Origin of the sequence: Achromobacter aegrifaciens (genome assembly GCF_902859965.1) — a bacterium.
Classification (GTDB): domain Bacteria; phylum Pseudomonadota; class Gammaproteobacteria; order Burkholderiales; family Burkholderiaceae_B; genus Achromobacter; species Achromobacter aegrifaciens.
In genome coordinates this window covers 226,446-284,116 of the sequence record NZ_CADIKO010000004.1, presented here as the reverse complement: position 1 = coordinate 284,116, position 57,671 = coordinate 226,446, and the positions used below count along the sequence as shown (strand labels likewise).

49 protein-coding genes (2 of these 49 cut by a window edge) are annotated in these 57,671 nt (G+C 65.9%); 27 read left to right on the top strand and 22 right to left on the bottom strand.

The window, feature by feature from the left end:
- Together HV793_RS25840 and HV793_RS25835 are read right to left on the bottom strand one after the other, a co-directional pair.
- A protein-coding gene (locus HV793_RS25840) for an acyl-CoA dehydrogenase (RefSeq protein WP_054453097.1) crosses the window boundary here: on the bottom strand, window positions 1-252 show its 5' portion. The gene continues 2,097 nt to the left of window position 1, outside the view; 252 of the gene's 2,349 nt are visible here — the first part of the coding sequence; the start codon lies at window positions 250-252; the stop codon falls past the left edge of the window.
- A 47-nt stretch (window positions 253-299) separates the two neighbouring features.
- Window positions 300-965: a TetR/AcrR family transcriptional regulator gene (locus HV793_RS25835; protein ID WP_119450031.1), complete on the bottom strand. Its 666-nt coding sequence runs from the start codon at window positions 963-965 to the stop codon at window positions 300-302.
- Window positions 966-1,352: 387 nt separating this feature from the next.
- Between HV793_RS25835 and HV793_RS25830 the strand changes: the two genes are divergently transcribed.
- The 3 genes from HV793_RS25830 to HV793_RS25820 all read left to right on the top strand — a co-directional run bounded on the left by HV793_RS25830 (window position 1,353) and on the right by HV793_RS25820 (window position 5,300).
- Window positions 1,353-2,957: a glucosamine inositolphosphorylceramide transferase family protein gene (locus HV793_RS25830; protein WP_054453093.1), complete on the top strand. Its 1,605-nt coding sequence runs from the start codon at window positions 1,353-1,355 to the stop codon at window positions 2,955-2,957.
- A gap of 564 nt (window positions 2,958-3,521) precedes the next feature.
- A complete protein-coding gene (locus tag HV793_RS25825; RefSeq protein WP_054453091.1) occupies window positions 3,522-4,274 on the top strand; it encodes a response regulator transcription factor in 753 nt (250 codons plus the stop codon).
- Window positions 4,275-4,634: 360 nt separating this feature from the next.
- Window positions 4,635-5,300 (top strand): response regulator transcription factor, encoded by a 666-nt coding sequence (locus HV793_RS25820; protein WP_054453089.1) that lies wholly within the window; start codon window positions 4,635-4,637, stop codon window positions 5,298-5,300.
- Window positions 5,301-5,451: 151 nt separating this feature from the next.
- Here HV793_RS25820 and HV793_RS25815 read toward each other — a convergent pair whose 3' ends face one another.
- The 13 genes from HV793_RS25815 to HV793_RS25755 are packed head-to-tail and all read right to left on the bottom strand — an operon-like array spanning window position 5,452 to window position 18,708.
- Window positions 5,452-6,708: a glycosyltransferase WbuB gene (locus HV793_RS25815; RefSeq protein WP_054453686.1), complete on the bottom strand. Its 1,257-nt coding sequence runs from the start codon at window positions 6,706-6,708 to the stop codon at window positions 5,452-5,454.
- Window positions 6,705-7,265: a putative colanic acid biosynthesis acetyltransferase gene (locus HV793_RS25810; RefSeq protein WP_054453087.1), complete on the bottom strand. Its 561-nt coding sequence runs from the start codon at window positions 7,263-7,265 to the stop codon at window positions 6,705-6,707. Before HV793_RS25810 ends, HV793_RS25815 begins: the two co-directional genes overlap by 4 nt.
- Window positions 7,262-8,149, bottom strand: coding sequence for a glycosyltransferase family 2 protein (locus tag HV793_RS25805; protein WP_054453084.1), 888 nt, complete (start codon window positions 8,147-8,149; stop codon window positions 7,262-7,264). The genes HV793_RS25810 and HV793_RS25805 overlap by 4 nt, the downstream gene beginning before the upstream one ends.
- Before the next feature lie 13 nt (window positions 8,150-8,162).
- Window positions 8,163-9,293 (bottom strand): glycosyltransferase, encoded by a 1,131-nt coding sequence (locus HV793_RS25800; RefSeq protein ID WP_054453081.1) that lies wholly within the window; start codon window positions 9,291-9,293, stop codon window positions 8,163-8,165.
- Window positions 9,286-10,581, bottom strand: a complete 1,296-nt coding sequence (locus HV793_RS25795; RefSeq protein WP_175214138.1) for an O-antigen ligase family protein — start codon at window positions 10,579-10,581, stop codon at window positions 9,286-9,288. Before HV793_RS25795 ends, HV793_RS25800 begins: the two co-directional genes overlap by 8 nt.
- A 27-nt stretch (window positions 10,582-10,608) precedes the next feature.
- Window positions 10,609-11,511 (bottom strand): glycosyltransferase family 2 protein, encoded by a 903-nt coding sequence (locus HV793_RS25790; protein WP_054453076.1) that lies wholly within the window; start codon window positions 11,509-11,511, stop codon window positions 10,609-10,611.
- A 20-nt stretch (window positions 11,512-11,531) separates the two neighbouring features.
- On the bottom strand, window positions 11,532-12,848 hold the full coding sequence (locus HV793_RS25785) for an oligosaccharide flippase family protein (protein WP_175182353.1): 1,317 nt from the start codon (window positions 12,846-12,848) through the stop codon (window positions 11,532-11,534).
- A gap of 38 nt (window positions 12,849-12,886) precedes the next feature.
- Window positions 12,887-13,840: a GDP-L-fucose synthase family protein gene (locus HV793_RS25780; RefSeq protein WP_054453071.1), complete on the bottom strand. Its 954-nt coding sequence runs from the start codon at window positions 13,838-13,840 to the stop codon at window positions 12,887-12,889.
- Window positions 13,841-13,846: 6 nt separating this feature from the next.
- On the bottom strand, window positions 13,847-14,956 hold the full coding sequence (gene gmd, locus HV793_RS25775; RefSeq protein ID WP_054453069.1) for a GDP-mannose 4,6-dehydratase: 1,110 nt from the start codon (window positions 14,954-14,956) through the stop codon (window positions 13,847-13,849).
- A gap of 10 nt (window positions 14,957-14,966) precedes the next feature.
- A complete protein-coding gene (locus HV793_RS25770; protein WP_054453684.1) occupies window positions 14,967-15,329 on the bottom strand; it encodes a VanZ family protein in 363 nt (120 codons plus the stop codon).
- A gap of 34 nt (window positions 15,330-15,363) precedes the next feature.
- Complete coding sequence (locus HV793_RS25765) at window positions 15,364-16,794, bottom strand: mannose-1-phosphate guanylyltransferase/mannose-6-phosphate isomerase (protein WP_054453067.1); 1,431 nt, start codon at window positions 16,792-16,794, stop codon at window positions 15,364-15,366.
- A 5-nt stretch (window positions 16,795-16,799) separates the two neighbouring features.
- Window positions 16,800-17,252, bottom strand: a complete 453-nt coding sequence (locus HV793_RS25760; protein ID WP_054453683.1) for a GDP-mannose mannosyl hydrolase — start codon at window positions 17,250-17,252, stop codon at window positions 16,800-16,802.
- A gap of 46 nt (window positions 17,253-17,298) precedes the next feature.
- Window positions 17,299-18,708 (bottom strand): undecaprenyl-phosphate glucose phosphotransferase, encoded by a 1,410-nt coding sequence (locus HV793_RS25755; protein ID WP_125471884.1) that lies wholly within the window; start codon window positions 18,706-18,708, stop codon window positions 17,299-17,301.
- A gap of 242 nt (window positions 18,709-18,950) precedes the next feature.
- Between HV793_RS25755 and HV793_RS25750 the strand changes: the two genes are divergently transcribed.
- The 7 genes from HV793_RS25750 (at window position 18,951) to HV793_RS25720 (ending at window position 28,607) form a co-directional block, all read left to right on the top strand.
- Entirely contained in the window at window positions 18,951-20,087 is a 1,137-nt protein-coding gene (locus HV793_RS25750; RefSeq protein WP_054453063.1) for a polysaccharide biosynthesis/export family protein, read from the top strand.
- 62 nt (window positions 20,088-20,149) lie between these two features.
- The gene (locus tag HV793_RS25745; RefSeq protein WP_054453060.1) at window positions 20,150-22,411 is read left to right on the top strand and encodes a GNVR domain-containing protein; all 2,262 of its coding nucleotides are present in this window, start codon (window positions 20,150-20,152) and stop codon (window positions 22,409-22,411) included.
- 20 nt (window positions 22,412-22,431) lie between these two features.
- Complete coding sequence (locus HV793_RS25740; RefSeq protein WP_054453058.1) at window positions 22,432-23,835, top strand: phosphomannomutase/phosphoglucomutase; 1,404 nt, start codon at window positions 22,432-22,434, stop codon at window positions 23,833-23,835.
- Window positions 23,836-23,848: 13 nt separating this feature from the next.
- Complete coding sequence (gene pgi / locus HV793_RS25735; protein ID WP_175214137.1) at window positions 23,849-25,516, top strand: glucose-6-phosphate isomerase; 1,668 nt, start codon at window positions 23,849-23,851, stop codon at window positions 25,514-25,516.
- Between the two features lie 8 nt (window positions 25,517-25,524).
- Complete coding sequence (galE, locus tag HV793_RS25730; protein ID WP_119450026.1) at window positions 25,525-26,574, top strand: UDP-glucose 4-epimerase GalE; 1,050 nt, start codon at window positions 25,525-25,527, stop codon at window positions 26,572-26,574.
- 174 nt (window positions 26,575-26,748) lie between these two features.
- Window positions 26,749-27,696, top strand: coding sequence for a serine O-acetyltransferase EpsC (gene epsC, locus HV793_RS25725; protein ID WP_054453050.1), 948 nt, complete (start codon window positions 26,749-26,751; stop codon window positions 27,694-27,696).
- 92 nt (window positions 27,697-27,788) lie between these two features.
- Complete coding sequence (locus HV793_RS25720; protein ID WP_119450025.1) at window positions 27,789-28,607, top strand: NAD-dependent protein deacetylase; 819 nt, start codon at window positions 27,789-27,791, stop codon at window positions 28,605-28,607.
- A gap of 161 nt (window positions 28,608-28,768) precedes the next feature.
- On the opposite strand, the gene HV793_RS25715 is transcribed toward HV793_RS25720, so the two are convergent.
- From HV793_RS25715 to HV793_RS25705, 3 genes are all read right to left on the bottom strand, one after another.
- A complete protein-coding gene (locus HV793_RS25715) occupies window positions 28,769-29,623 on the bottom strand; it encodes an inositol monophosphatase family protein (RefSeq protein WP_054453047.1) in 855 nt (284 codons plus the stop codon).
- A gap of 148 nt (window positions 29,624-29,771) precedes the next feature.
- Window positions 29,772-31,241: an NAD-dependent succinate-semialdehyde dehydrogenase gene (locus tag HV793_RS25710; protein WP_054453045.1), complete on the bottom strand. Its 1,470-nt coding sequence runs from the start codon at window positions 31,239-31,241 to the stop codon at window positions 29,772-29,774.
- A gap of 123 nt (window positions 31,242-31,364) precedes the next feature.
- A complete protein-coding gene (locus tag HV793_RS25705) occupies window positions 31,365-32,630 on the bottom strand; it encodes a 4-aminobutyrate--2-oxoglutarate transaminase (protein ID WP_054453043.1) in 1,266 nt (421 codons plus the stop codon).
- A 96-nt stretch (window positions 32,631-32,726) separates the two neighbouring features.
- Between HV793_RS25705 and pdxR the strand changes: the two genes are divergently transcribed.
- Window positions 32,727-34,238, top strand: coding sequence for a MocR-like pyridoxine biosynthesis transcription factor PdxR (gene pdxR, locus HV793_RS25700; protein ID WP_425321816.1), 1,512 nt, complete (start codon window positions 32,727-32,729; stop codon window positions 34,236-34,238).
- Here the strand turns inward: pdxR and HV793_RS25695 are convergent.
- Complete coding sequence (locus tag HV793_RS25695) at window positions 34,224-35,120, bottom strand: DUF72 domain-containing protein (RefSeq protein WP_175214136.1); 897 nt, start codon at window positions 35,118-35,120, stop codon at window positions 34,224-34,226. The genes pdxR and HV793_RS25695 overlap by 15 nt on opposite strands.
- A 119-nt stretch (window positions 35,121-35,239) precedes the next feature.
- Here HV793_RS25695 and HV793_RS25690 point away from each other — a divergent pair, with 119 nt between their 5' ends.
- From HV793_RS25690 to HV793_RS25660, 7 genes are all read left to right on the top strand, one after another.
- A complete protein-coding gene (locus HV793_RS25690) occupies window positions 35,240-37,345 on the top strand; it encodes an ATP-dependent helicase (protein ID WP_175182349.1) in 2,106 nt (701 codons plus the stop codon).
- A 65-nt stretch (window positions 37,346-37,410) separates the two neighbouring features.
- Window positions 37,411-38,415 carry a magnesium and cobalt transport protein CorA gene (locus tag HV793_RS25685; RefSeq protein WP_054453040.1) on the top strand — a complete coding sequence of 335 codons (1,005 nt, stop codon included), beginning with the start codon at window positions 37,411-37,413 and terminating at the stop codon, window positions 38,413-38,415.
- 61 nt (window positions 38,416-38,476) lie between these two features.
- The gene (locus tag HV793_RS25680) at window positions 38,477-39,139 is read left to right on the top strand and encodes a thermonuclease family protein (RefSeq protein ID WP_054453038.1); all 663 of its coding nucleotides are present in this window, start codon (window positions 38,477-38,479) and stop codon (window positions 39,137-39,139) included.
- 121 nt (window positions 39,140-39,260) lie between these two features.
- A complete protein-coding gene (locus HV793_RS25675; protein WP_175164463.1) occupies window positions 39,261-41,495 on the top strand; it encodes an ABC transporter substrate-binding protein in 2,235 nt (744 codons plus the stop codon).
- The gene (locus HV793_RS25670) at window positions 41,492-42,469 is read left to right on the top strand and encodes an ABC transporter permease (RefSeq protein ID WP_054453034.1); all 978 of its coding nucleotides are present in this window, start codon (window positions 41,492-41,494) and stop codon (window positions 42,467-42,469) included. Before HV793_RS25675 ends, HV793_RS25670 begins: the two co-directional genes overlap by 4 nt.
- A gap of 5 nt (window positions 42,470-42,474) precedes the next feature.
- Window positions 42,475-43,971, top strand: a complete 1,497-nt coding sequence (locus HV793_RS25665; protein WP_054453032.1) for an ABC transporter permease — start codon at window positions 42,475-42,477, stop codon at window positions 43,969-43,971.
- On the top strand, window positions 43,968-45,665 hold the full coding sequence (locus tag HV793_RS25660; RefSeq protein ID WP_175214135.1) for an ABC transporter ATP-binding protein: 1,698 nt from the start codon (window positions 43,968-43,970) through the stop codon (window positions 45,663-45,665). Before HV793_RS25665 ends, HV793_RS25660 begins: the two co-directional genes overlap by 4 nt.
- A gap of 43 nt (window positions 45,666-45,708) precedes the next feature.
- On the opposite strand, the gene HV793_RS25655 is transcribed toward HV793_RS25660, so the two are convergent.
- The 3 genes from HV793_RS25655 to HV793_RS25645 form a co-directional block, all read right to left on the bottom strand.
- Window positions 45,709-46,254 (bottom strand): MarR family winged helix-turn-helix transcriptional regulator, encoded by a 546-nt coding sequence (locus HV793_RS25655; protein WP_119450020.1) that lies wholly within the window; start codon window positions 46,252-46,254, stop codon window positions 45,709-45,711.
- A gap of 28 nt (window positions 46,255-46,282) precedes the next feature.
- Window positions 46,283-48,196: a collagen-like triple helix repeat-containing protein gene (locus HV793_RS25650; protein WP_175214134.1), complete on the bottom strand. Its 1,914-nt coding sequence runs from the start codon at window positions 48,194-48,196 to the stop codon at window positions 46,283-46,285.
- A 348-nt stretch (window positions 48,197-48,544) separates the two neighbouring features.
- Complete coding sequence (locus HV793_RS25645) at window positions 48,545-50,143, bottom strand: ShlB/FhaC/HecB family hemolysin secretion/activation protein (protein ID WP_370126546.1); 1,599 nt, start codon at window positions 50,141-50,143, stop codon at window positions 48,545-48,547.
- Between the two features lie 608 nt (window positions 50,144-50,751).
- On the opposite strand from HV793_RS25645, the gene HV793_RS25640 reads away from it, so the two are divergent.
- From HV793_RS25640 to HV793_RS25600, 9 genes are all read left to right on the top strand, one after another.
- Window positions 50,752-51,582, top strand: coding sequence for an MHYT domain-containing protein (locus tag HV793_RS25640; RefSeq protein ID WP_054453023.1), 831 nt, complete (start codon window positions 50,752-50,754; stop codon window positions 51,580-51,582).
- 128 nt (window positions 51,583-51,710) lie between these two features.
- Window positions 51,711-51,911 (top strand): Flp family type IVb pilin, encoded by a 201-nt coding sequence (locus tag HV793_RS25635; RefSeq protein ID WP_054453678.1) that lies wholly within the window; start codon window positions 51,711-51,713, stop codon window positions 51,909-51,911.
- A 142-nt stretch (window positions 51,912-52,053) separates the two neighbouring features.
- Complete coding sequence (locus HV793_RS25630) at window positions 52,054-52,575, top strand: A24 family peptidase (RefSeq protein ID WP_082400946.1); 522 nt, start codon at window positions 52,054-52,056, stop codon at window positions 52,573-52,575.
- On the top strand, window positions 52,521-52,982 hold the full coding sequence (locus tag HV793_RS25625; RefSeq protein ID WP_082400878.1) for a TadE/TadG family type IV pilus assembly protein: 462 nt from the start codon (window positions 52,521-52,523) through the stop codon (window positions 52,980-52,982). The genes HV793_RS25630 and HV793_RS25625 overlap by 55 nt, the downstream gene beginning before the upstream one ends.
- A 13-nt stretch (window positions 52,983-52,995) precedes the next feature.
- A complete protein-coding gene (locus tag HV793_RS25620) occupies window positions 52,996-53,475 on the top strand; it encodes a TadE/TadG family type IV pilus assembly protein (protein WP_244958701.1) in 480 nt (159 codons plus the stop codon).
- Window positions 53,472-54,431 (top strand): Flp pilus assembly protein CpaB, encoded by a 960-nt coding sequence (cpaB, locus tag HV793_RS25615; RefSeq protein WP_054453017.1) that lies wholly within the window; start codon window positions 53,472-53,474, stop codon window positions 54,429-54,431. Before HV793_RS25620 ends, cpaB begins: the two co-directional genes overlap by 4 nt.
- A gap of 65 nt (window positions 54,432-54,496) precedes the next feature.
- Window positions 54,497-55,858, top strand: a complete 1,362-nt coding sequence (locus HV793_RS25610) for a type II and III secretion system protein family protein (protein ID WP_125471893.1) — start codon at window positions 54,497-54,499, stop codon at window positions 55,856-55,858.
- Entirely contained in the window at window positions 55,855-57,183 is a 1,329-nt protein-coding gene (locus HV793_RS25605; RefSeq protein ID WP_175214132.1) for a pilus assembly protein CpaE, read from the top strand. The genes HV793_RS25610 and HV793_RS25605 overlap by 4 nt, the downstream gene beginning before the upstream one ends.
- Window positions 57,184-57,216: 33 nt before the next feature.
- Window positions 57,217-57,671, top strand: partial view of a TadA family conjugal transfer-associated ATPase gene (locus tag HV793_RS25600; RefSeq protein WP_054453013.1) — the beginning only. The gene runs 907 nt beyond the window's last position; the window shows 455 of its 1,362 coding nt (coding positions 1-455); the start codon lies at window positions 57,217-57,219; its stop codon lies off the right edge, out of view.

Sequence of the window (57,671 nt, the reverse complement as noted above, 5' to 3'; positions counted from 1 at the left end):
GTCATCGTTCAGGCGCGGGCGGGGATAGGCCAGCAGGCGGCTCCAGTCGGGCCGGCCGCGGAACAGTTCGCCTTCCCACCACACCGTACCGGCCTCCAGCGCATCGCGCTCGGTGTCCGACATCTGCGGCAGCACCTTGCGGTACAGGTTGAAGATCGGCGCCGACAGCAGGGCGCGGCGGATCGGACGTACGCCCAGCAAGACCGCCGCCAGGAGCGCGACGATGACCAGAGCGTAGATGACTGCGTTCATTTTCTTGTCTCCGTGGAGGTTCTGTTCCGTCTGCGGGCGCTTGGCGTTCAGGGCACGTGCGGCAGGGGCGAGCGCAGGCCGCCGAGCAGAAAGCTCATCAGGCGCGGCAGCAGCAGGTTGGGGTTATCCGGTTGTTCGGCGTCGTCGATGGTCCAGCCCGTGACCGAGCGCAACAGGTCGGTGCCGATGATGGCGTACGAGGTGGCGCCCAGCATGAACTGGAAGCGCCACATGATTTCCGCGCGGGGCACGTCGGGCAGGGCTGCGAACAGCGCGTTGCGGTAGCGCTCCAGCACATCCGCGTACTCCTCCGCGAACAGCGCGCGGATGAAGTCGGAGGGATCCGTCATGGTGCGTTCGAGCAGCGGCAGGAAGGTGCTGCCGGCCTGCGCGGGATCGGCCGCCAGGCGCAGCAGCGTGCCGAAAAAGGCGTCCACGATCTGCGACGGCTTCAGGGGCCTGCCTTCGGCTTGCGCCTCCAGCTCATCCAAAAGTCGCAAGCGCTCGCGGTTCAGCACTTCAAGGCGACGTTTGAGCACCGCCTGCACGAGTGACTCCTTGGAGCCGAAGTGATAGTTCACCGACGCCAGATTGACGCCGGCGGCCGCGGTGATCTGGCGCATCGAGGTGCCATCGTGTCCTTGTTGGGCAAACAAGGCCTCGGCGGTGTCCAGGATGGATTCACGGGTGAGGGACGGTCTGATTTCTTGCATAAGGTTGAATTCAAACGTTCGTTTAAAAACAATTATGCGTGAGAGATGGCTGAGACGCGAGCCTCGGCTATCCCCAATAGGGTTTACCACTAGCGGGCCGCAAGTCCCGCGTTCAGGACCGGCCGGATTCTCGCCAATCTCCACCAGAGGGATGACGAAACTCATGCGGAGGGAGTAACGATTTCCTAGTGTTTGCGCATGACCTTGAGCCTTTCGTCCTCGGACTGCCGACCTAGGATGAATGTGGTCTGGAAGGGAGGCGCAAAACCCCGCAGTATCAGCGCGAGGAGTTGAATCTGTCGCGCCCCTGAATACGCAATGACAGGCCCTAGTCCGTTCGCCGTAACGGACGGAAGGCCGACAAGCCCTGGCACAGGAGCAGGAGAAATGAAAACCTACAGAGTGGGACTGCTGGTCGACGGGTACGAGCAACCCGGCTGGATGCATGAGATGGTGGATTGGCTCACGCATAGCCAGGATTTTGAAGTCGCTGCTTTGCTGGTGATGAGTGAGGAGGGCGGCGAGAAAGCGCCCCGGTTGGGTGCGCGCGCGTTGTTTGGCGCCTTGTCGCGCCTGGAAGCGCGGCTGCTGCCGGCAAAGCAGCGGCAGGCGCTTGCGTGTCGCGACATGCGGGAAAGCGTGTCATCGGATACGGCTGCCGTCCTGTCGTTGACGCCTGGCATGCCCGCGGCCGAGGTGCAAAGCCAGGTTGCGGCGCTGGGCCTGGACCTGGTCATCACGCTGGGCGCATCGCCGGCCACCCGCGAACAAATGGCGGGCTGGGCGCGGCTCGGCGTATGGCAGCTGAGTTATTCGGATATTGCGGTGGCGACCAGCCGCTATGCCGGCTTCTGGGAGGTCTATCAGCGTGAAGATCACACCACGGTGAAGCTCTGGCGCGTGGGGCCGCGGGAGGACCAGGACGAATTGCTGGACCAGCGCAGTTTCAACACCGAAGTGTTCTGGTTGAAGAATCAGGCGCGCGCGTTCAGCCTGGGCAATTTCATGGTGTACGACGCGCTGCAGGCGCTGGCCCGCGTCAAGCAAGGCGTTGCGCCGCCGGGCATGCAGATCATGAGCGGCTTGCGGCGCGAGGATCCGGTGGAGTGGGATAGCGCCGCATATATTGCGCGTCAGGCCTGGTTAATGTCGGATTTGATTGTGCGGCGCGTCATGAAACGCAATGTGCGCTGGCGGATAGGCATGTTTCCTTCTGCCCGGCAGCAGGCGGTGGTATCCGAGGCCATGGTGTTGCAGCCGCCCAAGGGCAGATTCTTCGCGGATCCGTTTGTATATACCCAGGATAAAAAGCCGTATATATTTTTCGAGGATTACGATTTTACCTCCCGCAAGGGCACGATCTCGGTTGCGACCTACTCCGACGGGGCTTTCCGCCTGCTGGGCACGGCCCTGAACCTGCCCTACCATCTGTCATTCCCATATATATTCGAGCACGAAGGCGTCACCTACATGGTGCCGGAGACCTGCGGCAATCGCAGTATAGAGCTCTGGAAATGCACCGATTTTCCGCTCAAATGGGAGCTTGATGTAAATTTGATGACTAATATATCCGCCGTCGATACTATTATTTTCAAACACGGCGAATATTGGTGGTTATTAACCAATATCGATCGGACCGACGGTCAAAGCCATTGCGACGAATTATTCGCTTTCTTTTCGGATTCGCCGCGCTCGACCGAGTGGACGCCGCATGCCTGCAACCCCATCGTGCGCAACCCGATGCGGGCCCGCAACGCCGGAATCGTTGTGTCGCCTGGCGGAGAGGTGATCCGCTGCGCCCAGTACCAGGGCTTCTGCCACTACGGCAAGGGCGTGTCGTTGAACCGGATAGAGGAACTAACGCCGTCCACCTATGTGGAAACGGACGGCGAAATCCACTACGCGAGCTTCCTGAGAAAACGTCATGCTTCGATGCACCATTGGCATCATCAGGGCGGGCATACGGTATTTGACTTCGCCTATATGGAGTAAATCGTGCCGGAAACGCAAAAATAAAAATGTTACCTATATTTCGATTACGAGAAAGACGCACGGGCTTGATGTGTCCGCGGAAACATATAGACAGTTATTGTCCTGATTCCGGAACTTCCAGGCCGCGCCCGGCGGATGCCGCGGCGCGGCTTTTTTACGCCTGTAACAGCGGCCTGCCTTAGCCTGCGACCCGCGCCGGACCTGCATCTTCCATAGGGAAAGCGCAAGCTCCTCATGGGGAATTCCTGGTGAAAACCCTAGCGCCGGAATGGATGAGATGCGCGTCTCGTCCAGATTTACGATGATGATTAAGGCTAACGAATGATTTCTGTTTTTGTCGGATTATATCGAGCCGAAACGTCTTGATTTTGACAATTTCGAACCATAAGATGGGTCCATGCCATCCGTTATGTTGGCTACCAAAGTCTCCCAGCCCAAATGCTCCGGTTCAGCTTCATTAGATATTCCGGAATATTGCGGACTCGCATCGCAGGGTTGGAAAAAAAATAGTCTTCAGCACAGCGAAGATCCCTTCTAGGCCCGTCGAAAAACCGGGAGGACACCATGGCCAAGATGGTCCTGATTGAAGCCCATCCGCTCCTGCGGTTGGGGTTGTGGCAGATTCTGAGCAAGTTGGATGATGTGTGGGAAATCGAGGGGATGGGTTTGGCTGACATCTCCAAGGCGGACGGCGTGCACGCGGGCGCCGACCTGTTGATCTATGGATTGCCGGTGGATACCGACGAAGCGTGGAGCGCGCTGCATGAAATCCAGCGCGTGCTCACGCCCAAGCGGATCCTGCTGCTGACGGACGTCATGCCCCTGCCCATGCCGGTACAAGGGTTGCCCGGGGCAAGCGTCTACGGTTGCCTCATGAAGACGGCATCGGTGGAAATCCTTGAAGCGGCCATCCGCCTGGTCATGGCGGGAGGGCAGTGCTTCCCCAGCGAACAGGCATTGCAGGCTCCCGCGCAAACGGTCTGCGCCTTGCCGGCCAGGGATGCCGACGATGCCGCTGCCAGCAAGGGTTCCATGCCCGTCAGCGCCGGCGCGCAGCTGCTGCAGATCACGCCGCGGCAATACGAAGTCCTGGTGTTGCTGGCGCGCGGCTATCCGATCAAGACGGTCAGCAGGATGTTGAACATTTCGGTGGCCACGGCCAAAACGCATGCGTGCACGCTTTACCAGCGCTTGCATGTGAAGAACAAGGGCGAAGCCGTATACGCGGCGCTGCAGCGTGGCGCGACCTTGGAATGGCATGAACCGAACGGCAGGGATGTGGATGCCGGGCAGCTTTATGGGCGCAAGCTCGGGTAGCCGGGATTGGTTTGCGCGGCCTGCCCGGCAGCCTGGAACGAAGGCGTTCCGTTGCTGCCGGGAGCGCGCATAGCCATCATGGCTAATTCATACACAGCAGTATCCGCGGTCGCAGTGCTGCTGCATTCCTCCACCAATCATCCTCCTGAACGAGATTCAGCGAACGTAGCCGCTGATAGCATGGGTTGTGTCCGCAAGACTGGATCGAGAAGGCGAACAACTCCGCCTCGCCATCGCGATTCCGTGCCGCGGACGAGATTCCCGTGAGGTCGGTGACGCCAGCAGCCTGCCGTTGCAGCAATGATGCGCCAGCGTCATGGGAACCGTGTATGGGCCATGCGTCACAAGGTTCCCCCCGGGATGACAACCGTACTGATCGAAGACTACGCTCTGCTCCGTGTCGCGATCCAGCATGTGCTGGAGCGTGCGCGGAACACCGACGACATTCTGGCCATCTCGCCAGCCCAATTGCTCACCATGTCCAGTTCGATCAACCGCCCGGTGGAGTTGCTGGTGATGGGTTGCAGCGGCCTGGCCGAGCAGGACGTCGGACTCCTGTCCCAATCGATGGCGTTCTTCATGCCGCGGCTGGTGCTGGTGCTTTATTCGGTGCTGGACCCGGGCGTCATGGCGGCGTGTGCGCGGGCAGGCGTCGCGGGCTACATGCCCAAGGCCTCCAGCCCCGATGCGCTGGCGGCGGCGGTCAGCCTCGTCATGGCGGGCGGCGAATGCTATCCGCAGCCCGCGGCCCGACCTCAGGGCGCCTCGCATCCGCCAACCCAGGAGCTGAGGGAGCTGACCCAACGGCAGGAAGAGATCCTGCAATTGCTGGTGCAGGGCAAGACCATGCGGGAGATCGGCCAGCAGGTCGGCATCTCGGTGGCCACCGTGAAGAGCCACGCGCGCACGCTGTACTGGAAGCTGAATGCGCGTAACCAGGCCGAGGCAGCCTACATCGCGGTGCAGATGGGACTGGTCAGAAGCGGCAACGGCGCAGCGCCCGCCAAGCACGACCCAGACGCGTAGGATGGGTCAAGCGCGAGAGACTTGATGCAAGCGCATCGGTCTCGAGTGCGCGTAACCCGTCGCCAACCGCCAAGAGAAAATTGAACTCATCGCAACGTTGACGGCCTGCGCGCAGCAGATGCGGCAGGCTTGTGCGGCGCCGTGCGGACGTTCAAACGCCCGCGCCGCGGGCCGCATGTTTGCCCTTGGCCGCTATCAGCGCTTCGAATTCCTGTTCCGCGGCAGCCAGCACGCTGTCCACGTGCAGATGCGTCTGCGCATACTGGCGCGCCGCGGCGCCCAGGGTTTCGCGGATCTGCGCGTTGTAGCTGAGCTTGCGCACCGCCTCGGCCATGGCCGCTCCGTCTTCCGGCGGCGTCAGCAGGCCGCAGCGCGCGACCACGCCGGCCAGCTCGGTGCCGGGCGAGGCACCGCACACCACGGGCCGGCCGCTGGCCAGCATGCCAGTCAGCTTGGACGGCATCACCAGGTCGGCGGCGCCGGCGCGTTGGGGCAGCAGATGGATGTCGGCGGTATTGAGCAATTCGCCCAGGCGTTCGGCAGGCTGCAGGTCCAGGAAGACGACGCGGGCCAGGCCCTCGCATTGCTGCTGCAGCGGCGCGCGTTCAGGACCCTGGCCGCAGAAGACGAACCACAGGCGCGTCTCGCGGCTGAGCCTGCGGGCCACGTCGGCCAGGGTCTGCAGGCCCTGCTTGCCGCCCATGTTGCCTGAATAAAGCGCAACGATCGCGTCGTGCGGAATGCCCAGTTCGGCGCGGTAGTTGCCGCCGCCGGCGCGCGGCGCAATCGCATCGACATCGATCCAGTTGGGCAGCAGCACCGCGCGGCCCGGGTCCACGCCCTTGGCCCGCGCCAGGTCCAGCATGCGGCTGGATATGGTCGACACGCGGTCGAAGCGGCGCATCAGCCAGCGTTCGGCCCTGAGCACCATGGCGCGCAGGCCGGCGCCCTTGAGCAGCCCCAGCTCGAACGCGGCGTCCACTTCATAGTCCTGGATGTGCAGCCAGGCGCGGGCGCCGCAAAGCCGCGCCGCCAGCCAGGCGGCGGGCGCGCAGAAGAGCGCGGGCTCCACCACCAGGATGATGTCCGGCCGCCCGGCGGCCGCGCGCAACAGCGAGGGCAGGCTGGACAGGGCGAAGCTGGCCAGGTGGATCAGGCGCTTGAGGCCGCCCGGCCGTCCGGGAACCCAGAGCGGCGCGCGGCGTACGGTGACGCCGCGCAGGGTTTCCTTGCGGTAACGGCTGGCGCGATAGCCTTCGTGCACCTGCCACTGCGGATAGTAGGGCGGGGCCGTCACCACGCTGACTTCGTGGCCGCGCGCGGCCAGCCATTCGGCCAGTTCGGCGCTGTATTTGCCGATGCCGGTGAGTTCGGGCGCGTAGTTGATGCCGTAGATGAGGATCTTCATGCCGGGCCAGCCTGGCGCGGGCGGATCGGACGGCATGGGTTGCCGTGGCACACCATGGCGGGCGGCATGTTGCGGAACACCGAGCTGCGTGCGCCGATCACGGCTTCACGCCCGACGGTCACGCCGGGGCCGATGAACACGTCGGTCGCCACCCACGCGCCGTCCTCGATGCGCACGGCGCGTTCGCGCAAGGGAAAGTCGGGTTGCGCCGCATCGTGGTCTGCTGCGCAGAGGTAGCTGCGCTGCGACACCACGGCGTGGGCGCCGATGTGGATGGGACCCAGGCTGTAGATGACCGCGTCGTCCCCAATCCAGGCGTAGTCGCCGATTTCGACCTTCCATGGATAGGTCACGGTGGCAGTGGGCCGGATCAGCACCTTGCGGCCGACCCGTGCGCCAAAGCACCGCAGCAGCCAGCGGCGAAAGCCATAGGCAACTTGCGGCGACCAGCGGAACAGCGTCGCCTGCACCGTCCACCAGAGCTGCACCGTCAGGGCGGAGCGGCCGCGCTGGCCGGGCGCCAGCGCAAAACGGTCGAGCTGTTGCAGGGCGCTCATTTGGCGGCTCCCGCCACGGCGTCGTCACGCGCCGCGGCGGCGCTGGCCTGCCGCGCCTTCTGGATCTCTTCGGTCTTGATGCGGATCTGCCAGTAGTACATGGCGCGCGCCACCGCGTAGTCGTAGCCCGCCTTGCCGTCCAGGAAGCCCAGGCGGAACACGTAGGAATGCAGGAACGAGATGGGCGCCTTGAACGGCATGGCCTGGAAGATGCGCTTGAGCAGGGCGCGCGCGCCCACGTTGGCCTCGCGCGGATCGTTCATCAGACCCTTGGTGCGCAGGTTCGCTTCCCAATCGGAATAGCGGTTGTGCTTGTCGAAGTAGTGGAACAGCGAATCATGGTCGTTGTGCACCATGCGCTGGCGCAGGGCGAAGGTTTCGCCTTCGACCTGCGGCTGGTAATGGCCTTCGACCTCCCACATATGCGCCACGTCGAGATCGTCGTAGTCCAGGAAGCGCGAGCGGTCGCGCGCCAACAGGGCCAGCTTGTACACGCGGTGGCCGTGTTCCAGCTTCTTGCCGCAGAAGACGTAATCGAACGGCACGAAGGCGCCGCCCGCGCCCGCCGCGAAGCGCGGCAGGGCTTCGCGTATTTCCGCGGCCAGGCCGGGCGTCATCTCTTCGTCCGCGTCCACGTACAGCACCACGGGGTGCGAAAACGGCAGCTGTTCCAGGCACCACTGCTTCTTCTTGGGATACTTGCCGTTCCACTGGAAGTTCGAGACCTTGGCGCCCAGCGCCGTCGCCATCGCGCAGGTCGCGTCGGTGCTGTTGGAGTCCACCACGAATACTTCGTCGAATTCGACCAGCGCCTTCAGGCACTTGTTGATGTTGCGTTCCTCGTTCTTCGTCATGACGACGACCGATACCGGTATCTTCTGCATGATGCTGTCCTGTTCAGGGCGTGCCGCGCTGCATCAGCGGGCGGAAGAGGGCGATGACGTTGCGGCAGTGCCGTTCCAGGGAAAAGGCGTCGGCGCGTTCCGGGCCTTGCTCGGCAAACCGTTCACGCATCTCCGCGTCATAGGCCAGGCGGCGCACCGCCTCGGCCAGGGCCGCGGCGTCGCCCACCGGAACCAGCAGGCCGTAGCGGCCGGAATCCAGGATTTCAGCCGGGCCATGGGGACAGTCGGTGGAAATGACCGGCACGCCCAGGCACAGCGCTTCCACCAGCACATTGCCGAAGCTCTCGCGCAGGGAGGTCAGGGCGAATGCGCCGGCGCCCGCAATCACCGGGAACGGGTTGTCGATATGGCCCGCCAGGGTGACCGGGCTGCGCGAGCCGCGCTCATCGATGCGTTTTTGCAGGGCGGCATGCTCGGATCCTTCGCCCAGGATGGTGAAGCGGATGCCGGGGTCATCCAGCAATGCGGCCGCGTCGATCAGCGTCGCGTAATCCTTCACTGCTTCGAGCCGGCCCACGGCCACCACATGGTATGGGGCGGGCTGCGCGGGGTCGTCGCCGCCGCGGCCGCCCTGCGCGCGCACATTTTCCAGCGGCACGCCGTTGTAGATAGTGTGGACCTTGCCGCGCAGCGGCGGAAACATGCTGACCAGGTCTTCCTTGACGCCGCGCGACACGCCCACCACCGCATCGTGGCGCCGGTAGGTCTGGCTGACCAGCCAGCATTTCAGGCGCCGCATGCGCGAGGCTCCGTAGTGGATGGCCGGGCTGCTGTGTTCGAAGGCGACGGTGGCGAACTTGCCGCGCAGCAGCTTCTTGGCCGCCACGACCAGCATGTTGCACAAGAGGCCGTGCGAGCAGACGATGGCGGGCTTGTCGCGCCGGATCTGCATGAGCAGCTTGAAAAAGGCCACGGGCAGCATCAGCCGCAGCGCGGTCGGGGATTCGTTGACAGGGAGCGCCCGGGTCACCTTCGGATTGGATACGGGATACTCGCGGATGCGCGAACGCAGCAGGAACAAGGCGGAATCCACCCCTTGTTCCGGCAAGGCATCCACGATGAAGGCGACACATCTTCCTACGCCGCCGTGCAGATCTGGCGCGACAAACAAGACATCAGGCATGTGGGATCACTCTAGTTGGCGTCCGGCGCGCAACGTCCGGGCGGTGGCTGGGGGCGGATGTCGTTCTTTGTTCTGGCACGGGCATGATCTGGGCATTGCGCATGAGCGACAGGCAATAGCACAGCAGGAACCCGGTGAAGGCGGTCTTGGGCGCATAGGCCAGGCCGCCGGAAAGCGAGTCGATGAAGATATAGATCGGCGCGGTGGCAAGCAGGTATCGCCGGTGCAGCTCCAGGCCCGGATGCGCATATCGTCGCAACAGCGTGAGCAGCAGAATGAGCACAGGCGGAAGCATGATCATGATGGTGCCGACCACCCCGAATTTCATCAGGTAGAAGGCCCAGGAGTTGTGGGCGAAGGTGCTCAGCTCGAAGCCGTTCTCGCCCATGACCCAGCTGCGAAAGCCCGCGCCCTTGCCGAACACCGGACTCTCCGCGAAGAAGTCCATTTGCCCCTGCATTTCCTGGACGCGCGCGCCGTAGCTGGAGTCCTCGTCCAGGCGCTCGACGCTGAAGATGCGATTGGTGAGCACGTCCAGGTAGCCGATCGCGGCGAAGACCAGCACCCCGGCGACTGCCGCCGGCGCAAAGACCAGCACGGCGCGGCGCCGGATCTCGGGACCCGCGCCCAACAGCACGGCGATGAAGACCGAGATCGCCAGCTGCAGGTATTGGCTGCGGTTCAGCGAGAACACCAGGGCCAGCAGCATATAGACCGTCAGCGCGTAAGCCTTGGGTCCGGAAACGTTGAGCGTGCGCCGGAAGTACAGCAGAGACACCACGCCGAACGGAATGGCCCATACGCCCAGCCGCACGTTGCGCAGCGGATTCGCCACGCTGAAGCCTTGCAGCTGTTCGGCCAACATCAGCGTGGCCACGGCCAGGCAGGCCGCCACGATGTATTTCTGCAGCACCGCGTAGGCGGCCGGGCTGTCGATGTCCTTGTAGCAAAGAAAGGGCGTGCACAGAAAATAGAACACGATGCGCAGGTCCCGCGCGACATCGCCGGTCTCGATGCCGGGATGATGCAGCGACACCAGAAGCAGATAGATCACCGACACGCACTGGATTCCCAGCAGCATGCCCAGCATGCCGCGGGGCAGCGCATAGGCCGCGGGATCCGCGAGCCGCAGCATCTTGACCACCAGTATGGCGACGAACAGGAAATCGAAGGGCGACAGCTTGAAGCTGCCGACGCCCAGGACGAAGTGATCGTCGTTCAGGGCCAGCGCCGTGAAGGCGAACATGCCCAGCAGATGCAGGGTCGATAAGCGGCGGTGCGTGGTCATTGTGGCTCTTCCCGGTATGGACAGGCGCTAGTGCGAAGCCCAGTCGTCTCGTCCGAAAATCCTGGTGGTCAGCTTTTCGAACAGATAGGACAGGTCGCCCTGCCGCGCGTGGGCGGCCACCTTGGACGCCCGGCACGACAGTTCGAACAGCTTGCCCAGGCCCGGCTCCGTGCGGCGGATGCGCGAGACGATCTGCTCGCGTTCTTCGAGCAGCACGTCCTGCATCAGCGCCGTCTTGGTTTCGTCATGGGCGGTGTACACGCCCATTGCGTCCGGGACGATCAGGTTCTTGCCTTCGCGCAGCAGCCGGCTCCACAGCTCCAGGTCCATGCAGTAGCGCATGCTCTCCTGCAGGAGCCCGTACTTCTGCAGCAGGTCGCGGCGGAAGATCGCGGACTGGTTCGGGATGGACGCCTTCACCACCGTCAGCGTGCCGCGGTTGACCGGCGTGTAATGGATCTTGCGGAAGATCTTGTTGTCGGCGTCCGCCACGAACAGGTTGCCGCTGACGATGGGCGCGCGTCCCTTGGAGGCGGCCGCGCCCAGCTTGCGCAAGGCGCCGGGGAAGTACAGGTCGTCGGAGTTTTGCCAGCCCACATAGTCGCCGGTGGCGCGTTCGAAGCCCTTGTTGATGGCATGCGACTGGCCGCGGTCGGGCGTGCTCTCCCAGTACGTCAGGTAGCGCTCATACTTGCGGATGATGTCCACGCTGCCGTCGGTGGAGCCGCCGTCGATGATGATGTACTCCAGCCGCGGATAGCCCTGGTTCAGCACGGACAGGATGGTGCGCTCCAGGAAGCGGGCCTGGTTGAACGAGGGGGTAACGATGGTCACTTTCGGCAACAGGCTGCCGGCAATCGGCGCCGGCGGCCGCAACTCGCGGACGAAGTCGATGAGCTGACGTGAATACTCGTTATGACGCTTGCGCATGTAGGACCTCAGCATATGAGTTAACGGGTGGCCGCAGGCAAGGCGCCCGGAAATTCTGGGCGGGATTGACGGATGGCGAGGGCCACGCCGGCCAGCGTGATCGCCGCGTAGGCCATGCGGCCCCATGCCGCGGCGTGTTCCCCCGCCGCGTGTACCAGTCCCGCCATGACGCACAGCATCGCCAGGCCGCCCAGGCCGTTCAGGATGGCGACGGCGCGCGAATTGCCCAGGCCCAGCAGGGAAAAGTGCGCTGCGGCGTTCAAGGACAGCAGCCCGGAGGCCACGATCAGCAACTGGAAGGTGCCCAGATGGCCGCTGGCGACGTTGTCCCCCAGCAGCAGGTTCAGAAGCGGATGACTGACCGCCAGCACCGCCAGCGTGGCGCTGGCCGACAGCGCCAGGTTCCACAGCATCATGCGGCGGATCTCGCGTTCGACGGCGCCCGGATAGGGCGGCGAAACCGACAGGCGGGTGACGCGCGGCATGGCCTTCTGGAAGATCGCGACCGACGCGGTATGGATGATCTGGCCGACCTGCACGCCGACCGTGTAGATGGCCAGCGCCGCCGGACCCATGAGACTGCCGACCAGCACCCTGTCCACCGAACCGAAGGCCAGGGCGCTCAGGCTGTTCAGCCAGGACCAGCGGGAGAAGCGGAAGGCGTCCATCATGGCGGCGCGGTCGCGCACCGGGCGCACCAGGATGCGTCCATAGGTGCGCGCGAATACGCGCATCTTCACGCTGCCCGCGATCAGGAGTCCCAGCGCCTGCGCCAAGCCGGTCCAGGTGGGGGAGGCCGTCAGCCAGGCCGTGGCGCAAGCCAGCCCCATCGTGCCGGTGCGGCTGAAGACCTCGCACAGCGCCGTGGCGCGGAAGTCTTCACGCCCTTTCAGGCATCCGGAAAACAGTTGGTCATATTGCTGCGTCAGGTAGATGGCCAGGGCGGGCATGGCAAGCATCGTCACCGCCACGCCGCCGAAGGTGGCCGCCGGCCAGCCCAGGCCCACCACTCCCCACAGCAGCACTGCGGCCAGGGTCACGACCCCCAGCGCGCAGCCGATCAGCGACATGCTTACGCCGGCTGCGCGATAGGCGCCGCCCGGTTCGTGCATGCGTTCGGAAACCAGCTTGGTCGCCGTCACCGCCGCGCCCAGGTTGGCGGCATTGCCGAAGCCGGCCAGGGCGATGATCATCGAGTACTGGCCGAAGCCCACCGTTCCCAGCTGCCGGAACAGGATGGGCAAGGCCACCAGCGCCGCGACGGGGCCGATGCCATACTCCACCAGCCCCCAGAAGGAGGCATTGCCGGCGATGTGTTTCCTCAGGAATCCGAACATGGCTGGGGCCTGTGGGCATAGGGGTTCTGGCGAGGCCGTCAGGCCACGGGCAGCGCATGCTGGGTGCGTTCACGCAGGAAGTGCCCGTAGGCCAGCGTGATGCCATGCGTCAGTGAGATCTCCGGTTTCCAGCCCAGCGCCTGCATGCGGGCCGAGTCCATCAGCTTGCGCGGCGTGCCGTCGGGCTTGCTGCTGTCGTAGACGATGTTGCCCTCGTAGCCGACCACGCGGGCCACCAGCCTGGCCAGGTCGGCGATCGAGATGTCCTGCCCGGCGCCGATGTTGTAGATGCCTTCCGCCTGCGGATGCTCCATCAGCATGACGCAGGCCTGGGCCAGGTCGTCCACGTACAGGAACTCCCGCAGCGGCGCGCCGGTGCCCCAGATGCTCACGCTTTCCTGGCCAGATTCCCGCCCTTCGTGGAATTTGCGGATCAGCGCGGGCAGCACGTGGCTGCTTTGCAGGTCGTAGTTGTCATGCTGGCCATACAGATTGGTCGGCATGGCGCAGATGAAGCGCGCGCCGAATTCGCGCTGATAGGCCTCGCACAGCTTCAGGCCCGCGATCTTGGCGATGGCGTAGGGCTCGTTGGTCGCCTCCAGCGGCCCCGTCAGCAAGGCGTCCTCGCGGATCGGCTGAGGAGCTTCGCGCGGATAGATGCATGACGAACCCAGAAACAGCAGCTTGCGCACGCCGGCCGCATACGCGGCGCGGATCACGTTGCACTGGATCATCAGGTTCTTGTACAGGAACTCCACCGGATGCGTCTGGTTGGCGAGGATGCCGCCCACCTTGGCCGCGGCCAGGTACACCACGTCGACCGGCGTGGTCGAGAAGAAGCGGTTGACCTGATTCTGGTTTTCCAGATCCAGCTCTTCCCGGCCGCGGGTCAGCACGTTGCGGTACCCGCGGCGTTGCAGCTCGCGGGTGATCGCGGCGCCCACCATGCCGCGGTGGCCGGCGACGAAGACGCGTTGCTCCAGGTTCGTCATGTCGTGCTACTCCTTGTAGGCGTAGATTTCGTAGCCGTTCTGCTCGACCAGCGCATCGCGCCGGGCGTCGCGCAGATCGCTCTCGACCATTTCCTTGACCAGTTGCGCGAAGGAGGTGCGGGGCGACCACCCCAGCTTTTCGCGCGCCTTGGTCGGATCGCCCAGCAGGGTCTCCACTTCCGTCGGGCGGAAGTAGCGCGGATCCACCCGGACGATGACCTGGCCGGGCTTGACGTCATGGACCGGCGAGAACAGCACGGTGGCGGTCTCTTCCAGTCCTTCGCCTTCCCAGGCCAGCAGGATGCCCAGCTCGCGCGCGGCGGTATTGATGAATTCGCGCACGCTGTATTGCATGCCGGTCGCGATGACGTAGTCCTCGGGCGTGTCCTGCTGCAGCATCAGCCATTGCATTTCGACGTAGTCGCGGGCGTGGCCCCAGTCGCGCAGGGCGGACAGGTTGCCCAGGTACAGGCATTCCTGCAGGCCGAGCACGATGCGGGCCAGGCCGCGGGTGATCTTGCGCGTGACGAAGGTCTCGCCGCGCTTGGGCGATTCGTGGTTGAACAGGATGCCGTTGCAGGCATACATGCCATAGGCTTCGCGGTAATTCACGCTGATCCAGTAGGCGTACAGCTTGGCCGCCGCATACGGGCTGCGCGGATAGAACGGCGTGGTTTCCTTTTGCGGCGTCTCTTGCACCAGGCCATACAGCTCGGAGGTGGAGGCCTGGTAGAAGCGGGCCTTGTTCTCCAGTTTCAGGATGCGGATGGCTTCCAGGAGACGCAGGGTGCCCAGGCCGTCGGCGTTGGCCGTGTATTCGGGTTCCTCGAACGAGACGCCGACATGGCTTTGGGCGGCCAGGTTGTAGATCTCGTCGGGCTGCACCGACTGCACGATGCGGATCAGGCTGCAAGAGTCGGTCATGTCGCCGTGATGCAGCACGAAATTGCGGGGCTGGTCATGCGGATCCTGGTACAGATGGTCGATCCGGGCGGTATTGAACAGCGAAGCACGCCGCTTGATGCCGTGGACCTCATAGCCCTTGGCCAGCAGAAACTCCGCCAGATAGGCCCCGTCTTGGCCAGTAACGCCGGTAATCAGTGCCCGTTTTGGCATGGTTGTATCCTTAAGACTTAGTGACTGCACGAAAGGAGCCGAAGGCTGCGGTACCAATGTGCAATGAGATTACTGTTGCACCAGCCGCTGAGATATCGGCCAAAAGGTCTAATAATTCAGCCTGTCGATAGGGAAAAAGGGACTGGATTGCTTCATCCAGCGCACCCAGCATGGCAATCGCCACCAAGGCCGTCAGCGCCGGGCGCCGGTTGACCGAGAAATAGATCAACGTGGTCAGGAAGGCGTAAGCCGCAAGATGCAGACGCTTGTCCCCAAAGGCGTCCGACATCTCGGCGGCCAGGCCCGGCAGGTTGCCTATCGTTACCAGTACGGCGAAGAACAGCCCGGCAAGCGGCAGGCAGATCCGGGCCATGCCCGGTCTGAAGAAGGGCGGGGGCACCTCTTTTTCAAACCCGGCCATACATGTCCTGGAATCTGACGATGTCGTCTTCACCCAGGTAGGCGCCCGATTGCACCTCGATGATTTCCAGCGGGATCTTTCCCGGGTTCTCCAGGCTGTGGATCTCGCCCAGCGGGATGTAGGTCGACTGGTTCTCGGTCAGCAGGTATTGCTTGTCGCCGTTGTAGATGCGCGCCGTGCCCGAAACCACGATCCAATGCTCGGCCCGGTGATGGTGCATCTGTGAGGACAGGCGCGCGCCGGGCTTCACCGTGATGCGCTTGACCTGGTAGCGCGGCCCCTGGCCGACCGAGTCGTAGGATCCCCAGGGCCGCTGCACTTCGCGGTGATGGTTCAGTTCCGAGCGGTGCTGCGTCTTGAAGATCTCGACCAGCCGCTTGACGTCCTGCGAGCGCGATTTGTGCGCCACCAGCACGGCGTCGGCGGTTTCGATCACGACGATGTCGTCCAGGCCCACCGAGGCCACCAGCCGGCTGGTGGAGTGGATCAGGCAGTTGCGCGAATCCTCCACCATGACGTCGCCGGTGGTGGAGTTGCCTTCCACCGTCTTCTGGGCGATACCCCAGACCGCGTCCCAGGCGCCCACATCGCTCCACGAGGCGGCCAGCGGGATGACCACGGCGCTGTCGGTGCGCTCCATGATGGCGTAGTCCATGGAATCGCTGGGGCAGGCCTCGAAGGACGGGCCGTCCAGGTGGAAAAGCGAATTCTCGCCATGTCCGATGGCCACCGCCGCCTGCACCTGTTCCAGCATCTTGGGCGCCAGGCGCGCCATTTCCGACAGGAATACCGAGGCCTGGAAGGCGAACATGCCGCTGTTCCAGTAATAGCCGCCATCATCGATGAAGCGCTGCGCCACCTCGGGCGAGGGCTTTTCAACGAAGCGGCGCACGCGGCGGGCGGGGGCCATGACGCCGGGCTCGTCCGCCTGGATGTAGCCGTAGCCGCTGAGCGGCGCGGTGGGCGTGATGCCGAAGGTCACCAGGGCGCCTTGCAAGGCGGCCTTGTAGGCTTCGGCGAAGGCGGCGCGCAGTACCTCGCCGTCTTCCAGCACGTGGTCCGACGGCATGATCAGCATGACCGGGTCCTCGCCGTCGCGCATGGCGCGCAGGGTGGCCGCGGCGATTGCCGGCGCCGTGTTGCGCGCGAAAGGCTCCAGGATCACTTCCACGTCCTTGATGCCCAGCTCCAGCGCCTGCTCCGCCGCGATATAGCGGTGCGCGTCGTTGCAGACCAGGGTGGGCCGGGCCTGCGCATCCGCCGAACCCAGCCGCAGCAGGGTGTTCTGCAGCAGGCTGCGGTCATCGGTCAAACGGATGAACTGCTTGGGCAGCAGCTCGCGCGACAGCGGCCACAGGCGCGAGCCTGAACCGCCGCAGAGTATGACTGCCCGGTACGGGGGAGGGGGATTGGTCATGGCGCTCACTCCTTGAAGTAGGCCTGGGTGTAGGGGTGCACGCCGGGATCGGCGGCGAGGGCCTTCGCGGGCAGCCAGCGGTAGCTGCGGTGCTGGGCCTGGGGCAGGCTGGAAATGTCCAAAGAAAGCTCGGCCTCATAGGCGAGGACGACGTAGTGGGTGGAGCGTCCGGCTTCACCCGCAAAATTGGTGCCATAGAAGTGTTCGTACACGCCGCGCGGGGTCCAGGCCAGCTCGCTGACCGGGATGCCCAGTTCGTCGCGGGCGATGCGGCGCAGCGCGGCGTGCAGGGTCTCGTTCTTGCGGATCCGTCCGCCCGGCACGAACCAGGCGCCCTGGGCCGGGGGATTGGCCCGCAGGCCAGTCAGGTAGCGGCCCGCGGCATCGCGCAGCAGCAGGTCGATGGAAACCAGCGGCAACATCTCTACCGCCTGGCGGAACTCCGCCTGCGCCAGCAAGCCGTCGCGGGCCGCGGCCTTGCGTTGCTCGGGCCATCCCAAGGGTTTAGTAGACATTGCGGCCCGTCCATCCCGACAACGCCGTGCGGGCGATGATCTGCAGGTCCATCCTGAACGTCCAGTGCTGGATGTAGTAGATGTCGTACTCGACCCGGTCGCTCATCTTGCGCAGCGTGTCCGTCTGCCCGCGCAGGCCGTTGACCTGCGCCCAGCCCGTGATGCCCGGCTTGACGCGGTGGCGCATCATGTAGCGCTGCACCAGGTCCTTGTACATTTCGTTGTGTTCCAGCGCGTGCGGACGCGGACCCACCACCGACATGTCGCCCATCAGCACATTCAGGAACTGCGGCAGTTCGTCCAGGCTGGTGCGCCTGAGGAAGCCGCCGATGCGCGTGACGCGGGCATCGTTGCGCGTGGCCTGGGTGACCACGCCATGCTCCTGATGCACTGTCATGGTGCGGAACTTGTAGACATGGAAGACCTTGCCGTCCACGCCCAGCCGAGGCTGGGTGAAGAACACCGGGCCGCGCGAAGTCGCCTTCACCAGGATCGCCACCGTCAGCATCACGGGCGACAGCCCGACCAGCGCGCAGAAGGCGAAGCCGCGGTCGAAGAGTTCCTTGGCCCAGCCTCGCACGCCGGCGGCCGGCAGGCTGTTGAGCTGTATGGCCGGCAGACCCAGGAATTCGCCGATGCGGTGCCCCAGCAGCTGGATCGACATGACATCGGGAATCCAGCGGATATCCACCAGGTCGTTGCGCAGGTGATAGAGGACTTCGCGCAGTTCCTGGCCCGCTTCCATCGGCAGCACGATCCAGATCTCGCGGACGTTGTGCTCATGCACGAAGCCATGCAGCTCGTCCAGGTCATGCAGGCGGCGGACTTGCGGCGGCAGGTTCTCATGGGGCTCGGCATAGATGCCCGCCACTTCGTAGCCCGCGCCGCGGTATTGCTCGACGCGGCGCCACAGGTCATGGCCCAGCGCGCCAAAGCCCACCAGCAGTACGCGCTTGCGGTCCAGCCCGCGGTCGCGCGCCGCGCCCAGGATCGCGTAGACCGCAATGCGTAAGCCGGCCAGCGTCAGCGCCGACATGCCGAACCACGTAGCCGCCCATATGCGCGATATCGCCGCGGTCTGGTGCATGAGAAAACTGATGCAGATGCCCAGCGCGAACACCAGCGCCCAGGCCGCCAGGCTGCGCACGACCAGGTCGGTCAGCAGGCGGCCGCGCCAGGATACATAGAGGCGGAAGGCCGGGAATATGGCGACCACGCCCAGGCCGCACAGATACACAAGGAACAGATGGATCTGCGGAGGATCCGCCAAGGCATCGTCCGAGAATTTCAAGCCGGTGGCAGTCAGGCCGCAGGCGATCACGATCGCGGCATCGAGCAAGCGATAGAGATAGCTTGCTCCGCTGAATCTAGACGACGTGTCCGTTTGGGACGGGTCCATCGCGCACTCCTGTTCGTGGGGAGCCGCCGTGCGAAAGGCAAAGACAGTGCACCGCCGCAAAGCTTGTGGCTACCGACAAAATCTTATTGAGTGCGCAAGGCACCCGAAACCTCCAAACGATGTAGGAGAAGGCTTAGGACATCCGTCGAATGTGCGGGGCTAGGAAAAGAGAGTGGAATGTCGCAACCCGTTACGCATCGGGCTCACTCCAAGCAACGAAGTCATTCACAAGTGGATTTGCCATGACGACATTTTTCGGAACGTTGAGCCGAGGCATAGCAGCTATCGCGCTCGTGTCCTCGCTGGGCGCTTGCGCCTTGTCTCCCGGTATGACCTTTGACGCCAATCAACTTGCGGATCCGCTGGATCCGAACTCCAAGGCTGTAATCAAGGAAATCACGCCGTCGCTGGTGCTTGAAGACCAGCGCGCGCGCCAGGCATTGCTCGACAACGAAGGCGTCGACAAGCTCTACGGCAAGTCCGGGCCGTACCTGATCGGGCCCGGAGACATCCTCTCGATCGTAGTGTGGGATCACCCTGAACTCGTCCTTCCGACGCAAACCTACGCCATCGGGACTGGGGTAACGGAACTAGCCATTGGAGACACCGCCTCGGGCATTCCGGGCTATACGGTTTCATCCACTGGATATATCCAATTTCCCTATGCGGGATTGCTGAAAGTGGCCGGGTTGACGGAACTTCAGGCGCGCAATCTCATAGTGAATAGTTCGAGCAAGTACATCCAGGATCCGCAGATCACCGTACGCGTTCTGGGATATCGCAGCAAGCGTGTTTACGTCGATGGCGAAGTGAAGACGCCGGGCGCAATCGCGATCAACGATATCCCGATGACCCTGTTGGAAGCGATCAACAGGGCCGGAGGCATTCTGCCCACGGGCGATCGCAGCGCAGTCTACGTGATCCGTGACGGACGCCGTACTCGCGTGAACGTGCCTGCGCTGATCGAGCGTGGCCAAGACCTGAACCAGGTGCTGCTGAAGTCCGGCGACATCGTCAGGGTCACGCCGCGCGATGACAGCAAGGTGTTCGTGATGGGCGAGGTGACCTTGCCCACCGCGGCAGTGATGCGTGACGGACGCATGTCGTTGACCGAGGCGCTGGGCTTGGCCGGAGGACCGAACCAGCTGACCTCGAATCCGTCTCAAATATTCGTTGTGCGCAGCACTGAGCAAGCGACGCCGCTGGTGTTCCACCTGAACGCCGGATCGCCGCAGACTCTTGCGGTGGCGGAGAAGTTCGAGTTGCAACCCAAAGACGTGGTGTTCGTGGATACGGCGGCCCTGGTGCGGTGGAACCGCTTCATCAGCAATCTGTTCCCGAGCGCCCAGACCGTACAGACCGTGAAGTCCATAGATTAGTCCGCCTTAAACCACGCCTGGGGACGCCGCGACCGCGGCGGCGTCTTCTCTTGGAGAGCTGCATGTCGTTGCCCATCGAATCGTTCGAGCCGTCCGTGCCGGCTCGCCAGCAGGAAACTCCGTTGTCGTCCCATGTGGACGCCATCTTCTCCAACCGGTGGATGATCATCGCGATCACTCTGCTTGCATTACTGGGGGCGCTTACCTATGTGATGATCACGCCCAAGGTGTACTCGGCCGACATCATCGTGCAGGTGGAAGAGGAAATGCCGCAGGGGCAGAGCCGCAGCCTGCTCGGCGATGTGTCCTCCATGTTCGATACCAAGGCGGAGACCTCGGGCGAAATGGAAGTGCTGCGTTCGCGCATGGTGGTTGGACCCGCAGTCGACAAGTTCCTGCTGTACATCCAGGCCAAGCCGCGCTATTTCCCCGTGATCGGCGAATGGCTGGCGCAGCGCTACGAAAGCCTGCCGTATCCGTCGAGCCTGCCGCGCGGCGGTTATGCATGGGGCGGAGAAGCCATCGCGATCTCGCAGCTGGACGTGCCCAACGAATGGCTGGGCAAGCCCTTTCGCGTGACCACGCTGGGCGAAGGGCGCTACACGCTGAGCGACAAGTTCACGGGCGCGACCTTCAACGGCACCGTGGGCAAGCCCGAGCATTTCCGGCTGCCTGGCGGCGGCGCGATGGACGTGCATATCGACGCGCTGACGGGACGCCCCGGGACCGAGTTCACGGTGTCGCGCAGCTCGCGCCTTGCAGCCATCGAGGATGTGCAGGCGCGCCTGGGGATCTTCGAGCGCGGCCGCACGTCGGGGGTGATCGGCGTCACGCTGGAAGGCAATGATCCCGCGCTGACGACTGCCGTGCTCAACCAGATCGGCCAGGAGTACGTGCAGCAGAACGTGAACCGCAAGTCGGCGCAGGCCGAGAAGTCGCTGGTATTCCTTGAACAGCAGCTGCCGGTGCTCAAGGGCGAGCTGGACGCGGCCGAGACCAAGTACAACTCCCTGCGCAACAAGCGCGGCACCATCGACCTGAGCGAAGAAGCCAAGCTGATCCTTGCGCAATCGGTGGATGCGCAGACCAAGGTTATGGAACTGCGCTCCAAGCGCCAGGAGATGATCACCCGCTTCGCGCCAACCCACCCCAGCATCGTGGCGCTGGACCGCCAGATCGCCGGGCTGACCGGGGACGTCAACCGCATCGGCAACAACATCCGCCAGCTGCCTGACCTGGAGCAGGACGTGGTGCGCCTGGTGCGCGACGTGCGCGTCAACACCGAGCTCTACACGGCATTGCTCAACAACGCCCAGCAGCTGCGCCTGATCCGCGCCGGCAAGGTGGGCAACGTGCGCATCCTGGACTCGGCGGTGCAGCCGGACAAGCCGGTGCGTCCCAAGGCCGCCATCATCATCGGCGTGGCGACCGCCTTCGGCCTGATCTTCGGCATGCTGTGCGCGTTCGTGCGCAATGCGCTGTTCGGCGGACTGTCGGAACCCGACGACGTCGAACGCCATACCGGCCTGCCGGTGTTGGCCGCCATTCCCTATAGCGACATGCAGGACAAGCTGTGGCGGCGCAGCCGGCGCAAGAACGCCAGCGTGCCTGCGCTGCTGGCGCAGAGCCAGGGCAACGCGCCGCCCATCGAAAGCCTGAGGTCGTTCCGCAACGTGCTGCAGGCGTCGCTGCGCCAGTCGGCCAACAACATGGTCATGTTCACCGGCCCCGTGGCAGGCGTGGGGAAGTCCTTCCTGTCGGCCAACTTCGCCTTCATCCAGGGCGGCGTGGGCAAGCGCGTGCTGCTGATCGACGCTGACTTCCGCAAGGGCCAGCTCAACCGCTACTTTGGCGTGCCCAAGGAAGACGGCCTGTTCGAAGTGCTGTCGGGCACGATACCGCTGACCCAGGTCCGCAAGCACAGCGTGTCCGAGGGCGTGGACTTCATCGCCACCGGCGCGGTCACCTTCGACCCGTCCGAGTTGCTGGCCTCGCCGGTGTTCGGCGAAACCCTGCGCGAACTGGCCTCGCAGTACGACATGGTGATCCTGGACACGGCGCCCGTGCTGTCGTCTCCGGACGCGGCCGTGGTCGGCACGCATGCGGCGGCGGTGATGGTGGTGGTGCGTTCGGGCATGAACACCGTGGGCGAGATCCGCGAGACGGCCAAGCGCCTGATCCAGGCGGGCGCGCCGGTGGACGGCGTGCTCTTCAACGGCCTCAAGCTCCTGCCGGAACGCTTCGGCTTCCGGTCCAAGTACGGCAGTTACCGCTACTCCCGTGCGGCGTATTACGGCGATTTCAAACAGAACGGCCCTAAATAACGCCACCCGGAGAAACTGGCATGCACGGAACTTTTGGCTGGGACACGCCGCAAATTCTGGATGCGGTTTTCAAGGCTTATGACATACGCGGCACGGTGCCGGAAGAAATCGATGCGAGGTTCGCGCACAGCCTGGGGATGGCGGCGGGAACCCAGGCCCGCGAACAGGGGGCGCGGTCCATCGTGGTGGGGAGGGACGGCAGGCTGAGCAGCGTCGAGCTGGCGGCCGCCTTGCAGGCGGGCCTGCGCTCGGCGGGCATGCACGTCATCGACATCGGTATGGCGACCACGCCGATGGTGTACTTCGCGACGCGCCTGATGGACACGGGCGCGGGCATCGCGGTCACGGGCAGCCACAACCCGCCCGCGCACAACGGCTTCAAGATCGTGCTGGACGGCGCCTCGCTATATGGCGAAGGCATCACCGCGCTGCGCGATGCGATGCGCCTGCCCATCGAATCGGCCAGCGCCTCAGGCGGACGCACGCAGATGCAGATCATGCCGTGCTACACGGCGCGCCTGATGGGCGATATCCGCATGGCGCGTCCGATGAAGATCGCCATCGATTGCGGCAACGGCGTGGCGGGCGCCGCGGCGCCGGCGCTGTTCCGCGCCCTGGGCTGCGAAGTGGTCGAGCTGTTCTGCGAGGTCGACGGCTCGTTCCCGGGCCATCACCCGGATCCGGCCGATCCGCAGAACCTGCAGGACCTGATCTATTGCCTGCGCTATTCCGACTGCGAGGTCGGCCTGGCGTTCGACGGCGACGGCGACCGGCTCGGCGTGGTGACCAAGACGGGGCAGATCATCTGGCCCGATCGCCAGCTGATCCTGTTCGCGCGCGACGTGCTGTCGCGCAATCCGGGCGCCGAGATCCTCTATGACGTCAAGTGCAGCCGCCACGTGGCGCGCGCCATCACCGAGGCGGGCGGCAAGGCCACCATGTGGAAGACGGGGCACTCGCTGATCAAGGCCAAGATGCGCGAGACCGGCGCGCTGCTGGCCGGCGAGATGAGCGGCCACATCTTTTTCAAGGAGCGCTGGTACGGCTTTGACGACGGCATCTACGCCGCCGCCCGGCTGCTGGAGATCCTGTCCGGCGCGCCGGATCCCTCGGCCCTGCTGGAAAGCCTGCCGCAGTCCTGCGCTACGCCCGAAATCAAGCTGGAAACCGCCGAAGGCGAGCAGTTTGACCTGGTGGAAGCGCTGCGTGCGCAGGGACAGTTTCCCGGCGCGCAGTCCATCAACGACCTGGACGGCATCAGGGTGGATTACGCCGACGGCTTCGGCCTGGCGCGTCCGTCCAACACCACGCCGACGGTGGTATTGCGTTTTGAAGGGGACACCGTGGCCGCATTGGCCCGTATCGAGGAGGATTTCCGCAACGCGTTCCGACGCATTGCCCCTCATGTTCGTTTACCGTTTTAAGGAGCATCACGCGATGGGAAAGGCCAAGTATGCGGTTGAGGCGCTAAGGGCGAATTCGGGCCTGGCGGACAGCCCGGAGTGGCAGGCGTTCGCGCAGGCCGCGCACGGCGCGGAATTGGACGGCGCGGCGCTGAAGGTCATCGAGGCGGCGGGTCTTTGCGTGGACCTGAGCATGCAACGGCAGTCGCCGGCGCTGGAAGCGGCGGCCATGTCGCTGCTGCAGGCGCGCGGCGTGGCGGATGCGCGCCAGGCATTGTTCGCGGGCGAGCCGGTCAACTGGACCGAAGGCAAACCGGCATGGCATACGGCGCTGCGCGCCGGGCGCACGCGGGAACAGCCTGACGGCCAGGACGCTGACTCCGTCTGCGAGCATTCGCGCATGACGGACTTCGTGCGGCGGGTGGACCAGACGGCCGATTTCAACACGGTGCTGCATATCGGCATCGGCGGCAGCGATTGGGGACCGCGCCTGGCGGTCCAGGCGTTTGGCGGGGCGCAGCAGCGCCGTCAGATCCGCTTCGTGTCCAACATCGACGGACACGCGTTCCATGATGCGGTGGCCGGGCTGGACCCGCGCCGCTGCCTGGTGGTGGTGTCTTCCAAGTCCTTCACCACCGCCGAGACGCTGCACAACGCGCGCGCGGCCATCGCCTGGCTCAAGCAGGGCGGCGTGGCCGACGTGTCGGAACATCTGGCCGCGGTCACCGCCAACGTGTCGGCGGCGCGCGCGCTGGGCGTGCCGTCCAGCCAGATCTTCAAGATGTGCGACTGGGTGGGCGGGCGCTATTCGGTCTGGTCGGTCGCAGGCCTGTCGATCGCGCTGACGGTCGGCGCCGACGTGCTGATCGGCATGCGGGCGGGCGCCGAGGCCATGGACCAGCATTTCCAGCAAGCGCCGTTCGCCTCGAATGCGCCGATCCAGCTGGCGCTGGCGGGCCTGGTCAACTGCAGCGTGCTGGGCCACAACTCGCTGAACATCGCGGCCTACAGCGCGCGGCTGCTGCACCTGGTCACCTATTTGCAGCAGCTGGAAATGGAATCGCTGGGCAAACGGGTCGCGGGCGACGGCGCGGCGGTCGGCGTGCCGACGGCTCCCATCATCTGGGGCATGCCGGGCACCGATGGCCAGCACACCTTCTTCCAGTGGCTGCATCAAAGCGAAGAGGGCGCGCCGGTGGACTTCATCGCCAGTCTGCAAGGCCATGCGGATAGTCCCGATGCGCACCGCATGCTGCTGGCCAACTGCCTGGCGCAGCGCCAGGCGTTGCTGCGCGGCAAATGCCTGGAGCAGGCGCTGATGGACGTGGCGCACATCGACGACCAGGAGCGTGCGCTGAGCCTGGCGCAGCACATGGTCCATCCGGGCGGGCGCCCTTCGACCCTGATCGTGTTGCGCCAGCTGGATCCTCGCGGCCTGGGCGCGCTGCTGGCGTTGTACGAGCACAAGGTGTTCGTGCAGAGCGTGGTCTGGGGCATCAATCCCTTCGACCAGTGGGGCGTGGAACTGGGCAAGCGCCTGGCCACCGGCATCGAGCGCGAGCTGGCGGTGCCGGTGTCGGCCGGCGTGGTGGACTGGGGCCACGACGCGTCCACCTCGTACTGGATCGACCGCTACCGCAGCCATGCACAGGCGCCGCGGCCGCGCCATGCCTGGGTGCCGGGCGTGGCGGCGCATCTGTGAGGGAGACCATGCCGGATCTGCATGTGTTGGTGACGGGCGGCGCCGGCTATATCGGCACGCACACGCTGGTCGCGATGTTGGCGGCGGGCCAGCGGCCGCTGGTGCTGGATAACTTCAGCAACGGCAGCCGCGAGGCCGTGCGCCGCGTCGAGCGCCTCTGCGGCGTGGAGATTCCTCTGGTGGAAGGGGACATCCGCAGCCCTGGACTGGTCGAATCGGTGCTGGCCGAGACGGCAGCGCGCGGCGCGCCGGTGCAGGCGGTGCTGCATCTGGCCGGCAGCAAAGCGGTGGGCGAGTCGGTTGCCGATCCGCTCAAGTACTACGACAACAACGTCGGCGGCTCGGTGACGCTACTGCGCGCCATGCGCGAGGCGGGCGTGACGCGCATGGTGTTCAGTTCTTCGGCCACAGTCTACGGCGAGCCCCGCTACCTCCCGCTGACCGAGGCGCATCCGCTGGCGCCAACCAACCCCTACGGCCGCACCAAGCTGATGGTGGAGGAAGCGCTGCGCGATGTCTGCACGGCCGATCCCGCGTTCAGCGCGGTGACGTTGCGCTACTTCAATCCCATCGGCGCGCATCCGAGCGGCCAGATCGGGGAAAGTCCGCGCGACATTCCGAACAACCTGTTCCCGTACATCACCCAGGTGGCGGTAGGTCGCCAGCCTTTCCTGCGGGTGTTCGGCGACGACTACGAGACGGCCGACGGCACCGGCGTGCGCGACTATCTGCACGTGATGGACCTGGCGCAGGGGCATGTGCAGGCGCTGGCCTATTCGGAGCGCCACCCCGGATTCGTGGCGGTCAACCTGGGTACCGGGCAGGGCACCAGCGTGCTGGAGCTGGTGCATGCGTTCGAACGGGTCAACGGCTGCCGCATTCCCGTGCAGGCGCAGGCCAGGCGTCCCGGCGACGTCGAAAAGATGTGGACCGATCCCACGCTGGCGGCTTCCTTGTTCGGCTGGCATAGCACGCATGACGTGGATGCGATGTGCGCGGACGGCTGGCGCTGGCAGCAGGGCAACCCTCAGGGCTACGACCTCGGCACAGGGACATAACCCCTGCGCCGTATCGGATGGATTCCTCGAAACCGGCGCGAGCGGTTACAGTTGACGGAAATATTGCGAAGCAGCATTGCCCGGCGGCCTGGCCGCCGCGGCCGTGCACCGTCAACGAGGCGCACCCATGTTTGAATTCAATCCCTCTACCGGCCTCCTGCAGGAGCTGCAGTCATGAGCGGGCCGACCTACAGCGCGCCGGCCCACTGGAACCTGGACAGCATCGTGTCCGGCCTGCGCGAAGCGCGCGTGGCCTGGCGCGGTCCCCGCGGCCGCCTGCGCGAAGACGCCGGCCTGCGCGAATTCCCGTCGCAGGAAAGCCTGCGCCAGATCGTCAAGGATCTCTGTGGCGCGCTGTTCCCGATGCGCCTGGGTCCCATCGACCTGCGCGAAGAGGTCGAGGACTTCTACGTCGGCCATACCATCGGCGCGGCGCTGGACGCGCTGCTGCACCAGGTCTGTCTTGAATTGCAGTACGTGGGCCGGCCCGAACAGACCGAGCCCGCGGATGCGCGCCAGCGCGCCATCGAGATCGTGCGCCAGTTCGGCGCGGAGCTGCCGCGCGTGCGCGCCGCGCTGGACCTGGACGTGACCGCCGCCTATCAGGGCGACCCGGCCGCGCACAATGTGGACGAGGTCCTGCTGTGCTATCCGGGCGTGGCGGCGATGATCCACCACCGTCTGGCCAATGTGCTGTACCGCCTGGGCGCGCCGATGCTGGCGCGCATCGTGGCGGAAATCGCGCATGCGGATACGGGCATAGACATCCACCCGGGCGCGACCATTGGCCGCAGCTTCTTCATCGACCACGGCACCGGCGTCGTGATCGGCGAGACCGCCATCATCGGCGACCGCGTGCGCCTCTATCAGATGGTCACGCTGGGCGCCAAGCGCTTCCCGCCGGGTGAAAACGGCGAACTCAAGAAGGGCCTGGCGCGTCACCCCTTGATCGAGGACGACGTGGTGATCTACGCTGGCGCGACGATTCTCGGCCGCGTCACCATCGGCAAGGGTTCGACCATCGGCGGCAACGTCTGGCTGACCCGCAGCGTGCCGCCGGGCAGCAACGTGACCCAGGCCAGCCTGGTCAGCGACATGCCCGACTGCGGCCTGGGCGGCTGAGCAGCTTGAGGCCGCAGCCTTTCGCGCAGCGGCCGCCTTTTCGCGCGGGCGCCGATGCGCGCCCGCGTAACGGCCGGCCCTGAGGAGCCTGGATGGACACACGAGTCTCTGATCTGGCCGCGCTGCGCGGCTTTGTCGACCGCCACCCGCGGCTGTTCGTGCTGACGGGGGCGGGCGTCAGCACCGATTCCGGCATCCCCGACTACCGCGACACCGAAGGCGAATGGAAGCGCAAGCCGCCCATGACGCTGCAGACCTTCATGGGCGGCGAACTGGCGCGGGCGCGCTATTGGGCGCGCAGCATGGTGGGCTGGCGCCGTTTCGGCCATGTGCAGCCCAATGCCTCGCACCGGGCGCTGGCGCGGCTGGAATCGCGCGGCCGCGTCTCGGTGCTGGTGACGCAGAACGTCGACGGCCTGCACGAGGCCGCCGGCAGCCGCGACGTCGTCGACTTGCACGGCCGGCTGGACGAGGTGCGTTGCATGGCCTGCGACTGGCGCGGCGGCCGCCAGGCATGGCAAGAGGCGTTGCAGGACGGCAACCCGGAATGGACGCTGCTGGACGCCACGGATGCGCCTGACGGCGACGCCGACCTGGAAGGCGAGGACTTTGCGCAATTTCAGGTGCCGCCCTGTCCGCGCTGCCGCGGCATCGTCAAGCCGGACGTGGTCTTTTTTGGTGAAACCGTGCCGCGCGAACGCGTGGACCGCGCCAACGCCGGCCTCATGAACGCCGACGCGGTGCTGGTGGTGGGGTCATCGTTGATGGTGTATTCCGGCTACCGCTTCGTCAGCGCCGCGTCGCGCAACGGCATGCCGGTAGCTGCCATCAACCTGGGGCGCACCCGCGCCGACAGCATGCTGACGCTGAAAGTGGAACTGCCTTGCGCCGTGGCGCTGGACGCGCTGTAACACACCCCGGGGCCGGCCGGTTTTTGACCGGTCTAAGCAAGTACTTGCCCTGCAAAGGTTTTTTTCGGCTGTTACAGACCTTTCCATAGGGTTGTCCACAGGAACTGGGGATAACTCCTAGGGATAACCCCGGGTTTTCGACCTTTTTAGAGCAGCGTTTGTCAAGTCTCGGGGGCGTCCGCCATGTCCCCCATTAGCGCCTTGCGGGCCGCGTGCCAACTGCCGGCGTCCGGCGCATACAGCAGGCCGCCGGTGCGATGCGTGGGCTTGTAGGGAGAACCGTCGAAGTGGGCCGCGTAGCCGCCGGCTTCGCGGTGCAGCAGCCAGCCGGCTGCGTGGTCCCAGGCCGTCAATTGGTTGTAGAACGCGATGTGGCAGTGCCCGGCGGCCAGCATGCGGTACTCATGCGCGGCGCAACGCAGCGAGGCGGTGCTGCCCAGGCGCGACAGGTTGCTGTTGACGGTGGTACGCATCGGCTCGGGCAGGGCGCCGGTCGAGATCAGGCCGTCCATGTCTTCGGGCGGCGCGGGGCTGGCCACCGCGAGCTGGGCCTGCTTGCCGTTTTCATATTCCATCCAGGCGCCTTCGCCGCGCACGGCGAGCGCGCTGTCGCGGCTGACCGGGTCGTAGATGACGCCCGCGATCACGTCGCCGCGATGGCAGGCGGCGATCATCATGCCGAAGAGAGGCAGGCCCGCGACGTAGTTGCGGGTGCCGTCGATGGGGTCGATCAGGAAGGCCAGGTCGGCGTCGACCAGCATGTTCAGCAGCGCGGGATTGCGGGCCGAGGCCTCTTCGCCGATCAGCACGGCGCCCGGATGCAGCTTGGCCAGGCGCGCGGCGATCAGGCGTTCGGCGGCTTCGTCCGCGTCGGTCACGAGGTCGCGGGCGGAGCTTTTGCCGCGCACAGCGCCTTCCGGCAGATTGCGAAAGCGCGGCATGACTTCCGTCTGCGCGGTTTCGGCCAGGATGGCGGCAAGCCGGCGAGTGTCCTCGCGGGTGAAGGTTCTGCTCATACGGACTCGTTCGGTCAGGGAACGCGCAAATCTACCATGCCGGACGCGGGGCGGGATGCCACATATCGGACTCCCGGAAACCCGCGCGCCAAATGCGCGCGGCCCCCGCCGGCAGAAGCCGGCGGGGGCCGCGGCGCGCAAGGGGCCGTCAGGCGCCCAGGTCCACGCAGAGGTACTTGATCTCCAGGTACTCTTCGATGCCGTATTTCGAGCCTTCGCGGCCCAGGCCGGATTGCTTGACGCCGCCGAACGGGCCGACTTCATTGGAGATGATGCCGGTGTTGATGCCGACGATGCCGTACTCCAGCGCTTCGGACACGCGCCAGATGCGGGCGTAGTCGCGGGTGAAGAAGTAGGCGGCCAGGCCGAAGATGGTGTCGTTGGCCATGCCGATGACTTCCGCTTCGGTTTCGAAGCGGAACAGCGGGGCCACCGGGCCGAAGGTTTCCTCGGTCGCGAAGCGCATCGACTGGGTCACGTCGCGCACCACGGTCGGTTCGAAGAAGGTGCCGCCCAGCGCGTGGGGCTTGCCGCCGGCGATGACCTTGGCGCCGTGCGCGGTCGCGTCGGCGATGTGCTCCTGTACCTTTTCCACGGCGCTGCTGTCGATCAGCGGACCCTGGGTCACGCCGTCGGCGAAGCCGTCGCCGACCTTCATGGCTTCGACCTTGGCGACCAGGCGCTTGGCGATTTCTTCGTACACGCCGGCCTGCACGTAGATGCGGTTGGCGCAGACGCAGGTCTGGCCGGCATTGCGGTACTTGGAAGCCAGGATGCCGTCGACCGCGCGGTCCAGGTCGGCGTCGTCGAACACGATGAAGGGCGCGTTGCCGCCCAGCTCCAGCGACAGCTTCTTGATGGTGGGCGCGCACTGCTCCATCAGCGTGCGGCCGACTTCGGTGGAGCCGGTGAAGCTCAGCTTGCGCACCACGTCGCTTTCGCACAGGGCCGCGCCGATTTCGCGCGAGCTGCCGGTGATGACATGGAACACGCCAGCGGGCACGCCGGCTTCTTCAGCCAGCACGGCCAGCGCCAGCGCGGTTAGCGGGGTCTGTTGCGCGGGCTTGACCACCATGGTGCAGCCGGCGGCCAGGGCCGGGCCGACCTTGCGGGTGATCATGGCGGCCGGGAAGTTCCACGGCGTGATGGCGGCGGTGACGCCGATGGGCTGCTTGAGCGCCATCAGGCGCTGGCCGGCCTTGGGGCTTTGCAGGATGTCGCCGTCGATGCGCTTGGCTTCTTCGCCGAACCACTCCAGGAACGAGGCGGCATAGGCGATTTCGCCGGCGGCTTCGGTCACGGGCTTGCCCTGTTCGGACGTCATGATGGCGGCCAGGTCCTGCTGGTTCTGCATCATGAGCTGGGCCCACTTCAGCAGGATCGCGGCGCGTTCCTTGCCGGTCTTGGCGCTCCAGGCGGGCAGGGCGGCCTCGGCGCTGGCGATGGCTTGTTCGGCTTCCTTGCGGCCCAGCTTGGGCACGGACACGATGGTCTTGCCGGTGGAGGGATTGTCCACGGGGATGGACGGGCCATTGCCGGCGGCTACCCACTTGCCGTCGATGTAGCAGGCGTCGCGCAGCAGATCGGGGCGCGCCAGGGGATGGGTCAGTGCGGTCATTGTTGGAGTCTCCTTGAAGGGAAGCGGTGGGCCAGGAAACGCTTGCGGGCGTGGCGGCAGATCCGCTACGCCCGCAAAACTTGTGCCTGCCCGCCGGAATACCGGTAGTTCAGGTCCTGTGCGTCAGGCGGCGAGCGCCTCGGACAGGATGGCCAGCGCGCGATCGAACTGGGCGTCGGGGATGGTCAAGGGGTACAGGAAGCGCAGGACGTTGCCGTACACACCGCAGCTTAGCAAAATCAGGCCCTTTTCGATGGCGCGGGCTTGCACACGCTTGACCGCTTCCGCGTCCGGCTTGCCGGTGGCGGGATCGTTCAGTTCCAGGGCGACCATGGAGCCCAGGCCGCGCACGTCGGCGATGCCCGGCACCTTGGCGCGCAGGCCTTCCAGGTGCGCGCGCAGCTTGTCGCCCAGGGTGACGGCGCGTTCGCACAGCTTTTCCTCGGCGATCACGTCCAGCACGGCATGCGCCGCGGCGACCGCCAGCGGGTTGCCGGCGTAGGTGCCGCCCAGGCCGCCGGCGGCAGGCGCGTCCATGACGTCGGCGCGGCCGACCACGCCCGAGATCGGGAAGCCGCCGCCCAGGCTCTTGGCCATGGTGATCAGGTCGGCCTGGACCGAGTGGTGTTCCATGGCGAACAGCTTGCCGGTGCGGCCGAAGCCGGTCTGGACTTCGTCGGCGATCAGCAGGATGCCGTGTTCGTCGCAGATCTTGCGCAGCGCCGTCATCAGTTCCGGCGGGGTGATGTTGAAGCCGCCTTCGCCCTGGACAGGTTCCAGAATGATGGCCGCGACGCGCTTGGGATCGATGTCGCACTTGAACAGCAGGTCCAGTCCCTTGAGCGAGTCCGCCACGGTGATGGACTGGGTGGCGTTGGGGAAGGGCACGTGATAGATGTCGCCCGGCATCGGACCGAACGACAGCTTGTACGGGGCGACCTTGCCGGTCAGCGCCATGCCCAGCATGGTGCGGCCGTGGAACGAACCCGAGAAGGCGATGACGCCCGAGCGGCCGGTGGCCGAGCGCGCGATCTTGATGGCGTTTTCGACGGCTTCGACGCCGGTGGTGAAGAAGGCGCTCTTCTTCAGGCCGTCGATGGGGGCGAGGCGGTTGATGCGCTCGGCCAGCGAGACATAGCCTTCGTACGGCACGATCTGGTAGGCCGTGTGCGTGAAGTTGTCCAGCTGCGCGGAGACCGCGGCCTTGATCTTCGGGTGGAGGTGGCCCGTGTTCAGGACGGCGATGCCGCCTGCGAAATCGATATATTCCTTGCCATTGGCGTCCCACAGGGTGGCGTTTTCGGCGCGCACCGCGTAGAAGTCGCACATGACGCCGACGCCGCGGGGCGTGGCCAGGGAACGGCGGGTATTCAGGTCCTGATTCTTCATCTCAGCCTCTGCGAGCATGATGGGGCGGGAAAACCTTATTTAATGCTACGATGGCCCCATTTGTGGGAACCACTTTTATAAATCGGGTAGAACCAATTGCGGTCCATAGTCGGTGACTTGCTGCAGCTGCGGCTGGCGGACGGCTCCAGCGAGCCCATGAACAAGCGGCTGTACCGCGGCATCCGCGAAGCCATCCTGGATGGAGCCATTGCCGCGGACTCGCGCCTGCCCGCCTCGCGGGACCTGGCGGCAGAGCTCGGCATCGCCCGCAACACCGTGGTCCACGTCTATAGCCAACTGCTGGCTGAAGGCTACACCCGCAGTCGCCAGGGCAACGGCACCTTCGTCAACGCCTCGGTGCCGGATTCCTACCTGGCCAGCGGCCGGCGCAAGCGCCAGCCGCCGCCCGCGCAGCCGCGCCCGGCGCTGTCGCCGCGCGGCGCCGCCATCGTCGACGGCGTCTCGGCCTCGCCCTACCAGTGGGGCGCCTTCATGCCCGGCGTGCCAGACCTGACCGAATTCCCGCACAAGAAGTTCGGCCGCATTTTCAGCGCCCTGTGGCGCAATCCCTCGCCCGACCTGCTGACCTACGCCTACGGCGGCGGGCTGCCGGCCCTGCGCGAGGCGCTGGCGCAGCATCTGGCGCTGACGCGCTCGATCGATTGCGATCCCGAGCAGATCATCATCACCGAAGGTTCGCACCAGGCCATCGACCTGACCACCCGCATCCTGGGCGAAGCCGGCGAGACCGCCTGGGTCGAGGATCCTGGCTACTGGGGCGCGCGCACCGTGCTGCAGGTCAACGGCCTGCACACCGTGCACCTGCCGGTGGACGAGGAGGGCATGCGCCTGCCGGAGACCGTGGGCACGCCGCCGCGCTTCATCTTCGTCACGCCCTCGCACCAGTATCCGCTGGGGCCGGTCATGTCGCTGACGCGCCGGCGCCAGTTGCTGGCGGTGGCGCGGCAAAGCGGCAGCTGGATCATCGAAGACGACTACGACAGCGAATTCCGCTTCTCCGGCCGGCCCATCGCTTCGCTGTTGGGCTTGGAACCCGACGCGCCCGTGATCTACATGGGAACCTTCAGCAAGACCTTGTATCCGGGCCTGCGCGTGGGCTACCTGGTGCTGCCCAAGACCCTGACTGCCGCGTTCCAGGCAGCGCACGCCGAGCTCTACCGCGAGGGCCACCTGATGACGCACGCGGCCCTGGCCACGTTCATCTCGGAAGGCCACTACGCCGCCCACATCCGCCGCATGCGCATGCTGTACGGACGCCGCCGCGCCATGCTGGTCAATCTGATTGAACGCAGGCTGGGGCCGGATTGGCTGCATCGCGACGCCAGCATGGCGGGGCTGCATCTGGTGCTGACGCTGCCCGAGGACATGGACGATCTGCGCGTGGTGGATGTGGCGCGCAGCAAGGGCGTGCTTACGCGCGCGCTGTCGCGCTACTACGTCAACGACGAGGGCCGCCGGCCGGGCCTGCTGCTGGGCTATGCCTGCGTGCCGGAGCACGACATTGCGCGCAAATTCGAGGTGCTGCTGGACAGCCTGAACGAAGTGGCGCGCGCGTCCGTCGCGCTGGCGGCGTCAGGCGGGCGCTAGCGCCGCCGCGAAGGCCGCGGCGTTGCGCATGCCCTGGTCTTCGAAGTTGGTGTTGAACACCGCGTGCGCCTGGGCGCTTTGCGCCGCCAGCCGCGCGAAGCGCTCGGCCAGTTCGGCGAGCTCCTGTTCCGAGTATTCGTATTGGAAGCGGCCCGAGGACGCGGCGCCGGACACGTTCCAGGCGGCCGTATTGCGTCCGTGCAGGCGCAGCAGCGTCAGCTCCGGATGGGTGCACTCCCAGATTGCGGGCACGGTGTTGTCGAAGCCTTGGGGGCTATCGACCACCGTATGGACCACCCCGAGATCGCGTTCGAAGGCCAGGGTGTCCGTGGTGGCGGAGGGCGACTCGAACCAGCTGCGGTGGCGGAATTCCACCGACACCAGGTGTTCTTCCATGCGACGCGCGCAGTCGGCCACCCGCGCCCGGCCGCGCGCGTCGCGCCGGATCCAGGGCGGAAACTGGAAATGCACCGCGCCCAGCTTGCCCGTCATGCGCAAGGGTTCCAGCGCAAGCTGATAGCGGCGCCAGAGTTCATCGCGCAGGTCGGCGGGCATGCGGTCGTGGTAAATGACGGGTTCCGGCCAATCGGGCAGTTCGCGCCGGATGTCCGCGGGCAGCGCGGATAGCGGCGTCTGATGGCCGGTGAACAGCCGGAAGGCCTTGATGTTGAAGACGAAATCGTCCGGCGTGCGCTGCGCCCACAAGTAGGCGTTTTCGGCCGTGGGCATGGCGTAATAGCTGGAATCGACCTCGGCCATGGGAAAGCGCGAGGCATAGAAGCGCAGCCGCGCTTCGGCGCTGCGGACCTCCGGCGGGTAGAAGCGGCCGCAGGCCAGCAGGGTGGGATCGGTCCAGGAGGCGGTGCCGGTCAAGAGGCGCATGGCCACAGGCGAATCAGACTTTATTGAAAAAATTCTGTATAAATATACAGTGTTCATCCGAAGCCCGGCAATGTCCGGGCTCGCCGTTTTCAGCGGCTGCCTTGCTGCGGCCCCGCCCCATGTCCGACCAAACCGATACGTCCAACCCGTCCGCCGAACGCCCCGATCCCCTGGCCGATCTCAACCCCGCCCAACGCGAGGCCGCCGAATTCGGCGTGGCCGGCGCGCCGGGAGACGACGGCCCCCTGCTGGTGATCGCCGGGGCAGGCTCGGGCAAGACCAATACGCTGGCCCACCGGGTCGCGCACCTGATCCTGAACGGCGCCGATCCCCAGCGCATGCTGCTGTTGACCTTCTCGCGCCGCGCGGCGCTGGAAATGGAGCGGCGCGTGGGCTCGGTGCTGCAGCGGGTGATGAGGCTGCGCGCCACGCAGCAGGCGCCGTCGCTGCCCTGGGCCGGCACCTTCCACGCGATCGGCGCGCGCCTGCTGCGCGATTGCGCGCAACGCATCGGCCTATCCGAGGCCTTCACCATCCACGACCGCGGCGACGCCGAGGACCTGATGGGCATGGTGCGCCACGAACTGGGCCTGTCGTCCACCAAGTCGCGCTTTCCGCTCAAGGGCACCTGCCTCGCCATCTATTCGCGCGTGGTCAACAGCCAGACCCCGGTGGCCGACGTGCTGAAGACCTCCTTCCCCTGGTGCGCCCAATGGGAAGAGGAACTCAAGAACCTGTTCCGCGCCTACGTCGCGGCCAAGCAGGACCAGCAGGTGCTGGACTACGACGACCTGCTGCTGTACTGGGCCGAGATGATGGGCGACCCCGGCATCGCGGCCGACGTGGGCGCGCGCTTCGACCACGTACTGGTGGACGAATACCAGGACACCAACCGCTTGCAATCCGCCATCCTGCTGGCGATGAAGCCCGACGGCCGCGGCCTGACGGTGGTGGGCGACGATGCCCAATCCATCTATTCGTTCCGCGCGGCCACGGTGCGCAACATCCTGGACTTTCCGAACCAGTTTCCCAACCCGGCCAGGGTCATCACGCTGGACCGCAACTACCGTTCCACCCAGCCCATCCTGAACGCGTCCAATGCCGTGATCGGCCTGGCCACGGAACGTTACGCCAAGGACCTGTGGACCGATCGCCAGTCGTCCCAGCTGCCCGAACTGGTGACGGTCAGCGACGAAGCCGGCCAGGCGCGCTGGGTGGCCGACCAGGTGCTGGCGCAGCGCGAAGGCGGGGCCACGCTCAAGTCGCAGGCGGCGCTGTTCCGCACCGCCAGCCACAGCGCCGCGCTGGAACTTGAACTGACCCGCCGCAACATTCCCTTCGTGAAGTTCGGCGGGCTGCGCTTCCTGGAGGCCGCGCACGTGAAGGACCTGTTGTCGCTATTGCGCTGGGCGGAGAATCCGCGCGGCCGCATGGCGGGCTTTCGCGTGGCGCAGTTGCTGCCCGGCATCGGCCCGGCCACGGCGGGCAAGCTGATGGACGCCATGTCCGCCTCCGCCGAACCGCTGCGCGCGCTGCGCGAATTCAAGCCGGGCGCGGCGGCGCAGGAAGAGTGGGGCGCTTTCGCCGATACGTATGCGGCCTTGTGCGACCCCGCGCTGAAATGGCCCGCCGACGTGGACCTGGCCCTGCGCTGGTATGGCGCGCAGCTGGAACGCTTGTATGACGATGCGCGCGTGCGCCGCGCCGACCTGGACCAGTTGGTGCGCATCGCCGCGGGCTACGGCTCGCGCGAACGCTTCCTGACCGAACTGACGCTGGATCCGCCGGACGCCACCAGCGACGAGTCCGGGGCGCCGCATCGCGACGAGGACTACATGATCCTGTCCACCATCCATTCCGCCAAGGGACAGGAATGGAAGGCGGTCTATGTCCTGAACGTGGTGGACGGCTGCATCCCGTCGGACATGAGCACCGGCACGGCCGAGGAAATCGAGGAAGAGCGCCGCCTGTTGTATGTGGCGATGACACGCGCCAAGGAACGCCTGCAGCTCATCGTGCCGCAGCGCTTCTACGTGCACCAGCAGACCGGCATGGGCGACCGGCACGTCTATGGATCGCGCACGCGCTACATCACCAATGCGATGCTGCCGCTGTTCGATCACCTGCCCAAGCTGCCGGACCTGCCCGCCGGGCGCGCCGCGCCGAAGGAGCCTCAAGCGCCCAGCGTGGACGTGGCCAAGCGGGTGCGGAACCTGTTCTCGTAGGCTGGGCTATCATCGGCCGATACGCATAAGCTGTCCGGCAGGGATCGCATTGCAAAAGGGTGTTTATGTCTACTGAAGAACATACCGCCGACGACTCGAAACGAGAGGTCGTCGCATCGATCGCCTATGTGAACGGACGGCGGGAACGCGAGGTTCCCATCGACGAAGTCGCCCAGTACGTCAGCCAGGACCACGGCATGCTGTGGATCGGCCTGCGCAATCCGCGCCCGGAAGTGCTGGCGAAGGTCGCCAGCGAACTTGGCGCCTGCGACAAGAACCAGGAAGAAATGCTGGAATCCCACCGGCGGCCGAAGATCATCGACTACGGCAACATGATCCTCATCGTCGCCATCACGGTCGAGGTCGAGGCCGAGCGCCCCATCTTCGGCGAGACCCAGTTCCTGATCGGCGATGGCTTTTTGGTCACGGTGCGGCGCGGCGCCACCGCCGGCCATAGCCCCTTGCGCGAACGGCTGGAAGCCTCGCCCGACCTGCTCAAGCGCGGCAGCGACTATGTGGCTTCCGAACTGCTTGACTGGCTGGTGGATCGCTATGTAGCCGCCGCCGGCAAGATCGAATCCGTGGTCGAAGGCGCCGAACAGAAGCTGCTGATCCGAGGCGCCAAGGACTCGGACATCCGCAGGCTGTACCGGCAGCGCCGCGACCTGCTGCGCATCCATACCGTGGTGTCGCCGCTGGCCGAAATCTGCCGACGCCTGGCGCGGGTCGAGATGTCCGCGGTGGACGAGCATGCCCGTCCGTATTTCGGCGAGGTCGCCGACCGCGTGCTGCGCGTGGATGAACTTTTCAACTCGCTGCGCGAATCCCTGGCCTTCGCCTTTGAAGCCAGCCTGATGATAGGCCAGGCCGCGCAGAACGACACCACCCGCAAGCTGGCGTCCTGGGCCGCCATCCTGGCGGTGCCCACGGCCATTGCCGGCATCTACGGCATGAACTTTGAATTCATGCCCGAACTGAAATCGCCCTGGGGCTATCCGATCACGCTGGGCGTCATCGTGTCGATCTGTTCGGTCCTGTATTGGCGCTTCCGCAAGTCGGGGTGGCTGTAGCGGGCGACTCCACGCCTCGCCTTTATGGCAAACTGCCTGCGTTTTCCTTCCTGGAGCCTGGCTGGTGCGTGGCAAATCCCCTTTACGCGGCGGCAGCAAGCTGACCGCCCTGATCGTCGCCGTGATCCTTGCGGCGGCAGGCGCCATCGTCAACTGGCTGCAGCCTTCGGGAAGAGAGGGGCAGGACCGGGCTGAACGGCCGGCGCCTTCAGCCCAGGGCCGGCCCGGCGCGACGCTGGCTGGCGGCATTCCGCAGGGCAGCTATACGCTTACCGGCATGATCGTCAACGTGGCCGACGGCGACACCGTGACGCTGCGCGCGTCCGACGGTCAGCACCGCATCCGCATGGACAGTATCGATGCGCCCGAAGAGGGCCACGGGTCCGACCAGCCCGGGCAACCCTATGCCGAGGCCGCGCGCAAGAACCTGGCCGGCCTGGTCGCGGGCAAGACGCTAAGCGCGCAATGCTACGAGAAGGACCAGTACGGCCGGGAAGTCTGCGCCCTGATCCTGGATGACGGCCGTTCGGCCAACCGCCTGCAGGTGGAGGCCGGCTACGCCTGGGCCTATACGGCGCGCCAGGGCGACTACCTGCGCGACAAGGCCATGCCGGACCTGCAGCGCCAGGCCAAGGCAGCCGGGCGCGGCCTGTGGGCGCAGCCCGGCGCCATGCAACCCTGGAAGTGGCGCTACGACTGCTGGCGGCAGCGCCAGTGCGGCTGAACCCGCGCGGGCCGGCCCGGAACGCCGCGCCCGAGCGCCGCCAGCCCTGGGGGATGCCTGGGTATGGTCCCCGGCCCGTGTTTGCTATCCTCTGTCGCAACGATTCGAAGGGAAGGTTTCCATGCGTGCATTGAAGCGGCTCTGGGCGGCGGCCATGCTGCTGTCGCTGGCGTTGGCGGGCTGCTCGCAAGAAAGCCCCATCAACAGCCCCTATCCGTCCGGCGCCGAAAGCCAGAACACGCTATTTTCCGCCTTCGTCAAGCGATCTCCGAAGTACCTGGATCCGGCCAGCTCTTATTCCGGCGACGAGACCCCTTATACGTACAACATCTATGAGACGCTGTACGGCTACCACTACCTGAAGCGGCCCTACGAGCTGGTGCCGCGCGCGGCGGCGTCGATCGACCCGCCCGTCTACCTGGATGCGCAGGGCAATACGCTGCCCGCCGACGCGCCCGGCGAGCAGATCGCGCAAAGCATCTACGACATCAAGATCCGGCCGGGGGCGCGCTACGCGCCGCACCCGGCATTCGCCCGCAAGACCGATGGCAGCTACGACTACTTTCCGCTGGCGCCGGGCGAACTGGACGACAAGTTCTACATTCCCGATTTCCCGCGCACCGGCACGCGCGAACTGACGGCCGACGATTACGTCTACGCGTTCCGGCGCCTGGTCAGCCCGCGCGTGGTGTCGCCGATCTCCAGCCTCATGACCGAGCACGTGACGGGCCTGAAGGAGTATGCGGACCGGTTGCGCCAGCGCGACCAGGCGCTGCGGCGAGACATGCCGGGCGGTGCCGGTGCGCCCTGGCTGGACCTGCGCGAGGCCGACGGCTTTACGGGCGTGCAGGCGCTGGATCCGCACACGCTGCGCATCCGCGTGAACGGCAAGTACCCGCAGTTCAAGTACTGGCTGGCCATGACCTTCACCGCGCCCATCCCCTGGGAAGCGGACCGCTTCTACAGCCAGCCCGGCATGGCGGCGCACGACCTGTCGTTCAATACCTGGCCAGTCGGCACCGGCCCCTACATGCTGGTGGAGTCGCTGCAGAACCGCCGCCACGTGCTGGGCCGCAACCCCAACTTCCACGGCGAACCCTATCCCTGCGAAGGCGAGCCCGGCGACGCGGCCGCGGGGCTGCTGGCCGACTGCGGCAAGCCCACGCCCTTCATCGACCGCGCGGAATTCAGCGTCGAAAAGGAAGCCATCCCGCTGACCGGCAAGTTCCTGCAGGGCTATTACGACGTGCCGCAGATCGAGCGCGGCGAGTACGGCGTGGCCATGCTGGTCGCGGCGGGCGACAGCCAGGACAAGGCGCGCCTGTACAACGAACACGGCATCAAGCTGCCCACGACCGTCGAGACCGCCAACTGGTACATGGGCTTCAACTGGCTGGACCCGGTGGTGGGCAAGGGCGACACGCCGGAGCAGGAAGAACGGAACCGCAAGCTGCGCCAGGCCATCAGCATCGCCTTCGACTGGGAAGAGTACGTCGCGGTGTTCGAAAACAGCCAGGCTTCAGTGGCCTACGGCCCGGTGCCGCCGGGCGTGCTCGGCTACCGCGAACCGCCCGAGGGCGTGAACCCCGTGGTCTACAACCTGGTCGACGGCAAGCCCGTGCGCAAGTCCGTGGACGTGGCCCGCCGCCTGCTGGCCGAAGCCGGCTACCCAGACGGCCGCAACGCCAAGACCGGTGCGCCGCTGGTGCTCTATTACGACTCGATGCAGGGCGGCGGCTCCAATCCGCAGTTCGACTGGATGCGGCGCCAGATGGCCAAGATCGGCGTGCAGCTGGACGTGCGCGCCACCGACTACAACCGCTTCCAGGACAAGATGATGCGCGGGTCCGCGCAGATCTTCCTGTGGGGCTGGAACGCCGACTATCCCGACGCCGAGAACTTCCTGTTCCTGCTGTACGGTCCCAACGCCAAGGCCAAGGGCGGCGGCGAGAACGCGGCCAACTACGCCAGCCCCGAATACGACCGCCTCTTCGAGCAGATGAAGTTCCTGGACGATGGCCCTGAAAAGGAACAGCTCATCGCCAAGATGACCGCCATCGTGCAGCGCGACGCGCCCTGGATGTTCGGCTATTTTCCGATGTCGGGCGGCGCCTACCAGCAATGGGTCGGCAATGCCAAGCCGACCCAGATGGTACGCAATACGCTGCAGTACATGAAGATAGACCCGGTCCTGCGGCAGCAGAAGATCGACGAGTGGAACTATCCGAGGTGGTGGCCCATAGGCCTGTTCGCGCTGTTGCTGGCGCTGGCGATATGGCCGTCGTATGTGGCGCTGAAGCGGCGTGAACGGCAGACGGCATTCGCGCCGGCCCTGGGCAAGGAGCATCAATCATGATCGGCTACGTGATCCGCCGGTTGCTGTACGGCGTGCTGATCCTGATCGGCGTGAATCTTTTCACCTTCATCCTGTTCTTCGCTGTGAACACGCCCGACGACATGGCGCGGCTGGCCATCGGCGGGCAGCGCGCCAACCAGGAAGCCGTGGAGAAATGGAAGGTCGAGCGCGGCTACGACAAACCGCTGTTCTTCAACGCCAAGGCGCAAGGCGCGGCGCAGCTGACCGACACGGTGTTCTACCAGCGTTCGGTGCCCTTGCTGGTCATGGACTTCGGCGCGTCCGACGGCGGACGCGACATCGGCCGCGAGATCAAGACGCGCATGGGCCCCAGCCTGGCGCTGGCGGTGCCTACGTTTTTCCTGGGACTCTTCGTCAGCATTGTCTTTTCCCTGACGCTGGTGTATTTCCGCGCCACGCGGCTCGATTTCTGGGGCGTGGTGGTCTGCGTGCTGCTGCTGTCCATCTCCAGCCTGTTCTACATCATCGCCGGCCAATGGGTCTTTGCGAAGCTGCTGCGGCTGGTGCCGTTCTCGGGCTTTTCGGGCGGGCTGGACGTGGTCAAGTTCCTGGCGCTGCCGGTACTGGTCGCGATCGTGTCGCGGCTGGGTCCGGAGGCGCGCTTCTACCGCACCCTGTTCCTGGAGGAGATCGGCAAGGACTATGTGCGCACCGCGCGCTCCAAGGGCCTGGCTGAACGCATCGTGCTGTTCCGGCACGTGCTGCGCAACGCCATGCTGCCCATCCTGACCAGCACGGTGGCCGCGCTGCCGCTGCTCTTCATGGGCAGCCTGATCGCGGAGTCCTTCTTCGGCATTCCCGGCCTGGGCAGCTACACCATCGACGCCATCAACGCGCAGGACTTCTCCATCGTGCGCGCCATGGTGTTCCTGGGCGCCGCCCTCTATATCGTGGGGCTGATCCTGGCCGACATTTCCTACACGCTGGCCGATCCCCGCGTCCGATTCGAGTAGCCGCCATGCCCAAGTTCGTCTTCCTCTGGACCGATATCGCGCTGTGGCTCATGGTGCTGGGCGCGCTTGCCTATGTCTGGCACGTGCGGCGCAGCCCGAACCTGCGGGCGACCTGGGCGCGCGTGGCGCGCGACACGCCCGCCATGTGCTCGGCGGTGATCCTGGCCGCGTTCGTGGTGGTGGGTCTGCTGGACTCGGTGCATTACCGGCCGCTGCTGCCGCCGGCCCCCGGCGCGGCCGCCGACGCACCGCCGGCCTATGCGCCCGCGGTGCGCTCGGCGCTGGACGGGCTGCTCACCGGCTCGGTGCTGACGACGCCGGAAAAGACCTATTCCGAGCCCTTGGCGATACGGCAGTTCACCAAGGAAACCATGCTCGTCAACGACAAGCCGGTGCGCGACTTTCCCCGGCTGCGAGGGGCGGGCGTGCATCTGGAAGACGCCGATCGCGACCACCTGGGCGATGTCGCCAAGCGGCTAGGGCTGGGCCTGGCCGCAGGGCTTGCGGTGTCCGCCGTCGTGATCGGGCTGATGTATGCGGGCTTGGCCAGGCGGCGCGCCGCAAGGGCCGCCGAGGAGGCGGCTTCGGACGTGCCCTGGCGCGCCATGGCCGTCACCTTCACGCTGCTGTGCCTGACGGCGGGCGCCCTGGCCGGCCTGTCCAGCGGCTATCACGCGCTGGGCACCGACCGCATCGGCAACGACGTGTTGTGGCAGGCGCTCAAGAGCATCCGCACCGCGCTGGTCATCGGCAGCCTCACCACCATAGCCATGCTGCCGCCGGCCATCGTCTTCGGCATCGCCGCCGGTTATTTCAAGGGCAAGGTCGACGACGGCATCCAGTATCTCTACACCACCATCACCTCGATTCCAGGCGTGCTGCTGGTGGCCGCCTGCGCGTTGATGATGCAGGTGTACATCGACAATCACGCCGACCTGTTCGACACCTCGGCCGCGCGCGCCGACCTGCGGCTGTTCCTGCTCTGCATGATCCTGGGTTTCACGGGCTGGGCCGGGCTGTGCCGCCTGCTGCGCGCCGAAACCCTCAAGCTGCGCGAGCTGGAATACGTGCAGGCGGCGCGGGCCTTCGGTGTCTCGCACTGGCGCATCATGACCCGCCATCTGCTGCCCAATGTGGCGCATCTGGTCCTGATTACCGTGGTGCTGGAATTTTCCGGCCTGGTCCTGTACGAGGCGGTGCTGTCCTATCTGGGCATAGGCGTGGATCCCAGCATGAACTCCTTCGGCTCCATGATCGATGGCGCCCGTCTGGAAATGTCCCGAGACCCGATGATCTGGTGGAACCTCTTGACCGCATTCCTGTTCATGCTGGCGCTGGTGCTGGCCGCCAACCTGTTCGCCGACGCGGTGCGCGATGCCTTCGATCCGCGTACGCGCCGCTACAAGCCTGGCCGCATGGCGCGGTTCGGCCTGTTCGGCCGCGCACCGCGTACGGCCCTGGCGACCGATACGCGCCAGTCCCGTCCGGGAGATGCGCCATGAGCCAGGCTCCCTTGCTTGAAGTGCACGGCCTGGACGTCGATATCGCCGGCGAAAGCGGCATGACGCATGCGGTCAAGCGCCTGCAGCTGGCGATCTCCAGGCGCCAGACCTTTGCGCTGGTCGGCGAATCGGGGTGCGGCAAGAGCATGACGGCGCTGGCGCTCCTGCGCCTGCTGCCCGACGCCGGCCGCATCGTGGGCGGACAGATCGACCTGGACGGAGAAGACCTCAACCGCCTGCCGGAAAGCGCCATGCGCGGCGTGCGCGGCGGGCGCATCGGCATCATCTTCCAGGAGCCGTCCACCAGCCTGAACCCGGTCATGCGGGTGGGCGACCAGATCATCGAAACGCTGATCGCCCATACTCCCTTGCGTGGCGCGGCGGCGCGCGCCCGAGCCGTGGACTGGCTGCGGCGGGTAGGCATCCCGGAGCCCGAGCGGCGCATCGACGACTATCCCTTCCAGTTCTCGGGCGGCCAGAAGCAGCGCGTCATGATCGCCATCGCGCTGGCGGCCGAGCCCGTGCTGCTCATCGCCGACGAGCCCACCACCGCGCTGGACGTGACGGTGCAGGCGCAGGTGCTGGACCTGCTGGCCGACATCCAGCGGGAAATGGGCATGGCGGTGCTGCTGATCACCCACGACCTCGCGGTGGTGAAGAACGTCGCCCATCATGTGGCGCTGATGCGCGGCGGCGAGATCGTTGAAAGCGCCGACGCCGAGGAATTCTTCCGCGCACCCAAACATCCCTATGCGCGGCAGTTGTTCGAAGCGATCCCCACGTTTGAAAAGCGCGGCACGCCGCTCACGGCAAGCGGCCGCGAGGCCATGGCGCGCGACGAGGCCCGGCTGGCCGCCAGCGCCCAGGCGGGCGAAGCGGCAGTGGTGCTGGACGTGCAGGATCTGAAGGTCCATTACCCCGTGCGCAAGGGGCCGCTGCGGCGCATCGCAAGCTGGGTCAAGGCCGTGGATGGCGTGACCTTCACCCTGAAGGCGGGCGAGACGCTGGCCTTGCTGGGCGAGTCCGGCTGCGGCAAGACCACCACGGGCAAGGCGCTGCTGCGCCTGATCGACGGCGCACGCGTTTCAGGCCGGGCCATGCTGCAAGGGCAGGACGTGCTGTCCGCGGACCGGCGCACGCTGCAGCGCCTGAGGCAGGACATCCAGATCGTGTTCCAGGATCCCTATGCCTCGCTCGACCCGCGCATGCGGGTGGGCGACATCCTGGATGAGGGGCTGGCGTCCCTGCGCAGCGGCATGGACAAGGAATCGCGCCGCACGCACGCCGCAAGGCTGATCGAGCGTGTGGGCCTGCCGTCCAATACCCTGGCGCGCTATCCGCATGAATTCTCGGGCGGCCAGCGTCAACGGATCGCCATTGCGCGGGCGCTGGCGGTCGAGCCCAAAGTGTTGATCTGCGATGAGCCCACATCGGCGCTGGACGTTTCCGTGCAGGCCCAGATCCTGGACCTGCTGAGCGAGCTGCAGGCAGAGTTGGGCATCGCCTACCTGTTCATCACGCACAACTTCGGCGTGGTCGAATATCTGGCGGACCGCATCGCCGTCATGGACGGCGGGCGCATCATCGAATTGGGACAGGCCGATGCGGTTCTGCACGAACCGCGCCAGGACATGACGCGCAGGTTGCTGGCCGCGGTGCCGCGCCTGCACTTCGGGCCGCGCGAAGCGGCCTGATCCGGCGTTCGAAGCAGCGGGGGCAGAGGCCCCCGCCGTCTTGCTACCCGGCCTGATGCGCGCTGCCTGTCTCCAGCCAGGCCAGGGTGTCGCGCTTCAGGTTGCGGCCGCAACGCGTCAGGAACGCATGCACTGCCTCCAGTTCCGCGGTGTCATACCCGCGCGCCGTCGTGGCGATGGCCTCGGCGATCCACTGCCGTTCCTGCGCCAACGCCTGGCACGATTCCTCGACCGGCCGGATCACAATCATCCGGCGGTCCAGCGGGTGGCGGCCGCGCTGGACATAACCGGCCGCCTCCAGCCGGTTGATCAAGGCGGTCGCGCCGCCGGAGCTGATGCCCATCAACTGAGCCAGATGGCCGGTTGGAAGGGCATCGAACTCCATGACCAGCTCCAGCGCCTTCAGATCCGCCAGGGGAATGCCCAGCTTCTCCGCCAGGGCCGACTGGCATGCCGCGTTGTAGGCGGCGAACTGCCGGCCCAGCAGCAGGACGATTTCGTCCAGCATGCCGGACCGCCGGTTGCTTACTGCTGATTCAGCCATGCCGGTCACATGCTCGTGGTGAAAGTAGGTCTGTTGTTGCAGCATGATGTGGGTTCCTGGCGGTTGCGATGGATTACTTCTTGCCGGCCAGGCCACCGAGCAGTCCGCCCAGCAGGCCGCCGTTGGCGGTCCCGCCGGAAGATCCGCCCGCCGCCGTGCCGCCCGTCAGGCTGCCCGTCACCCCGCCCAGCAAACCACCGAGCAGTCCGCCGTTGGCCGCGCCGCCGCTCGTGCCGCCCGATCCTCCCGAACCGGCGGGTGCGCCTGCGGCAGCGCCCGCGCCGGCCCCGGCGCCGGCCGCGACGTTTACGCCTCCGACCAGCCCGCCCAGCAGGCCGCCGCCGTTCGTGCCGGCCGAGGCGCCCGCGCCCGCCGCAGCCCCGCCGGCCGTGCCAGCCACCGCTCCGGTCACTCCGCCGAGCAGGCCCGTCACCGGCGCCAACGCTCCGCCATTGGCGCCGCCGGTTGCACCGCCCACGGCCCCGGTCACGTTGCCGAGCAGGCCCGTCACCGGCGCCAGCAGTCCGCCGTTGGCGCCGCCGGTTGCGCCGCCCACGGCTCCGGTCACGTTGCCGAGCAGGCCCGTCACCGGCGCCAGCAGTCCGCCATTGGCGCCGCCGGTTGCGCCGCCCACGGCTCCGGTCACGTTGCCGAGCAAGCCCGTCACCGGCGCCAGCAGTCCGCCCGTACCACTCGCGCCGCCCGTCAGGCCACCGGTCACTCCGCCCAGGCCCAGGGTGCCGGTCAGCGAAGCTACGGCAGCCGTGGCGTTGTGTAGTGTCGAACCCAAGGGGTTGGGATTGGATGGCGAGGCATGGAGCAAGCCGCCCGCAGTGTTGAGCGCGCCGCCGAGGTTCCGTACGACATCGTTAAGCCCAGTCGCGTTTCCCGGCAAGGCGCTGCCCAGATTGGTGACGGTGCCGCCCAGGCTGCTTAGCAGCCCCGCCACCGGTGCGCCCAACTTGGCGCCATCGCCCACTTGCTGCGTCAGACCAGTAACCTTGGCGACCAGCGGACTGGCGGTCGAATCGAGTGCGTGGCCTACGCCGCCCAGCACGGGTTGGAGGCCCAGCGGCAACACGTTATCGACGGCCTGACCTGTGTTGCCCAATGAGGGTTCCAGCACTCCCAACGCGGGGCCGCTCAAGACCTCTCCCGTCAGGCTGCCAACCACCTGGGTCAGGGGCTGCAGCAGGCCGCCCTGGCCCGATAGCGCCCCAGTCAGGGCGCCTATAGCGCCTGTGGTGTTGCCCAGCACTGTGGTCAGAGGATTCGGGTTGTTCGGGTTCGCACTCAGCAGGCCGCCGGTGCTGGCCACGGTTTTGCCCAGGCCATCCACCAGGCCTCCGACGCCGGTGCTCAGACCTCCAGGCAGTCCCGTGCCTTTGACGCTTGCGCCCAGGTCGCTGACCAGGCCGCCCACCTGCTTGACGACGCCGTCGGCGGGCTGGCCCAAGCCGGTAGTCGCGCCGATCTGCTGGGTCAGGCCGACGACGGTGTCGGCGACCGGCTTGATCGTGGGATCCAGCGCCTTGCCCACGCCGCTCAAGGTCGTGTCCAGATTGAGGGGCAGGGTGTTGTCGAGCGCCGCGCCGGTATTGCCCAACGTGGTTTCCAGCAGGCCGCTCACGCGCGGCGGGTTGGTGCCGCCGCCAGGATCGGTGCCGCCTCCGGGGTCAGTGCCGCCTCCGGGGTCAGTGCCGCCGGGGTTGGTCCCGCCACCGGGGTTGGTCCCGCCACCGGGATTGGTACCACCGCCAGGGTCGGTGCCGCCGCCAGGGTTGGTACCGCCGCCGGGGTTCAGACCGCCGCCGGGATCCAGGCCGCCACCGCCAGGATTGGTCGGAATGTCCGTCCCGGGCAGGCCCGCGGTTTTCTTTCCGCCGCCGCCACCGCCGCAGGCGGCCAGGGCGCTTACCAGCGCGGTGGCAAGGACGGTGGCGGTCAGGACGCGTTGCAGGCGGCGCGTGTCGGAATGGGTATGCATGGCGAGCTCCTTTGGTTGGAAGAGTCAGGCGTCGAAACAACCCGATACGCTTCCTCATGCACAAACCATGCCAAGATTTTTCAGACCCGCTTCAAGATGCCTGCTTCGGTAAATTCTGATGAAATAAATCGCTTCATTATCAATGGGATATGACGGTGATTAAGGGTTTTCCTTAAATCTGGAAAATCCTCACTTTTGCGATCGCCAGGAGCCTGCGAATGTTACGGAAAGCCGCCCATCCGACGTAACGTTACGGCGGGCGTTACGTAACGCCGGTGGCGTCACCCAAGAAAAAACGCCCGTCATGGCGGGCGTTCATCGGCTTGTCGGGCGCGCTGTTCAGGACGGCTAGAACGCGTCGTAAAACAGCGAATAGTTGGCGTTGAAGCGCACGTCGCGGTTGTCGTTCACGGTGGCCGATCCCACCGGCTTGGCCACGTTGAAATCGAACAGATAGTATTTGTCGTCGGTAAAGCGCAAGCCGAGAGCCACGGAAGACAGGTGCCGCTGGTTCAAAGTCTGCAGGTCCTTGTTGTTGTACCAAGTGCGTGCGTAGTCGACCAGGGCGTAGGGCTGCACGCTGGAAAGGTATTCCCAGCCCACGCCGAAGCGGCGATTGATTTCCGCCGATACGCCGACGCCCTTGTCGCCGCTCTGGTCGCCCTGCGGATAGCCCATGGCGTAACGCCAGCTACCGTACGAGATCTGTTCGGACGACGGCAGGATATTGCTGGAGTACTGCGCCGCACCCGAGAAAACCAGGCCGATCTGGGCGGGCAGCACGAAGGTCTGCCTGGCGTTGAGGTTGTAGCGGGTGAAGTCCAGGTCCAGCAGCGGGGTGGCGGAATAACCGTAGTTGGTCGCGATGTCCTTCTTTGCCCCCGCCGCGTCGAACCCCTTGGCCACGCTCAACGTGACGTCGGTGGCCTTGGTCTCGGACACCTGGATGTAGCGCATTTCGGCGGTCGCCGCACGCACCTGCGCATCCTGCTGCAGCCACCGGTCGGTGCTATGTGCCTCGTACCGGTCCTTCGAATTGGCCGCGTATACGCCCAGCGTTCCCGTCAGCGATCGGGTGTTGTTCAACAGGAACGGATAGCTCACGCCAACCCCGATGCGGTCGTTCTTCACGCGGCGTTCGAAGCCCAGCATTTCGATCGCGTCGTCCTGGGGCCGGGCGTCGTAGTGGTAGCCATCGATCTTGATCGCCAGGCCGTCCGCACCAATCGGCACGCGGATTTCACCCGACACGTACTTCACGTCATCGGTATTGAAGGGCACCGAGGCTGTCAGCTTCACTTGCTCGCCCAGGGGCGTCAGGCTGTTGGTCGCCAGGTTCACGATGGGCTGCATGCCGGTGCCCAGGTCTGCGATGCCGCCGGTCAGGCTGACGGGCTGGCGGCTGGCCGCCAGCACCAGTTCGGTCGCGCCGTCCGCGCGGCGCGGCAAATCCAGGCTGGGCGTGAACTTGACGCCGGGCACGGTGCGCATCAGGTTCAACTGACGTTCCAGCGTGGCCTGCTTGAGCGGCCTTTCTTCCTGCATCGGCGCGGCCAGCGCTTCAAGCCGGTCCTGCGCATTGCCGATGTCGCCTTCGATCCGCACGTTGGCGATGTAGCCCTCGACCACTGTCACTACCACCAGGCCGTTGGCAAAGGTCTGGTTCTGCAGCAGTGCGAAGGAAAGCGGAAAGCCCTTGTCGCGGTAGAGCTGCGTGATCTTGTCGACTTCCTGGACCAGCTCGCCCAGGCTGATTTCCTTGCCAGCCAGAGGGCTGAGCAATCCGGACACTTCCTCGAATGGAATGGCGCGCACGCCGCTGACGTCGAAATTGCGCGGCACGATGCGTTGAGCCAGCCGGGCCTGCAAGGCCAGTTGTTCCGGCGTTGCGGTCTGGACGTAGGGCGGGGGTTGCGTTGCCGAGGGCGGACGCTCCAGCCGCGGCATGGCGTCCACTGGGTTGCCGCGTAGCGGGCCTTCCGCCCTGGCCTGAGAGCTGGCCGCCAATATGCACAAGAGGGCGAGGCAAATCGGACTCGCCGGAAACATGCGTCTCTTGCCTTTTTCGTCTCTCATTTCCGCTGGCGCTTCTGAACGGATAGCTGATCCCGATCGAGTATCGGATGGAAAAGGGCTGCAACAGTGTTAGGAAAAAGTTGCATTTGCCGGTGCGCATATGGTGCCAGCAATCCCGGCAGAATGACAATTAATTTCAAATTCCGCCTCCCTCGGCTCATCGCGTCGACATTATTTCGGAATATTCTTCCGCTGCGGAAACTATTTTCGGGTCAAGATAACCGCCGTTCAGCCGGATTTAATAATGTTTTCGAAAACTTAGGAGCGTTCGTTACACATCTTATGTCGCAATATAGCGAAATTCAGTGAAAACCCTGATGTGTATGATTTGGCAATATATAAACTAAAGATACGTATCAAAAATACGCAAAATGTGTGGCCCGCCCGGAGGTCAAGATGGCTGGGGATTACCGCAAGAATTGCTGCAACTGCCTGACGGCCGCGTATTGCCGTCATGGCTCGCCACAAGCGGGGCATTCATGAGCCCGGGCGATATCGTTCCGCTTTCATTCAATGGCGGTCTGGTGGCGCTTTCGTTCCTGATCGCCGCCTTGGGTTCGTATGTGGCCCTGCTGGCCGCAGCCGGTATTCGGGCAGAAACCCAGGACGGCGAAATCCGCATCGGCTATATCGTCATCGGCGCGGTGGCGATGGGCGGCGTGGGTATCTGGAGCATGCATTTCATCGGCATGCTGGCGCAGAACCTGCCGTTTGAAGTGGGTTACCAGGTCGGCCTGACGATACTCAGTTTCGTGGTTGCCGCAGGATTTTCCGGCTGGGCGTTCTGGTATGTCGGCCGCGAACGTTTCAGCTTTCTCCGATGCCTGGTCGGTGGCTGTGCCGCAGGGTTTGGCGTGGCCTCCATGCATTATGTCGGCATGAGCGCGGCGCGCATGCCGGCGGTATTGCTCTGGAACCTGCCGCTGGTGGTTTTGTCGGTGCTGATCGCCGTCATCGCGGCTACCGCGGCCTTGTGGCTTGCCTTCAATACCCAGAATGAACGCCAGCGCATCGGCGCAGCCGTTTTGATGGCCATCGCGGTTTGCGGCATGCACTACACCGGCGCGGCCGCCGGCGCCGTCATCTGCACGACCCAGAATGACGCCGTCGGCCTGCATATCGGCGGCGCCAAGCTGCCATACATCGCTTTCGCGCTCTCGATCGTCACCTTGTTCCTCATGCGTTGGCATTTGCAGCGCGCTTCCGAACGCTTTCGCGCGCGCACGGCGCAGCGCATCGACTCGATCATTGAATCGGCACCTGGCGCGGCTCCGGACAGATTGCCCGGAGCCACGCCAGGGCCGGGTTAGCTGGACCCTGGACGCGCGCCGCGGGAATCACGGCGGCGCGCAGGCAGTTCCAGGCTTTAGGGGGCCCTGCTTCTTGAAGAATGTTGAAGAACGGCCCCAGTCATCAATCGAGACCCATGGAGCTCGACATGAAAGCGACACTTGCGCAGTTCTGGAATGACGAAGACGGCATCACCGCCCTGGAGTACGGGCTGATCGCGGGAATGGTGGCGGTCGCCCTCATTGTCGCAGTGGGGGCGTTTACCGGGTCCTTGAAGGGCATGTTCGAGGAACTTGGCACCAAGCTGGACAACGCCAAGACCGGTACCACCACCCCGCCTCCGACCTGAGCCGCAACCCGTTCGCGCCGTGGCGGCGGTGAGTCGCTTGCCGCCGCGGCGCGTGCCCGCAACATCGCATCACTTGATTGAAGGAGTCCGCGCCGATCCGGCGCGCCCGTTGTCGCATTCGTTTTTTCAGAAGGTCTTAGCCTTGTATCCAGGGGTAGTGCTGTGGTGGCTGTTGTTCACATGCTGGATTCTGGCGCTGATCCACGCCGATCTGCGCTATCGCCGCGTCCCCAACCGGCTGATCATCGCGGGACTTGCGGGCCAATTGCTATGGCTGCTGGCGGCCTTGCTGGCGCCTGGCTGGGCCTATCCGCCGCGATGGTCGGGATGGTGGATGGCGCTGGCCGGCTTTTTGGTCGCGGCGCCATTCCTGCCCTTGTGGCGCAGGCGTCTCATGGGAGCAGGGGATATCAAGGCCATCGCCGTGCTCGGACTGCTGCTGGGCTTCGCGCCGCTGATGGTGACGCTGGCGCTGGCCAGCGTGCTGGCCGGCCTGCATGGCCTGCTGTATCTGGCGGTGTCCCGGGTCTGGGCGCTGAGCAACCGGGCGCGGCAGATCCCCTATGCCGCGTATCTGGGCCTCGCCGCCGGCATCGCGGTTCTTATTCCGTGGAGTTCGCCTTGGTATTCGTGGTGTTCTTCCTGGTGTTTTACGGGATCCTGACGTATTCCCTGGTGGTCGCCGCGCAGCATTCCGTGACCTTGGCCGCGCAGGATGGCGCGCGCAAGGTCCTGCAGTGGCAGGCGGGTTCCGCGTCGCTGACGGCGCGAGCCGACGCCGGCCGCGATTCCGCGCTGTACCAGGCGGAGTGGATCAGCACGATGTCCGCCGCGCCGGTCCAGGTGGCGGTCTGCGGCAGCGCGGGCGCGCTCAGCAGCGCGGCCGGCGGCGCCTGCAGCGGCATGCCGTTGGCGCAGGACCAGATCGAAGTCACCGTGTCCTACGCCTATGGCGCCCATCCGCTCATCCCCTCGGTGCCGCTGCTGCAGGCGGCGTTGATGCCGGCATCCAGCGTGCTGAGTGCGCGCGCCACGGTGCATCTGGGCAATGCCCTGGGCGGGGGAGGCTGAGATGCGAGCCTGCGTGCAACTCCCTGCCGGCCAGACTTCACGCAAGCGCCAGCGCGGCATCGCGGCGTTGGAGTTTTCGCTGACGCTCACCTTGCTGCTGCTCTTCATCTGCGGCGTGGTCGGATTCGGCGCGCTGTTCTGGATGCAACAGCAATTGGCCGCCGCCGCGGCCGACGGCGCGCGCGCCGCGGTCTACGCCCGCTTCAGTGGTCAGGCCGATGTGCCTGCGGCGGCCTGCCTGGCGGCGATGGGCACCTTTTCCGCCGGCTCGGCGGTGCTGTGCAGCACCACGCGCGCGCCGTGTGCATGGACTGGGGCGGGCGGCAGGCCAGCCGATTGCGCCACCGTCGCCATGACCTACAACACGCAGTCCTGGCCGCTATTGGAGACCGTGCGAGGGCTGATCACGGCGTTGCCGGGCACGAACCGGAACTGGATACCCAACAGATTGCATTCGCAGGCCGTCGTGCAGATATCGCAGGGGACACCATGAGCAGTCTGAGCAAGATCATCGCGGGCATGTTGCTGGTGGCGGGCCTGGTGCTGGCCTTCGTGGCCTGGCGGCTGGCCTCGGCGCCCGCGAGTCCCCCGGCCAGCGTGGCGCCTGCGCCTGTCGCGGCGACGCCGGCGGAACCGCTCAAACTCCATCCGGTGGTGGTGGCGCGAGAGCCGATTCCGGCCGGTTCGCGCATCGACAGCGCAAGAATGCTGACGGTGGCGCAGTGGCAGGTTGCACTGTCCGGCGGGTTTGCCGACGTCGCGCCGCTGGAGGGCGCGGTGACGAAGGTCGACATCGCCGCAGGCGATCCGATAGTGCCCAGCCTGTTGACGCAGGGCCTGGCGCGCCAGCTCAAACCGGGCGAACGCGCGGTCGCCATCGCGGTGGACGAAGTGATCGGCGGCGGCAATCGCATCGTTCCCGGCGACATGGTGGACGTGTTCTTCATGATCGAGAAAAGCGCCGAAGTGGCCGTCGGCCAGGCCCGCCTGCTGCAGTCGCAGGTGCGCGTGCTGGCGTATGGCAAGGCGACGGTGGAAGGGCCGGACGAAAAGTCGGCGCTGCAACAGGGCGGTCCCGGCCAGCCGGCGCGTACCGCGGTGCTGGCCGTGCCGGTCGATCGCGTCAACGAGCTGATGCTGGCCAGCCGCGCCGGGCGCCTGCAGTTGGCTTTGCGCCCGGTGGGCGATGACAGCATGCCCGACGCGCAGTTGTTCGCCCAGCGCGGCACGGTGCTGCCGGTGCGGGCCGACTTGACCCCTGCGCAGCGCGAATCGCTGCTGACGGGACCGAACCGCGCCTATGCCGGCGAGAGCCTGGTGCAACTGGACGGCACGACGGCCGCGGCGCTGGCGCCCGCCGCCCGCGCCGCCGGCCGGCCCCAGGGTTCCGGCGGCGGCAGGACTGTGGAAATCATCCGAGGAGAGAAATCCGAGCGCGTGCGCTATTGAACGGGGCTGCGGGCGGACCAGGCGCTGGCCGCAGCCGGACTTATTCCATCATCGGGTCCAGCACTATGAAGAAACATCAGCGCACCACCATGATTTGCCTGCTGTCGGGCGCGGCAGCGATGATGCATGGCGCCCTAGGCCTGGCACAGACCGCAGCGCCCGCGGCAGGCGCGAATGCGCCGGCCCGCGACATCTCGATGGCGGTGAAGGGACAGCAGACCCTCATGCTGGATGGCGGCGCACCCACGCGCATCGCCATCGGCGACCCGGATGTGGCGGACGTGAAGGTATTGCCCGCTTCCGGCAAGCGCGCGGGCTCAGTACTGCTCTATGGCAAGAAGCCCGGCACCACGCAATTGCAGGTCTGGACCGGCAACAACGCGGCGCCGCAGATATGGAACGTCCGCGTCGGCGGCAGCGTGCAGGGCGCGTTGGCGAGCCGCGGCCTGGGCGGCGGCGCCAACGTGGACATCGCCGACGGCCATGCCGTGGTGTCGGGCCACGCCGAATCGCAGCTGGGGCAGATCGCGTCAGCCACCATGGCAGCATCCGCCGTGGGCGGGGAAAAGAATGTGGTGGACATGTCCACCGCAGGCGCCGGCGGCGTGGTGCAGGTGGAAGTGAAGGTCGTGGAAGTGTCGCGCTCGGTGATGAAGGCGGCCGGCATCAGCTTCACGGCCAGCAACGGCCCCTGGAGCGGCGGCAGCTCCACGATGCCCGCCAGTCTGGGCGGCGCGCTGGCTTCGGGTTTCTCGCTGTTCTACGACTCCAACAACTTTGCGGCGCGGCTGCGCCTGCTGCAGACCAATGGCATGGCGCGCGTCCTGGCCGAGCCGACCCTGGTGGCCCTGACAGGGCAGAGCGCCAGTTTCCTGGCCGGCGGCGAGCTGCCGATTCCGCAGGCCGGCGGCCTGGGCACGGTCAATGTGACCTTCAAGCCCTTCGGCATCGGCCTGACCGTCACGCCGACCGTGCTCTCGCGCGACCGCATCTCGCTGAAGGTCGCGCCCGAGGCCAGCGAACTCGACTACACCAACGGCATCGCCATCAATACCAGCGCGGACACCAGCACCATCATTCCCGCGTTGCGTACGCGCCGCGCTGATACCACGGTGGAACTGGGCGATGGCGAAAGCTTCGTGATCAGCGGCCTGGTATCGCGCCAGACCAAGGCCATGGTCAACAAGGTGCCCATGCTGGGCGACCTGCCCATCATCGGCGCGTTCTTTCGCAGCGTTGATTACTCCCAGGAGGACACCGAGCTGGTCATCGTCGTGACGCCGCGCCTGGTGCGCCCCATCGCGCGCGGCGTGGCCCTGCCGCTGCCGGGAGCCAAGCAGGAACAGACGGACACGGCATTCAACGCTTGGGGCTATTACCTGACCGGCCCGGTGGGCGGCCAGCAGATGCCGGGCTTTTCACGGTGAGCAATATGAAGACACATGCCAGCGAATGGGTGGGCCTGCAAAACGGCACGCGGTTCCTGTTCTGCTCCCAGGGCAACGCGGTTGCGGCGCAGTTGGGACAGGCTTTGGGCGACCTGGGGATGCTGACCCAGGAATCGCCGCGCATAGAGGAACTGGCGCGGCGCCTGACGGAGATCGCGCCGCAGGTGGTGTTCCTGGACTTCACCCTGAGCGACGACGAGCCCGGCAAACTGTTCAAGTCCGCCGAACTGGCGCGCTTGCTGGCCCGCATTGCGCCGACGTTGCCGCGCGTGGCGGTGGGCTTCCTGAGCCAGCCGGAAGGGGCGATCGCCGCCTTGCGGGCAGGCGTCAGCGATTTTGTCGATCCCTCGGTTGCGCCGCAGGAAATCAAGGAAGTGGTGCTGCGCCTGCTCGACCGGCCGTCCGATGGCCGCATGGACGGCACGCGCCGCAGCGTCGTGCTGCTGGGCGCGCGTCCGGGCGTGGGCGCCAGCACCCTGGCCGTGCATCTGGCAGGCATGGTGCAGGACCGCCTGAAGCTTGCGCACGGCCAGCGCGCCGCTGCCTTGGGAGCCAAGGCGCCCAAGCCTTCCAGCGAACCGCTGCCCTTGTCCAGCCGCGTGGCGCTGATGGACCTGGGCTGGCCCGTGGGCGATTGCCAGCTCTATCTGAATATCGGCGGCGACTTCGATTTCGCCGAGGCGGCCCGCAACCTGCGCCGCCTCGACTCGACGCTGCTGGGATCGGCCATGGCGCATACGGCCAACGGCTTGAGCGTGCTGTCGCTGCCGCGAGACCTGGGCCAGATGCGTGACGTGTCGCAGTCGGATTCGCTGCTGGTGTTCGAGCGCATGCGCCAGCACTTCTCGGTCGTGGTGGCCGATGCGGGCGGTTTCAGCAATCCCGAATTCGTGTCGGGGTTGGCGCGCGCCTCGCAGCTGAACTGGATCGTGACCGACCAGAGCGTCGGCGCGCTGGTGTCGCTGGCCGGCGTACTGCAGGAGCTGGAGCAGCAGCACGTGGACCGGCGCAGCCTGGGCCTGATCGTCAACCGCTATGACGAACGCTACGGCATGACGGCGCAGCAGATCGCCGAACGCTTCCAGCTGGAACTGGTGGGCACGCTGCCGGACCGCACACTGCCCTTGATGGTGTGCACGAACCGGGGCCATCTGCTGCACGAAGAGGCCGAACGCGATGTCTACGTGCGCGCGGTGCAGGCGCTGGCGGAACGCCTGTGCGCCGAAGAGAACTCGCCTGGCGGGCGGGCAGGCTGGCTGGCCACCTGGCTGCCCGGCGTGCACCGCCGCATGGTGGTCGGTTGACGGACAGACAGACGGACGGCTACGGGATCCGACATGATCATGACAGCGACGATAGAGTTCGGCGGCGATGGCGACAAAGGCTTTTCGGCGTCGGACCGCTACCAGGAAGTGAAGACGGCGGCGTACGAGCACCTGCTGTCCCGCATCGAGGAGCTGGGTGCGGAGTTCGGCCGCTGGGCCAGGTCGGCGATCCAGGAATTCGTGGACATCGAGGTCGCGAGCTTCGTACGCCTGCGCCGGGTGCCGATCAATGAAGGGGAAATGCGCGCCATTGCCGAAGCGCTGACCAAGGAACTGGCCGGCCTGGGCCCCCTGGAGGATCTGCTGGCGGACCCGGCCGTGGAGGACATCCTGATCAACGGCTATGACAATGTCTTCGTCTCGCGCCGCGGCGTGCTGGCCCGCGAGACGCTGCGCTTCACCGACAATCAGCATGTGCTGCGCATCGTGCGCCGCATCCTGGCGCCGATCGGCCGGCGGCTCGACGA

Bases quoted from the DNA above. Each gene is read 5' to 3' on its own strand.
- HV793_RS25825 (WP_054453091.1), top strand. From the start codon at position 3,522: ATGGCCAAGATGGTCCTGATTGAAGCCCATCCGCTCCTGCGGTTGGGG.
- HV793_RS25805 (WP_054453084.1), bottom strand. From the start codon at position 8,149: ATGCAGAAGATACCGGTATCGGTCGTCGTCATGACGAAGAACGAGGAA.
- gmd (WP_054453069.1), bottom strand. From the start codon at position 14,956: ATGCCAAAACGGGCACTGATTACCGGCGTTACTGGCCAAGACGGGGCC.
- HV793_RS25685 (WP_054453040.1), top strand. From the start codon at position 37,411: ATGTCTACTGAAGAACATACCGCCGACGACTCGAAACGAGAGGTCGTC.
- HV793_RS25675 (WP_175164463.1), top strand. From the start codon at position 39,261: ATGCGTGCATTGAAGCGGCTCTGGGCGGCGGCCATGCTGCTGTCGCTG.
- HV793_RS25645 (WP_370126546.1), bottom strand. From the start codon at position 50,143: ATGCCGCGGCTGGAGCGTCCGCCCTCGGCAACGCAACCCCCGCCCTAC.
- cpaB (WP_054453017.1), top strand. From the start codon at position 53,472: ATGAGCAGTCTGAGCAAGATCATCGCGGGCATGTTGCTGGTGGCGGGC.
- pgi (WP_175214137.1), top strand. From the start codon at position 23,849: ATGGGAAAGGCCAAGTATGCGGTTGAGGCGCTAAGGGCGAATTCGGGC.
- epsC (WP_054453050.1), top strand. From the start codon at position 26,749: ATGAGCGGGCCGACCTACAGCGCGCCGGCCCACTGGAACCTGGACAGC.
- HV793_RS25785 (WP_175182353.1), bottom strand. From the start codon at position 12,848: ATGTTCGGATTCCTGAGGAAACACATCGCCGGCAATGCCTCCTTCTGG.
- HV793_RS25695 (WP_175214136.1), bottom strand. From the start codon at position 35,120: ATGCGCCTCTTGACCGGCACCGCCTCCTGGACCGATCCCACCCTGCTG.
- HV793_RS25650 (WP_175214134.1), bottom strand. From the start codon at position 48,196: ATGCATACCCATTCCGACACGCGCCGCCTGCAACGCGTCCTGACCGCC.
- HV793_RS25815 (WP_054453686.1), bottom strand. From the start codon at position 6,708: ATGAAGATCCTCATCTACGGCATCAACTACGCGCCCGAACTCACCGGC.
- HV793_RS25755 (WP_125471884.1), bottom strand. From the start codon at position 18,708: ATGGACCCGTCCCAAACGGACACGTCGTCTAGATTCAGCGGAGCAAGC.
- HV793_RS25690 (WP_175182349.1), top strand. From the start codon at position 35,240: ATGTCCGACCAAACCGATACGTCCAACCCGTCCGCCGAACGCCCCGAT.
- HV793_RS25720 (WP_119450025.1), top strand. From the start codon at position 27,789: ATGGACACACGAGTCTCTGATCTGGCCGCGCTGCGCGGCTTTGTCGAC.
- HV793_RS25790 (WP_054453076.1), bottom strand. From the start codon at position 11,511: ATGCGCAAGCGTCATAACGAGTATTCACGTCAGCTCATCGACTTCGTC.
- HV793_RS25745 (WP_054453060.1), top strand. From the start codon at position 20,150: ATGTCGTTGCCCATCGAATCGTTCGAGCCGTCCGTGCCGGCTCGCCAG.
- HV793_RS25765 (WP_054453067.1), bottom strand. From the start codon at position 16,794: ATGACCAATCCCCCTCCCCCGTACCGGGCAGTCATACTCTGCGGCGGT.
- HV793_RS25810 (WP_054453087.1), bottom strand. From the start codon at position 7,265: ATGAGCGCCCTGCAACAGCTCGACCGTTTTGCGCTGGCGCCCGGCCAG.
- HV793_RS25795 (WP_175214138.1), bottom strand. From the start codon at position 10,581: ATGACCACGCACCGCCGCTTATCGACCCTGCATCTGCTGGGCATGTTC.
- HV793_RS25635 (WP_054453678.1), top strand. From the start codon at position 51,711: ATGAAAGCGACACTTGCGCAGTTCTGGAATGACGAAGACGGCATCACC.
- HV793_RS25660 (WP_175214135.1), top strand. From the start codon at position 43,968: ATGAGCCAGGCTCCCTTGCTTGAAGTGCACGGCCTGGACGTCGATATC.
- HV793_RS25770 (WP_054453684.1), bottom strand. From the start codon at position 15,329: ATGGCCCGGATCTGCCTGCCGCTTGCCGGGCTGTTCTTCGCCGTACTG.
- galE (WP_119450026.1), top strand. From the start codon at position 25,525: ATGCCGGATCTGCATGTGTTGGTGACGGGCGGCGCCGGCTATATCGGC.
- HV793_RS25750 (WP_054453063.1), top strand. From the start codon at position 18,951: ATGACGACATTTTTCGGAACGTTGAGCCGAGGCATAGCAGCTATCGCG.
- HV793_RS25665 (WP_054453032.1), top strand. From the start codon at position 42,475: ATGCCCAAGTTCGTCTTCCTCTGGACCGATATCGCGCTGTGGCTCATG.
- HV793_RS25740 (WP_054453058.1), top strand. From the start codon at position 22,432: ATGCACGGAACTTTTGGCTGGGACACGCCGCAAATTCTGGATGCGGTT.
- HV793_RS25640 (WP_054453023.1), top strand. From the start codon at position 50,752: ATGAGCCCGGGCGATATCGTTCCGCTTTCATTCAATGGCGGTCTGGTG.
- HV793_RS25820 (WP_054453089.1), top strand. From the start codon at position 4,635: ATGACAACCGTACTGATCGAAGACTACGCTCTGCTCCGTGTCGCGATC.
- HV793_RS25800 (WP_054453081.1), bottom strand. From the start codon at position 9,293: ATGCCTGATGTCTTGTTTGTCGCGCCAGATCTGCACGGCGGCGTAGGA.
- HV793_RS25655 (WP_119450020.1), bottom strand. From the start codon at position 46,254: ATGCTGCAACAACAGACCTACTTTCACCACGAGCATGTGACCGGCATG.
- HV793_RS25610 (WP_125471893.1), top strand. From the start codon at position 54,497: ATGAAGAAACATCAGCGCACCACCATGATTTGCCTGCTGTCGGGCGCG.
- HV793_RS25670 (WP_054453034.1), top strand. From the start codon at position 41,492: ATGATCGGCTACGTGATCCGCCGGTTGCTGTACGGCGTGCTGATCCTG.
- HV793_RS25715 (WP_054453047.1), bottom strand. From the start codon at position 29,623: ATGAGCAGAACCTTCACCCGCGAGGACACTCGCCGGCTTGCCGCCATC.
- HV793_RS25710 (WP_054453045.1), bottom strand. From the start codon at position 31,241: ATGACCGCACTGACCCATCCCCTGGCGCGCCCCGATCTGCTGCGCGAC.
- HV793_RS25830 (WP_054453093.1), top strand. From the start codon at position 1,353: ATGAAAACCTACAGAGTGGGACTGCTGGTCGACGGGTACGAGCAACCC.
- HV793_RS25705 (WP_054453043.1), bottom strand. From the start codon at position 32,630: ATGAAGAATCAGGACCTGAATACCCGCCGTTCCCTGGCCACGCCCCGC.
- HV793_RS25835 (WP_119450031.1), bottom strand. From the start codon at position 965: ATGCAAGAAATCAGACCGTCCCTCACCCGTGAATCCATCCTGGACACC.
- HV793_RS25780 (WP_054453071.1), bottom strand. From the start codon at position 13,840: ATGACGAACCTGGAGCAACGCGTCTTCGTCGCCGGCCACCGCGGCATG.